This window comes from Coriobacteriaceae bacterium (genome assembly GCA_025992855.1).
Lineage (GTDB): Bacteria > Actinomycetota > Coriobacteriia > Coriobacteriales > Coriobacteriaceae > Collinsella.
In genome coordinates, this window is sequence record DAJPGB010000001.1 from 865070 (window position 1) to 922740 (window position 57671).

The following is a 57671-nucleotide window of genomic DNA, read 5'->3' on the forward strand; positions in this document are numbered from 1 at the left end:
TGCTGTTGCAGGGTGCGTATATGCTGGTGTGCGCCGCATGTTCGCTGGCACTTGGCTTGGGCTATGCGCGCACGTCTGCTCGCGTTGCCTCGGGGCTGGGCGCTAACTTGCGTGAGGCCGAGTATCGCAAGATCCAGACGCTCGCTTTTGGCAATCTGGACAACTACGACGCCAGCTCGCTCGTCACTCGCATGACCACCGACATCACCGTGATTCAAAACGCCGTGGGCAACGGCTTCCGCCCCATGGTGCGCGGGCCGGTAAATCTGGTCATGGGCCTCGTCTACGCTTTCGCGCTCTCGCGCGAGCTCGCGGCGGTCTTTGCCGTAATTCTGCCGATGCTCGCCATCGTGCTCGGTATCATTACCGTGCGCGTGAGCCCGCTCTACCGCCAACTCCAGACCTCGATGGACCACCTCAACGGCGTGGTGCAAGAGGACCTTACCGCCGTGCGCGCCGTGAAGGCTTACGTGCGCGCCGAGCACGAGTGCGACAAGTTCGACACCGTCAATACCGAGCTCGCCGGCACGGCGACCAAGACCTTTGGCACCGCCGTGCTCAACCTGCCGGTGTTCCAACTCTCGATGTACGTGGCTGCGCTCTCAATCCTGTGGATTGGCGGCCGCATGATTATCGAAGGTCGCTTGGGCGTGGGCTCGCTCACGGGCTTTATGAGCTACGTGCTGCTGATCATGAACTCGCTCATGATGATTTCCAACGTGTTTTTGCTGCTCACGCGCGCTCTCACAAGTGTGGGCCGTATCGCAGAGGTGCTCGATGAGGAGCCCTTTATCGCCAACCCTGCGGGAGATCTCGCGATTGCGGCGCCAGCGGACGGCAGTATCGAGTTTCGCGACGTTTCCTTTAGATACCGCGCGGATGCAGCCGAGGATGTGCTCGAGCATATCGACCTTCGCATCGAGAGCGGCTCGACGGTGGGCATCCTCGGCGGCACGGGCTCGGGTAAGAGCTCGCTTGTGCAGCTGATTGCGCGCCTGTACGACGCCACCGAGGGCACCGTGCTTGTGGGCGGACGCGACGTGCGCGACTACGACCTCGCGACCCTACGTGACGCCGTGGGCATTGTGCTGCAAAAGAATGTGCTGTTCACGGGCACCGTGCGCGAGAACCTGCAGTGGGGCAATCCGCAGGCGCCGGACGATGAGCTCCTCGCGGCTTGCCGCGCGGCGTGCGTGGACGAGTTCCTTGATCGCATCGGCGGGCTGGACGGCGAGTTGGGCCAAGGCGGTGCCGGTGTTTCGGGTGGCCAGAAGCAACGCCTGTGCATCGCGCGCACGCTGCTCAAGCATCCGCGCGTGCTCATTTTTGATGACTCTACCAGCGCGGTCGATATGGCGACCGACGCTAAGATTCGCGAGCACATCGCTCGGATTCCCGATACGACCGTGCTCATCATCGCCCAGCGCATTGCGAGCGTCATGGACGCCGATCGCATTGTGGTGTTGGACGACGGTCGTGTCCACGGCGTGGGCACACACGAGGAACTGCTGGCGGGCGACAACATCTACCAGGAGATTTACGCCTCGCAGATGGAGTTTGCGGGGAACGCGGACGCCGGTGACGGCAGCGATGATGACCGCGCGAATGATCCGTTTTCTTTCGCCCCCAGCGGATTACCCTTGGAAGGGGGTGAGCGCCATGCCTAAGACCGCAGCCCAAGCACGCCCTGCCGACCTCAAGCGCACTGTGCGCCGCTTGCTCTCCTACATGGGGCATGCCAAGTTCTCGTTGCTCGCGGTGGGCGTGCTCGCCTCCGTTGCCGCCATCGCGAGCCTCGCCGGCACCTACATGGTGCGCCCCATCGTCAACGGTTTGGCAACGGGCGGGGAGGAACTGCTCGCCAAGCAGGTCATCCTGACGGCGATCATCTACGCTGCGGGCGTGCTCTCGGCCCTGGGCTACTCACAGATCATGGTGCGCGCGGCCCAACGCGTGGTGTCCGATATCCGCCGCGACCTGTTCGCGCACATCCAGACGCTGCCGCTCAGTTATTTTGACAGCACGCGCTCGGGCGACATCATGAGCTTTTTCACCAACGACGTCGACACCGTCTCCGAGGCGCTCAACAACAGCTTTGCCAACGTGATTCAGGCCGCCATTCAGGTTGTGGGCACCACGGCCATGCTCATCATCCTTAACTGGCAGCTCACGATTATCACGCTCGTGTGCGATGCGGCCATTGTGCTGTATGCGCGCTACTCGGGCGCGCGCTCTAAGCGCTTCTTTGCCGCCCAGCAGGCATCGCTTGGCGACCTGGACGGATATATCGAAGAGATGGTCTCGGGCCAAAAGGTCATCAAGGTCTTTAATCACGAGGCGGCGAATGTCGCCGGTTTCACCTGCCGCAACGACGAGCTTCGCCGCACCGGCACCGCCGCTGTGAGCTATGCCAACTCCATGGTGCCCATGACCGTGGTGATTGGCTACGTCAATTATGCGATCGTTGCGGTGGCAGGCGGCATACTCTGCATCAAGGGGCTCGCCGACGTGGGCGCGCTTGCAAGTTACCTGGTCTTTGTACGCCAGGCTGCCATGCCCATCAACCAGTTCACGCAGCTGGGCAACTTCTTGCTCAACGCGCTTGCCGGCGCTGAGCGCCTGTTTGCCGCCATGGATCTTGAACCCGAGGTGGACGAGGGCTGCGTGGAGCTGGTGCAGACGGGCGACGCCGCGTGGGCATGGAAGATTCCCGAGGGCCAGGGCGTGGGCGCGTACGGGCATCTGCATGATGTGGCTGCCGTTGATGAGTCGGGCCGCGCGGTGGCTGCCGACGGTACCGAGCTCACGTGCGGCTTGGTCCCGCTTGCCGGCGACGTGCGCTTCCATGCCGTGGACTTTTCCTACGTGCCGGGCACCCGTGTGCTCACGGATCTCAACCTGTTTGCCAAACCGGGGCAAAAGATCGCGTTTGTGGGCTCGACGGGCGCCGGAAAGACGACCATCACCAACCTCATCAACCGTTTCTACGAGGTCGATGACGGCGAGATCACGTACGACGGCATTGACGTCAAGCACATTGCCAAGGCCAGCCTGCGCGGGTCGCTCGGCATTGTGCTGCAAGACACGCACCTGTTTAGCGGCACCATTGCGCAGAACATCCGCTTTGGCAAGCTCGGCGCGACCGACGAGGAAGTGCGCGCCGCTGCCGAGGCCGCCTGCGCTGATTCGTTTATCCGTCGCCTGCCTAGAGGGTACGACACGCCGGTCACGGCCGACGGCGCCAACCTGTCGCAGGGCCAGCGCCAGCTGCTCGCCATCGCGCGCGTGGCCGTCGCCGACCCGCCGGTGCTCATCTTGGACGAGGCCACGAGCTCTATCGACACGCGCACCGAAAAGCTCATCGAGCGCGGCATGGACCGCATCATGCGCGGACGCACCACGTTTATGATCGCGCACCGCCTGTCCACCGTTCGCGACGCCGACGCCATCATGGTCCTCGAACACGGCCGCATCATCGAGCGCGGCACGCACGAAGAGCTGCTCGCTCAGCACGGCGAGTACTGGCAGCTGGCACATGGCTTAAAAGAGTTGGATTAACCCGTTCGAGCACGATGCTTTGACCCCTCCATGCTCCTCACCTCGCCTCAAACCATCACAACATTCGGCGTTTTTTGCCAAAATCGGGAAAAGCATCGAATGTTGTGATGGTTTTTCTACCACTCGACCGGGTGGAATCGCTTTCTTGCGCACGAAGGTGTGCGGACCCGGGGGCAGGGGAATAAGGTTGGTTATCCGACTCCATTGGAGGGCTCATGGACCTGCCGATCGTCCTGTCCCATAAGACTGCCTGGCTGTACCACAACGTGGCGCGCCCGTCCGAGCCGCTCTCGCGAGCAAGCAGCCTATACGATGAGGACTCGCTTGCTAACGAGGCGGAGCCGACCGCGGGCCTGCCCAAATTGGGACTCGATGCCAAGGGGCTGAGGGCTTCAACGGCGGTTGGGATCGTTACCGACTATCTGGTTTCGCTCGGTATTCCACGAGAAGAGCTCGATCATATCGACACACTCGTCAACTTTGATTTTGAGCGCTCGACGCCGGCTGGATTTAGGTGCCACGTGTTTGGGGCGCCGGTACCTCCAGCCCATCTTATCGAGGTGGCAGAGGGCCTTCTGGTGGTTGATGAGGCCATGTGCTTTGTCCAAGCGGGTTCGTGGATGAGCGAGCCCGAGCAGCTGGAATATGGCTACGAAATCTGTGCCCGATACCATTTGAACCATCTGTCGACAGGCGATTATATCGAGATGGGGCAGAGGTATACCGTTGCCGACTTGATTGCCTATTGCAATGAGAACCGATCTCGTCAGGGGGCCATACGCGCGGCCGCCGTGCTCAAGCGCGTGCACGATGGCGCGCGGTCGCCCATGGAGACGGCCACCGCAATCATGGTCGTAGCAAAACGTTCCCAGGGCGGGCTGGGATACGTCAAGATCGAGCTCAACCATCGGGTCGATGTTCCCAGCGAGTTCAAATATCTCGCAAAGGCCGGGTATTTCGAGATCGACGTATATGCGCCTGCGAGTGGTACGGGGATTGAATACAACGGCTCGGACCATCTTGATAAACAGCGCAGCGCGTCGGATGCGGAGCGTATGACCGTGCTGAGCACGCTGGGCTTTAGGATGATCGTCCTCACCGGGACTCAGTTTGCCCACCAGCTGCAATTGCACCGGGCGATGAACGCCATCGCACTCGCGATAGGCCTTAAGTGCGACCGAAGCGAAGCGTTCCAGAAACGTCAGAACGACCTGCGAGAATTCGTGATTCGGCACTGGGACGGCGGCCTCTAGGGGTGTTTTGGTCCTTCTACGGGGTGCCGTGGGCAGGCAGACCATCACAACATTCGACGTTTTTTGCCAAAAACGGGAAAAGCATCGAATGTTGTGATGGTTTGTGTGTTGAGGATGGGCTTGGAAAGTCCGTTTTGCCCGAAGTGACCTGTCCTGTCGTACGGGTGTCGGCATGATTCTCCCGTGGGGTATTATGTTTTCCGAAGAATAAAACGCCGCGTGAGGGGAGGGCTGCGTGGACGGGCGCGTGCAACATGACGGCTTTGGCCGCGACATTAACTACCTGCGCATTGCCGTTACCGACAAGTGCAATTTCCGCTGCATTTATTGCATGCCGGCCGATGGCGTGGCGCCCCGCGCGCACGACGAGCTGCTCAGCGCCGAGGAAATCGCCCGCTTTGTGCGCTTGGTGGCGGGGGAGGGCATTCGCCGCGTACGCCTGACGGGCGGCGAGCCGCTGGTCAGCCGCCGTATCATCCCGCTCATTCGCGACATCCGCGCGATTCCGCAGATCGAGGACATCTCGCTTACCACCAACGGCGCCCTGCTGCCCAAGCTGGCGCCGCAGCTCAAAGACGCGGGGCTTAATCGCGTCAACATCTCGCTCGACACGCTCGACCCTACGCTCTTTGGAAAGATCACGCGCCTGGGCCGGCTCGAACAGACTATGGCCGGCATCGACGCGGCGCTGGCTTGGGGCTTTGAGCCCGTTAAGGTCAACTGCGTTGTGGTGCGTCGGCTCAACCAGGATGTGGCGGCTCTTGCGCGGCTGACCGTCGACCGCCCCATCCACCTGCGCTTTATCGAGTACATGCCCATCGGCGACGAACGTACGAGCTCGCATTGCGCTGTGGACCCGCATGCTCCCGCGCTCAATCCCGAGTTGTGGGATGCGAGTGACACCGTGCCGAGCGACGAGCTGCGGGCGCGCATCAATGCCGGGGTCACCGCGACGGGACTGGGCGAGCTCGAGCCGCTCGACATCAACGACGCTCCTGCCGGCGCGGGCCCTGCGCGCTATTGGCACTTTCCGGGCGCGGCGGGAACGGTTGGCTTCATCAGTGCCATGTCCAACCATTTTTGTGCGAATTGCAACCGCCTGCGCCTGACGGCCGACGGCAACGTGCGTCCGTGCCTGTTCAGCGATGCCGAGTATTCGGTGCGCGACGCCCTGCGCCGTGGTGATGATATGCAGGTACTTTCGATTTGGCGCGATGCCGTGGCCCACAAACCGCAGGAACACGCGATAATTGAGGGCACGCAACGATTTATGTCCCAAATCGGAGGATGATCATATGGCCAAGAGCAGGTACGCCGATGCCACCAAGGCCGCTCGCAGGGCCGCGATGTCTGCCCACAAAGTCACGGCTGCGGCGAATGCTGGCAGCGCCGGCGCGTCCGCGCAGCCGACTGCCAGCGCTGCAGCCGAGCCCGCCCGTGACGCGCGCCGCGACGAGCTGACGCACGTGGACGCCAAGGGCGAGGTGCGCATGGTCGACGTGTCCGACAAGGCCGAGACCCATCGCATTGCTATCGCCGAGGGCACCATTCTCATGCATTCCGAGACGCAGACCATGGTGCTGCAGGACCGCGCCAAAAAGGGCGACGTGCTTGCCTGCGCGCGCGTGGCGGGCATCATGGCCATCAAACGCACGAGCGACATCATCCCCATGTGCCATCCGTTGCTCATTACCAAGAGCAAGTGCGACATTGCGCCCATCGCTGCGGCGGGGACGCCGGCCGAGGACGTGCCCGAGGGCTGGGCGCCGGCGCGCGCGGATGGGCAGGTTGGCTTTCACGTGCTGGTTACGGCCGGCGTAACGGGCAAGACGGGTATCGAGATGGAGGCCCTGACCGGCGCGAGTGCCGCGTGTCTGACCATCTATGACATGTGCAAGGCGGTCGATCGCGGCATGGAGATCGTCGGCGTGCGCCTGCTGCACAAGGAGGGCGGCCGCTCGGGTGTGTGGGATCGTGCAGAGCGTCAGGCCGCTGCTGTTGAGGCCGTGGCCGCTGACGGTGCCGCACTCGCGAGCGCACCCGTCGCCGTCGCGCCCGCAGCTCCGGCCCCGGCCGTCCCCGCGATCGCGTTTATCGGCTATCAAAACTCGGGCAAGACCACGCTCGTCGAGAAGGTTATCGCCGAGCTCACCCGTCGCGGCCTGCGCGTGGGTTCGCTCAAGCATCATGGGCATCACGGCTTTGATATCGATGTACCCGCTAAGGACACCTGGCGCCATCACCAAGCCGGATCCAAGCACGTGGGCCTCATCTGTGCCACGCGCTGGGCGGAGTACGCCGACACGCGCGAGGAGGACGAGATGCCCGCGCGCGAGCTGCTGTCGCGCTACAACGATGTCGACGTGGTGATCATTGAGGGCTACAAGACCGAGGGCTTCGACAACATCGTGGTCGCGCGCTCCGGTGTCGACCGTCTGCGCGGCAAGAGCTCGCTCGACCTGGTCGACGGTCACACGCTGGCCCTTGCCTGCAACGAGGCCCTGGCGCGCCAGGCATTCGACGCCGGCTTTGCGACCCGAGCCATCAACATCAACGACGCCCGAGCCATCTGCGACCTGATCCAAGACCATCTGGCCTAAAACCTGCCAAAAAGGGACAGGTTTATTTTGGCAGGTTTTATCTGGGCAAACGTCACTTCCACCACAAAGGATCCAGGCACCTTTGTGGTGGTTTTTGCTTTGGTAGATGTGTGAGACATGCCTTACAATCTACCAAGTAGTTCATGACGGGTGAAAAACGGAGAGAAGGGGCTTGATGCGTCCTTAATGTTTCATGCGGATAGATTGATTTGACAGACGGTGGCGAATGCCCGCCGTCCGCATTCGTGTGAAACAAGGAGTCTCCATGCTCGCCTCTCTTTTCTCAAAGCCTCAATCATCGCTGTCCGTGCAGGCCAGGCGCCTGGTGGCGATGCGCTTTCTCATCTACACCGGTTTTCAGACCAGCTACTTTATCGGCGTCATCGGAACGCTTACCTATGCGGACGATGCTTCGGTCGTCGCGACATCGCTGGCCGTCCTGTTTATGAACGTTTTCGTGATCTTGGGATCTTTTGCGGGTGGCGCGGCGCTCGACGCCTGGGGTCCGCGCCGCCATTTCTTGCTGAGCATTGTGGGCACGCTGGCAACTGGCACGGCAATCATCGCCTTTGGTAGCGCGACCGGCGTCGTCCTGCTCGGCGCGGTGTTTCTGGGCTTTACGATGGGATTCGCCCAGCCCATTGCCACATCCTATCCGGCCTACCTCACCAACGACCCCGTCGAGCTCAAAGACATCAACTCCGCCATCGCCATGTTTTCAAACGTGAGTATCATCGTTGGCCCCACGCTGGGCGGCTTTGTCGCGGCGGCTGCATCGTCGCGCGCGGTGTTCGTGCTCATGATAATCTTTACCGTACTAGCGCTCGTCGCCGGTTGGGGCTTTAGGTCGCAAGCAGGTCGCGTCGCCGCGCGCGAAAGTACTCCCGCGGACAGCAGCACAACGGCAAGTACTGCCAGTCAAAGCTCCGACTCTAATAAATCCACCCGCGCCACCTTCGCGACCAGCATCAAGACGGTCTTTACCAACAGCGTTCTCGCCCTGCTGTTCTGCATTATTTTCCTTTCGAACTTTGGCTATGGAGCTTTCGATCCGTTGGAGTCGTTCTTCTACCGCGACGTTCTGCACGTCGGTGTCGAATGGATGGGCTGGCTCTCGTCGGCCAGCGGTGTGGGCGCGGTGCTGGGCGCCGTGGTCGCGCTCCGCTTGCCGCCGCACTTGGTAAACCTAAAAACGCTGCTCGTGGCACTTATGTCCGTGGGCCTGGGAAGCCTGCTCTATGTGGGGACGCCGTACGTGGGCGTGGCCCTCGTCGGCCAGATTGTCCTGGGCGTGGCCTGGGGCGTCGTCAACCCGCTTCACAGCACGATCGTGCAAACGACGGCACCGCTCGAGCAGCTCGGTCGCGTGAACTCGGTCATGGGCTTTGGCAATATGTTTGCCGGCGTGGCCCCGCTGGCGATTGCCCCGTGGCTGGCGGCGACGTTTGGCGTGCAGCAGACGCTCATCGGAGCAGGCATGGTCGTGACGACAGTCCCCGCGGCGTTGCTGCTGTTTGGGCGCCGGCATTTTGATCGTGCCGCAAGGCAGTAAAGGCCATCACAACATTCGATGAAAATCGCGATTTTGCCGAAAAACATCGAATGTTGTGATCGTTTGGCCCGCAAACGTCACTTCCACCACAAAGGAGCCAGGCACCTTTGTGGTGGTTTTTGCTTTGGCAGGCCGCGCCTGTGCCTTGGTATACCATGTACGCCGTTCACGAATACACCCCACACCGCCGCACAACCCAGAAAGGCCCCCATGGACACCACCTTCAGCCACATCAAAGCCGTGTTCTGCGATATCGACGGTACGCTGCTCACGAGCCAGCACACGGTGTCCCCGCGCACCGTGGCGGCAATCCGCGCCCTGCGCGAGCGCGGCGTGCTCTTTGGCCTGTGCACCGGGCGCGACGCCCACGCGACCGAGGCCATGTACGAGCTCTGGGGCATCGAAGGCCTGGTGGACGTGCTCGTGGGCTGCGGTGGCGCCGAGGTCATCGACCGCGCGCACGACATCAACGAGCTGAGCTATCCGCTGCCGGGCGAGACCATCGCGCGCATCTGCAAGCACATGGCGGACCTTCCGGCAACGCCCGTCTGCCCCCGAGACGGCGTGTTCTACGTGCCCGAGAGCAACGCGTGCGTCGAGCACCTGTCGCGTGTCGACGGCGTGCCCTACCAGGTGGTCGATTTTGCCGAGTTTTTGCGCGAGCCGCAGCCTAAGGTGATGTTTACCATGGCGCCCGATGTAATGCCGCGGGTGATTGAGCGGGCGTCGACGTTTGCCGATGACACCGTTGAGGCGGCGGCTCTGCAAACCACGCAGCGGCTCTACGAGTTCATGGATCCGCGCGTGTCCAAGACGCGCGGCCTTGTGCGCGTGGCGGAGCTCAACGACATTGAGCTCCAGAATATCTGCGTGTTTGGCGATGCCGACAACGACACCTGCATGGTGGCCGACGCCGGCGTGGGCGTGGCCATGGCAAACGGCAGCGATGCCACCCGCTCCGCCGCCGATTTTGTAACCGCCAGCAACGACAAAGACGGCATCGCGATCTTTATCGAGGAACATCTGCTGTAGCGCTGGGGGAGAACCACCGCAGAAGGGGGCAGGCTTTTTTGCGGTGGCCTCAGGCGATTTGGGCGAATTGATACCTAAAATCTGTGGGAAAATTCAAATATTGTTGTCTGAATATCATACTTCTAACCACCGATGGGTTTAAGTTATTCTCATCAATTTGGTAGGATATTCATTCCGGTTGATGACCTACCGCTCACGGTCGATTTTCGACCGTCCACAGGATGTTTGCTCTTGAGCAAAATGTTGTGCAAATAAATCTAATGCCATTAAAAAATAATAGGCAACTAAATTACCAGCAGAAACAAAAAATAGATAGCGAATAAACGAAGGCAAATCTGAGTAAATGTCAAGAGAATTGAGAACTTGCTACAGAAATTTCGGTTTTGTTGCTTAGATGTTTAAACAATCGTTATAATTGCATTACTAAACGAGCGCAATTACAGATTGCGCAGATACGTTTGATGGTGAAAGAGCAAGATCGCGGTCTCTTGGGGAGGAGACATCGATGAAAGCGAATTCGGACAAATCTAAGCAGAGTAATAAAGCGACGCGCCGTGTGCTGGCAGGCGTTTTGTGCGGAGCCTCCGTGTTGAGCCTGGTACTGTCGCTCGTTATGCCCCCGATCTCGCAGGCCATCGCCAGCGACACCCAGACAGTTTCTACCGAGGAAACTGTAATGGGGTGCTCAAAGTGAAGAAGTTCGCCGCATGTAGCTTTATGGCAACTGTTCTCGTTGCAAGCACGCTGCTGTCCCCGTTCAGCGCGGCCACCTCTGCGAGCGCGGCTACCACTGTGAACAAGGGCATCTACAAGCCCACGCCTATCGGCATCGGTACGAATATCGATGTCTCTACCCCCGATCCCGGCGTGGCCACCTACGTCGGCCGCGACATGTACATCGGTGGTAAACCGAGCAACACTAAAACTCTTGATGCGAGCAACGCCCCCGCCGGCTCATATGCCGCTGAGGCGGAGGGCCTTACCGTGGTCCGTGGCAAGCTTGCCATGAATCCACTCAAAGAGAGCTGGCCCTATGAAGGTATTGGCGCTGGTTTCCGCTTTGGCACCGTTGGTTTTGGTTCCCAGTTCCGTCCTGTCGACGGCAGCACCGTGCTTGCGGTGGCTGGAATCGACAGTGCGATCACCAACATGAGCGTTGGTTACAGCGGCGACTTGCCGGGGAAGACTACCGTTGGCGCTTGGAACAAAGGCGCTTGGGTCGGCAAAGCGAGAACGGCTGACTCCGCTGGCTATGACTACACCGCGAAGATCGCCGGTCCCATTACCTATTGGAATACTAATAACGGGCGCCAGTCTGTGGTGAAAACCCAGGGTTATTGGTACGCGGGCGAGAACGCTCAGGACAGTACTCTGTTCAACCAAGTTAACTTCCTCAAGGACATTAATGGCAAGGATTATTCGAATTACAGCGGAGAGACAGGCTATCTCAACACGCTTTCTAATCAGCTGAATTCGTTTGCGAAGACGGGCAAAGTGAGCTACGGCGTTGCTCCGGCGTGCGATAAGGACAACCGCTACATCATCAACAAGTACAACAAGACGGATTGTAGCTATGGCCTGGTGTTTGATGGGTCGTATAAGACCATCAATGAGGACTGCGCCGATACGTCGCTCAATGGTAAGCAATTCAAGAATAGCGAGCGTCTTATCACGTTTAAGGGCGACAACACCTCTATGCAGCAGGTGTTCACCATCGATGCTTCTCAGCTGAGCAATACATACAACAACGAGTATTATCGTGGCGTTGATTTCGCATTCGAGGACATTCCCGAGGGCGCCTCGGTTGTTGTGAACGTTACCGGATCTTCGAATATTGAGTTCCACAATGGCTGGCGCTTTTGGTGGAACGGCATCGATATTTCGCGTGGTTACGAAACTCAATATTCCGGCAAGGCACTGGGTGAAGCATACGCGACGGCTTCCCAGTCCATCATGTGGAACTTTGTCGATACGCAAAGCCTTACCATTCGGGGCGGCATCGCGGGAGAGGACCGCGCGGACTGGAGATACGATGGCGCAACTACCGGTGCCAAGTGGACTGACGACGATCCTGCGGCGGCTATGATCGGATCGATTCTCGTTCCCAACGGAAGCTTCGACGACCATGTGACCACCAATGGTCGTGTGTACGCCGGCGCCGATTTCTCAATGAACAGCCCGAAGGTTGCCGCAGCATTTGGTGAGGGTAACTCGGCTTCCGTTATCGATATGGACCAGGAGCGTCACAACTTCCCGTGGTCTGGCTCGTATACACCGGACGGTTCCTCCATTGCATGGAGCAAGGTCGACGCTGCGGATGGTACTAAGCTGCTTCCCGGTTCCTCGTGGACGATATACGGCACTGTCAAAGATGCCAAGAACGGGACGGGTCCCATCGTTACGGTAACGGATGGCGCTGCCAACGATTACGCTTCTACTGATGGCAAGCTTCAGTTCAACTATTTGAACCAGAAGGCCGATCCGAGTAAGGAGATCTCGGATTCTAATCCGGCATTCACCTATTACATCAAAGAGGAGACGGCGCCGGAGGGTTACCAGGTTTCGGACAAGATCTACTACGCAACCATGAACAATGCTGGTGAGTCGGTGAACTATGTCCAGGGCTACGTGGATGAGAACGGGAACGAGGTTCCGTTCACACCTTCTAACACCACGGGTGCCATCGCCAACACCAAGATCACCGGTACGGTGTCTTGGGCCAAGGTGGAGAAGGACGATGCAGAACACACTCCTTTGGCTGGTTCCGAGTGGAAGCTTGCGAAACTGGGTGCCGATGGCTTGATTGAGGCGCAGTCCTGGACCGTGAGTGACCAATCGACTCCGAGCGAAACCACTTGGGCCGATACCGACGCCAAGGATGGCAAGTTCACATTGGCCGATTTGCTGCCGGGCACGTACACGCTCACGGAGACCCAGGCTCCGTTTGGCTACGAACTGAACAAGAACACCTACAAGTTCACGGTGGACAGCACAAGCGGCTCCATTACGTGGATCGAGAACGAGCAGCCGAACATCGTTGATGGCATTACGTACATCTCCGACTCGTGCTCCGTTACGTCCGTGAAAATCCCGGTGATTAAATCCGTCCGTAATACGGACTGGCCGAAGGATTCCAGCGGTAAATACGTTGCGTTCGACTTCAGCATCGAGGCTACGGGGCCAAATAAGGATAGCGCTCCTATGCCTGACTCGAAGACTATTTCCGTCGCTCCCGCAGACTCCACCAAGGTCAACGACATCGAGGCATCTTTTGGCAAAATCTCGTTCTCCAAAGAGTACCTCGCCACGAACGACGCTTCGAACCCGACGGGCGCCAAGACTTACACCTACACGGTGAAGGAGGTCGCGCCCGACGCCGATGCCATCGACAAGCTCCGCTACTCCAAGGCCGAGTACCAAGTGGCCGTCACCGTGAAAGCCGTCTTGGACGAGAAGACCGGCAAGTACTCCGGCCTCACCACTTCCACTACGGTCACGCAGGTAAAGGACGACATGGGCAACGTGCTCAGTCCGGACACCGTCATCGGCACCGCCGACGCGCCCAACGCCATACCCGCCTCTACCTTCACCAACGTGAAAGTCCTCACGGACCTCCCGCTCACCGGCGCGGGTTGGACCGAGAACTCCATGTTTCTCGTGGGTGCCGGTCTCATGCTTCTGGGCGGAATCGCCGCGGGAGCGTATTGGTTCGCTACAAAGCGCCGCCAGGACGACCCGTCCGATGGCGCTGGTAGATAGATGTTTATGAATGTCGGGCTCATTTCTGAAAGGGGAATCATGAACCGATTCGTACAAAAGCTGATCGCCGGCGCTGCTGCCGTAGCGATCGCCGTAACCGGCCTGGTGGGCGCCGCGCCCGTGGCCAAGGCTGCGGATCCCACCTACAGCATTACGATCAACAAACAGTCGACGGATGCTGCCGATCACAAGTTCAACGGCTGGCAGCTTGCCGAGCTGAAGGACGTTGTTGTTAACAACAAGTCGATTGCCTATACGATTGATACCACCGATGCGCTCGTGAGCACCATCGAGAGCGCGATGGACTTCAATGCTGTCATTGATGAGACGGGCAATGCCCAGAACGTGCTTACTGTCTACAAGCAGGACAAGAACTATTTTGTGTCCGAGGGTAACACGTCGAATAATCCTATGGGCTTCTTGATCATGCGGGTGTTTAGCAATAGCGGAACCCCTAACCTCTCCCCGTCTTGGAACAACGATGCCGCGCTGCGCACTTTTGCCCAGAACCTCGAGGACAAGACCTTCCCCGGCACTTCTGCTGCAACCGAGTTCACCACGTCTACGGCCGACAACGCCAATGTGAAAACCTTTAGCGTCCCGGGTATCTGGTTCCTGAAGGACGTTACCAGTCCCGCTGCTGACAAGGAGTCCTTCTCACTGCCCATCGTTACGCCGACGAGCATTGCGGACACCGATATCGATGGCATCGTTACTGTGAAGAACGTGATTCCGACTATCTCCAAGCATCTCGCCAATGCTGACGGTACCTACAACAATGAGCCGTCTTTCTCCGTGGGCGACACCGTGTACTACACGCTTGAGACTACCGTTCCGTACTACACCGGCTATTCGACCAATCGTGTGTTCAAGATCAAAGACACTGCTAGTTCTGCCATTTCTTCGGTTGTCGATGGCACCGCCACGGGCGTAAAGGTTGAACGGCTCATGGTTGGAGACGTCGCTCTTAAGGCGGGTACCGACTACAGTGTTTCCTATGCCCCCACTACTGATACCGATGAAAAGTACACCAATGGTGTAGATACCGTCATCAACCTTGGTAAATACGTGAACCAGAGTGAGGGTGCTACTAAGCTGAACGAGGGCGCAAAGGTGACCGTACTGGTGAGTGCTACCCTTGATGCAGATGCCAAGCTTTCTGACTCCACCGCCATCCAGGGCAACCCCAACAAGGACTCACTTACCTGGTCGCACAACCCCAACAACACCTCCGATGAGCAGACCATTCCTGGTAACGAGGTGAATGTCTACTCCTATAAGTTCAACATCGTGAAGACCGCCAAGGACATGACCACTAAGCTCTCGGGTGCTAAGTTCACGATCAAGGCGGGAAGCAGCTATCTCGGTTACGAGAACGGCGCATGGAAGACCCTGACCACGACTCCGACTAAGGATACTCAGGGTGGTGCCGAAGTTGGCGTGTTCGCCACCGACGATGGCGTCATCAACTTTAATGGTCTCGACGCTGGCACGTATGAGATCGAGGAGATCGTTCCTCCCAATGGTTACACCGCCGTCTCCCTGCCGAAGTTCACCTTTACGGTATCCGCTACGGTGAAGTCCGACGATCCCGAGGGCCAGAAGACCATCACTGCTGTCTCTTATGCCAAGGACGCTACCGATCCTCGCGTCTCCGTTGAGAACTCGACCATCAAGATTTGGAACGCCAAGAACCTCACCGAGCTGCCCTTGACCGGTGACCTGGGCATCAAGGTTTTCATCACCGTGGGCGTGCTGCTCATGGCTGCTGGCGCCGCCTTCGCCCTGAGTGCACGTATGCGCGCTTAATTCCCTAGCTTGATGACGCGGCGAGCGGGCGATCGTCGTCTCCTATCAGCGCCTGCGCGCCGCGTTCTCATATTCCCTTTCGCCGCACCCCGTCGCGCTTGGACACGCGGCGGGGTCGGTGCTTTGACCGTGCCCTCACACCCACACCCCCGGAGGTGAACCACATGGAGGCAATCAAGCCCGTATCGACGATGCGCACGCCGAGCGGCGGTTCGAACCCGGCTTCCCCCAGCCGACGTAAACCGCCCCTCGTCCTGCGCCTGCTTTCCCTTCTGTGCTTTGCCGCCGGCTTTGTTATCGTGGCCACGCCCCTCGTCCTGCGCGCCATGTCCCAGGCCGAGCAGACGGCCGCAGTTGCCGCGGCCCAAAACACCGTGGATGGCTGGCCCTATCCGCAGGCAGAGGAGGCCCTCGCGGCAGCGCGCGCCTACAACGAGCAGTTGGCCGCCGGCGGTCAGGACGTCATCGGCGAGGTCGTGGACCCGTTCGGTAGCACCTCCGGCGCTTCCACCGCAACAGGTGCCAAGGACTCCATCGCCTCGCAAGACACCACGTACCAGGGCCTGCTCGACGCGGGTTCGGGCCTTATGTGCTCGGTGCGTATCCCCAAGATCGACGTGAACCTGCCCGTGTACCATGGCACCTCCAACGAGGTGCTCGCCGCGGGCGCCGGCCACCTGTACGGAACGTCGCTGCCCGTGGGCGGCGAGAGTACGCATGCCGTGCTCACCGGTCACCGTGGCGTGCCGGGCTCGCTCCTGTTCACGCGCTTGGATGAGCTGCGGGTGGGCGACTCGTTTTACATCGAGGTGATGGGCGAAGAACTGGGCTACAAGATCGACCGCATAGACGTGATCGAGCCCGATGACGATTCCAAGTTGCGCGTGACCGCCGGCGAGGACCGCGTGACGCTCATGACCTGCACGCCCTACGGCGTGAACTCGCACCGCCTGCTGGTATCGGGTGTGCGTGCAAGCATTCCGGATGAGGTTCCCGTGCCCGAGGAGGCACAGGGCATCAACACCACCGCGGTGGCGCTGGGCGTTCTGGGCGCGCTGCTGGCGATTGTTGTGGGTCTCGTTGTGGCCGGGCACGTGCGCAAGAAGCGGCGCGCGGCGCAGCGTGCGGCCGTTGCCGCCGCGGTGACGCTGGGCGCCGACGCGGCTGCTGGCGATGGCGGAAACGGGTGGACCGTGGGAGCCTCCAGGCCTGCGGCCTCCTTCGTCTCCTCTGCTTCAGCCTCCTCGGCTTCCCCCGATTCCGATGCTGTTTCTCCCGAGTATCGCGGGCGACACCTGCGCTAGCGCCCGCGTTGGTGCTCAATATCGCTCGAAGTGTAGCGCCTTCGCTCGCTTCCTGGTCATTTGCCAGAACCGCGGCGCGATCCCGAACATGCCGTACGACGCGATGGTCGAGCTTCCCGCGTATATCGGCAAGAACGGCCCCGAGGTCATCTCGCGCGACAACATCCCGCTGTTCCAGCAGGGCCTCATGATGCAGCAGCTCAACTCCGAGAAGCTCGTGGTCGAGGCGTGCATCGAGGGTTCGTACGAGAAGGCGCTCAAGGCGTTCACGCTCAACAAGACGGTCCCGTCCATGAAGGTCGCCAAGGAGATTCTCGACGACATGATCGAGGCCAACAAGGACTTCTGGCCCGAGCTTAAGTAACGAGGCCTTCGACGGCCCGACTGCGAACGGTTCGCAGCGGCCCTTAAGGTCCATAGGCTCCCCCTGGGATACATCCCAGGGGGAGCCTCTCAGAAGCGCCCGAGGGGCGCTTCTTGTGTATATGGAGGCAAAAGGGATATACAGTCTTCATATACGGCCTCCTTTTAGTAGGGTCGATTTCTCCGGTTGATTTCTGATCTCAGCTGAACATACTGAGCGGATAGGCCGTTCCCGCAGTTAGCCGAAAGCCCCCGGGGTCCCTCCCGGGCTCCGGGGCGGCATTTTCCCAGTTGAAGGAACGGTGGAGATGTGTTTCGGTGGGTCCGGTGGCCATGCTCCGCTCTCCGCCCGGCACCTCTTCCAAGGGAACCGACGAGGGCGCCGGCGCCCAGTATGTCTAAGTGAACGGTTCTTTGGGCAATACTGCTTATGATTTTACGACTGATGATAAGGGCGAAATCAGCGTCAAGGGCCTCGATGCTGGCGCTTACACGGTCGAGGAGACCCATACGCTCCCCGGCTATAACACCGTGCCCAAATTCACGTTCACCATTACTGCCACGGGTCTTAATCAGAATGAGGGCGAGAATACGTTGACGGTGACCACATCCAAGAATGGTTCTGGTCTCGTCACCAATTCCTCTTCTGGTGGCGGCACCGTTACCCTTACCGTCAAGAACAAGAAAGGCTCCGGCCTCCCGCTGACCGGTCTTAACGGCGTGACCTTCACTTGGATCGCTGGTGGCGCGGTGCTGTGCATCGGCGTGGCGCACCTCATCCGCAGCCGTAAGCAGGCTGAGGAGTCCGAGCAGGAGTAAGGCTCACTCACCCATCCCTTTGGCAGGTGGGATGTGATGGCCATGAGACTTGCGGACACTTTTCTCGTCCATCCACGTTCTTGCTTTGCCATTCTCTTTTCGGGGCAGACTCCGCACTGGAGTCTGCCCCGTTCTTTTTGGACAACACAGGCAGGCTCCATTGCTCGATGGATCAAGCGTATGAATATCGAACAGATGTTTGCAATTATTGCGTTTACCAGCTGCGGGTGCATACGCTCGCAGTAAAATGGCCTTGCGACGCATCCCGTGCGCGGGCGGCCGACGACTCGATCGGAGGTCCCCAAATGCTGAAATTCCTTAACGCGCTCGCCGCCCTCGCGGCGGTGGGCACGTTCGTCATCGCGTTTCTTGACTCGTATGAGGTTCGGTTTAAGGTCCGTAGGCGCACGCGCGGTGCGGACGGTGGACGGCATTTGTGCCGAAAGCGCAAATAAGAATGCCCGGGGGTCGGATCCCGGGCATTTAACAAAAGCTGAAAACTAGGCCGCCCGCGCTCCCAAACATTTACGCGGGGTGCGTCGTTTTCTATTGATATTGTATCCCGAATCGTCCAGTCGATTCGGGACATTTTGAAAACTCAAATATGGGCTTAGGCACGAACGGAATCTCGTTAATTCCGAAAATAATGTATAATTCCAATATAAACTGGAATCGAACGAAAACAATGAAAATGAACGAAGCGCTAATCTACTTACAAGAAGCACTAGGCCTTTCCGCCAAGACCAAAACTTGGCCTGGATCCGCACGCTTGCCGCTGCATCTGCGGACGATTGAGGTCCGTGCTGTTGACGCAAACGGTTTTTCGTTTTTGCTTGCAAGTTTGCCTACAGGCGTCGGGCTTCCCGAGGCTAAGAGGGTCTATAGTCAGCTAGCCTTGCGCGCGGAGACTCCTGTTGTCGTTTCGTTTCCTGATGCCGATGCACGTCAGCGCAAAGCATTGGTCGCACAAGGGATTCCGTTTGTTTGCCCCGGCAGACAGGCTTTTCTTCCATTTATGGGCACAGCCTGCACGGAGAGGGGCGGTGCCCGGTTTCGCAACCACGCGACCAAGATGTCACCCAACGCACAGGCTGCCGCAATCTGGGGAGCAGCCCAGGAGCCATATCGCCCCTATGACCTTTGCCATGCGCTTGGGATTTCGGCAAGCCGCGCGAGCGAGGCCATAACCGAGCTTGTTGACAGGGGGCTCGCGAGGCGCGAGCGTCGCGAGCGACGTGTCGTCGTGTTCCCTGTTGCCGTTGATCTTCTGCTCAGCGAGCACATGGCAGAGCTCTCCTCGCCTGTCTCGAAGGTCTTTTTTGCAAGGAAGACGCAGCAGATCGACTATCTTGTTGACGCCGGGGAGACGGCGCTCGCTGCGCGTTCGATGCTCGCTGCGCCGGGCATGGAACAAAAGGCCGTCTTAAGAAGCGCACGGCGTCAACTGAGCGACCTCGAAGTCGCAGACGGGGAGTTGCCGGATAACGAAACGGCGATGATCCAAGTGTGGCGCTATGCGCCCGTGTTTGCCGACTCCTCCCGTATCGACGACATTTCACTTGCGCTATCTTTGGCGGCAATCGACGATGAACGAATTCAGCTCGAAGTCGATCGCATGTTTGGAAAGGAATATCCATGGCAGGAAGCGCTGTAGAAGGTCTCTAAGAATTCCGACCGTAGGCGGTGCTTCGGTCCTGGCTGCGTTGTCCGGGATAGGGGCTCGCGAATCGGCTATTATTTGTTTAGACAACCTGAGCTTTAGAGGAGTGACAGGCGATGGTGAAGGGCGCCAAACATATGAAGAGCGATAACGCTGCGGATAACGGCGGCTCGAGCTCCCAGCCCAAGCCTAAGGGTGGTAAGCGTCGTCGCAAGCGACTACCGCGCTGGGCCGACCGGCTCATCACCATCGTTATCATCCTTATTGGCGTGGGCCTTATGACCTGGCCGTGGATTTTGGACCGGCTCGAGGCCTCGGGCGTGTTCAACCAGATCAGCACCGTGTCCAGCACCGTGGACGCGCTTTCCGAAGAGGAGCGCGAGCGCATTCTGCTGCAGGCGCGCTCCTTTAACGAGCAGCTTGCCGGCGAGGCCACCGAGCTTCCCGCCGACCAGATCGAGCCCTACGATCAGCAGCTCATCTTTGATCGCGACCCCATGATGAGCTGGGTCGAGATCCCCTCCATCGACGTGAGCATGCCCATCTATCACGGCACAAGCGAGGAAGTCCTTATGGCGGGCGTCGGCCACCTGGAGGGCACGAGCCTGCCGGTGGGAGGCACCTCGACGCATTGCGTGCTCACCGCGCACTCGGGCATGCGCAACCTGAGCATGTTCGACGACATCCATTCGCTGGAGCCCGGCGACCTGGTACTGCTGCACACCATGGACAAGACGCTTGCCTACAAGATGGTGGACTCCGAGGTTGTGCTGCCCGAGGAGATGGAGTCGCTGACCATCGAGCCCGGCGCCGATAAGGTGACGCTCGTCACCTGCACGCCTTATGGCGTGAACGACCATCGCCTGCTGGTGCATTGCGTGCGCACCAAGTACAGCAAGAAGGACGTCGACAAGCAAAAGTCGCTGGCCGGCCGCCACTGGGGCAAGCGCGAGTTTGCCGTGCTCATCGTGGTTGTAGCCATTCTGTTGTTGCTGCTGGACATCGTGGTCCACACGATCCGCAAACGCCGCAAGGCCAAGGCCTCGGCATAGCCATTGTTCAGAACCACCACAAAGTGGCCCTTTGTGGTGGTCGGGGCTTCCAAACCGTCCCAACATTCGATGAAAAACGCGATTTTGCCGAAAAACGTTGAATGTTGGGACGGTTTTTGTTGTGGGTGGGACGGTTTTCGCCGCAGGTCCGCCGGGTCGCGCCCTTCCAGTCGCCGTCCTCGTTACGTTTTCGCTGCATTTGGGTAAAGCGCCTGCTTCAAGCCGGCGTTGCCCTGTATACTAGAGCGGTTTAACTGTTATGCGGAAGGGAGCGCCTATGGCACTCAGCGAGAAAGACGTGCGCGGCATCGCCGAGTACGCAAAGATCGCACTGACCGATGACGAGCTCACCCAGATGACGTCCTATATGAACGACGCCGTCCAGATGCTCGAGCCCGTCTTGCAATATGACTTGCCCGACGTGGAGCCCACGTTCCATCCCATCGGAAGCCTGTCCAACGTGATGGGTGACGACCTGCGCGAGCCAGAGCGCGACCTGCCGCTCGACGTTGCGCTGGAGAACGCCGGCAGCGCGCGCGACCGCTACTTCCGCGTGCCGTCCATTTTGGGAGAGGGGGAGAGCGAGTAATGGCTCAGAGCTTCGATTCCCTTACCGCCGCCCAGATCGCCGCGGGCGTTGCCGCCGGCGACTTTACCGCTACCGAGGTGGCCCAGGCCTCCCTTTCCGCCATCGAGGCGCGCGAGGGCGGGGTCCAGGCGTTCCTGCAGGTGTCGCCCGAGCTCGCGCTCGAGGCCGCTGCGTGTGTGGATGCCGACCGTGCCGCCGGAAAGCCGCTGCCCCCGCTCGCGGGCGTGCCGCTGGCCATCAAGGACAACATGAACCTCGTGGGCACGCGCACTACCTGCGCTTCCCGCATGCTCGGGGATTACCAGAGCGTCTACACCGCCACCTGCGTTCAGCGCATGCTCGACGCCGGCTGCTTGCCCATGGGCAAGGCCAACATGGACGAGTTTGCTTTTGGTAGCTCTACCGAGAGCTCGGCCTTCCACCGCACCAACAACCCCTGGGATACCGAGCGCGTGCCCGGCGGCTCCTCGGGCGGCTCCGCTGCCGCCGTCGCTGCGGGCGAGGTCGCGCTCTCGCTGGGTTCGGACACCGGCGGCTCCATCCGTCAGCCGGCGGCGCTCTGCGGCGTGGTGGGCCTTAAGCCCACGTACGGCGCCGTGAGCCGCTACGGCGTGGTGGCCTTTGGCTCGTCGCTCGACCAGGTGGGCCCCTTCGGCCGCACGGTCGAGGATGTTGCGCTGGCCATGAACGCGCTTACCGGCGCGGGCCACGATCCCTACGACTGCACCAGCCAGGACTGTGCCGTCGACTTTACCGAGCACCTCAACGACAGCATCGAGGGCAAGCGCGTGGGCATCATCCCCGCGTTTATGGAGGCCGAGGGCCTGACGTCCGAGGTCAAGGCCGCTGTTCAGCGCGCCGCCCAGGAGCTGCAGAACCAGGGTGCCGAGCTGGTCGAGGTCGACCTGCCGCACCTGGACGCTGCCATCGCTGCCTACTACGTCATCGGCCCGGCCGAGGCGTTCTCCAACCTGGCCCGCTTCGACGGCATTCGCTACGGCTACCAGGAGGAGGGCTGCGCCAACCTGTCCGACCAGAGCTCGCTGTCGCGCGCCCACGGCTTTGGCGCCGAGGCCAAGCGCCGTCAGATGCTCGGCGCCTACCTGCTGAGCTCGGGCGTGTACGACAAGTATTACTACGCCGCGCAGAAGGCCCGCACGCTCATCACGCAGGACTACGACGCCGCGTATGCCAAGGTGGATACGATCCTGATGCCCGCCTCGCCGCGCACGGCCTTTAAGTTTGGCGAGATCAGCGACCCCACGCAGATGTACCTGTCCGACCTGTACACCATTTCGCTCAACATTTGCGGCAACGGCGGCATCTCGGTGCCGCTGGGCCTGGGCGAGGACAGCAAGCTGCCCGTTTCTGCCCAGCTGGTGGGCCCTGCCTTTAAGGACCGTCAGCTGCTCACGTTTGCCCGCGCTCTGGAGCGCGGCTTTGCCGATGCCACCACGGGTGCGCCCGCGCTTTCCGTCGCGCCCGATTTTGCCGGGAAGGGAGGCGAGCTGTAATGAAGGAGCTTTCCGAGGTCCTGCAGGATTGGGAGGCCGTGATCGGCCTGGAGATCCACACCGAGCTCACCGCACTCGACACCAAGATGTTCTGCAACTGCAAGCTCAGCCACGATGACGAGCCCAACGCCAACGTGTGCCCGGTGTGCCTGGGCCTGCCCGGCGCCCTGCCGGTGCCTAACAAGCGCGCCATCGAGAGCATCGTCAAGGCAGGTCTCGCCACCAACTGCGAGATCCAGCGCCACTCGATGTTCTACCGCAAGCACTACTTCTATCCCGATATGGCCAAGAACTTCCAGACCACGCAGGGTCCGGTCGCCTTTGCCATGTACGGTCACCTGGACCTGGACGTGACCGGTCGCGGTGCCGCTGAGCGCCCGGACTGCGCGTTTGGCGAGGCCGAGGCCCAGAGCCTGGCGAGCGCCTCCGCCAACGCCGAGGGCCTGTCCACGTCCATGTCGTCGACCATGCGCGAGGGCAACCAGCGCGCCGGCCACCTGGCCAGCTACGACGCGTCCAACCTGCAGATGCCCGAGCGCCGCGAGGACGGCTCCTACACGGTGCCCATCCGCATCCTGCGCATCCATATGGAGGAGGACGCCGCCAAGATGGTGCACGTGGGCGGTGCCGAGGGTCGCATTACCGCCGCGGCCGAGTCGCTCGTCGACTACAACCGCTGCGGCACGCCGTTGATCGAGCTCGTCACCGAGCCCGACCTGCGCACGCCCGAGGAGGCGCGCCTGTTTATGGAGAAGCTCCGTCGCATCTTTGTGACGCTGGGCATTTCCGACTGCTCCATGGAGAAGGGCTCCATGCGCTGCGACGGCAACGTGTCGCTGCGTCGTCGCGGTGAGACCAAGCTGGGCACCAAGACCGAGCTCAAGAACCTCAACTCGTTCAAGAGCCTGCACGACGGTCTTGCCTACGAGATCTGCCGCCAGGCCGAGGTGCTCGAGGAGGGCGGCATCATCTACCAGGAGACCCGTCACTGGGAGCCTAGCCGCAAACGTACCGTGGTCATGCGCGTGAAGGAGACGGCCGACGACTACCGTCTGTTCCCCGATCCCGACCTGGCGCCGTTCGATCTGGACGACGAGTTCATCGATCGCTGCCGTGGTGAGATTCCCGAGCTGCCCGATGCCAAGCGTGCCCGTTTTGAGGCGGACTTTGGCATTAAGGTCGCCGATGCCGAGCAGATTGCCGGCGACCCCGAGTTCGCCGAGTTCTTTGAGGCCGCCGCTGCCGGTATGGCCGGCAAGGAGGCCCAGACGGTTGCGAACCTGCTGGTCAACGAGATGATCGCCTACCTTAAGGGCGCAGGCGTGTCGCTCGCCGAGTCCGGCATTGCGCCGGCTCAGGTGGCAGCCCTTGCCAAGCTGCTGGCGACCGACGCCATCAGCTCCAACCAGGCGCACGAGGTCTTTGAGGCCATGGCCCAGACCGGCGACGACCCCAACAAGATCGTCGATGAGCGCGGCATGCGCCAGGTGAGCGATGCCGGCGCGCTGCAGCCGATCGTGGACGAGGTGCTGGCAAACTGCGCCGAGCAGGCGCAGCAGTACCGCGACGGCAACCAGAAGGTCATCGGCTTTTTGGTGGGCCGGTGCATGAAGGCGAGCCGCGGCAAGGGCAACCCGAAGCTCTTCAACGAGTTGCTGAGAACGTCGCTCTCGTAGCTGCGAGGCCGGGGAAGCCCCGAGTCGCCGGGGTGTTTCCTCCAAATTTCAAACAGTCCTATGCAAGACGAAGGCCACATTTAGTGGCCTTCTTTGCATGCGGAACTCATTTGGAGCAAACACCCCGGCGACTCGGGGCTTCCCCGGCCAGACGACTCGGCCGTTCGGGTCAGGCGGGCTGATAGGAAAGATGGTGACGGAGGCGCAAAATGCGCCTCCGCCTTTTGAATGTGATGAAAGTGTGGCGAAACGAGCTTAAAACTTCCGTAAATGTGATAAATGTCACGTTTTACCTAGGGTAAAATGTGGGAAATATCACGTTTACGGAAGTTTCTTTGCGGGAGGTTCGGTCATGCAGCGAGATATCATTGCCAAGCTTAACGCTTGGAAAGCGTCGGAATATCGTAAGCCGCTTATCCTTAAGGGGGCGCGCCAGGTTGGAAAGACGTGGGCGCTTAAGGAGTTCGGTCGAACCTCGTACCGCAATTTTGTGTATCTGACGCTCGAGGAACCGTCACCTGGGGTACAGAGCGAGTACGCTCAGTTTTTCGAAGGTACGCGCGATCCTCGGCGGATCATCTCAAACCTTTCCCTGGCACTTGGACAACCTATCGATCCCGGCGAGACGCTGCTTATTATTGATGAGATCCAGGATTGTCCTTCTGCAGTCGGCGCCCTTAAATACTTCTGTGACGAGGCCCCCGAGTATCACGTCGCATGCGCAGGGTCTTTGTTGGGCGTTCGCTTGTCCCGTGAGACCAGCGCTTTTCCGGTGGGAAAGGTCGAGTTCATGGAGATGCGCCCCATGAGCTTTTCCGAGTTTCTGAAAGCCGAGGGCGCTGCAAACTACGACGAATACCTTGGCGGCCTGGATCAGATCGAGACAGTGCCCGATTTCTTCCATGTCCGTCTCGTCGAGCATCTTCGTCGTTATTTTGCATGCGGCGGCATGCCAGAGGCTCTTGGCCGGTGGGTGGAGACGGGCGATATCGTTCAGGTCGATAAGGTGTTGTCCGATCTCTTGGATTCCTACGAGCGCGATTTTGCCAAGCATGGTGGCCGTGCGCAGTTCGCTAAGCTTTCGCAAATATGGAACTCGATTCCAACTCAGTTGGCGCGCGAGAATAAAAAGTTCGTTTGGGGTGCGGTGCGCGAGGGGGCTCGTGCTCGAGAATACGAGGATGCTCTGGAATGGCTTGCCGATGCTGGGCTCATCATGGCGGTTCGCCTTAATGCTGCCGGTGGCGTGCCGCTCTCTGCATACGATGACCTCAAGGCATTTAAAGTCTACTGTCTTGATGTCGGTTTGCTGCGCCGCATGGCAAGACTGGATGCGTCCGCTTTTGCCATCTCGGATGCGCTATTTTCGGAGTTCAAAGGTTCGTTCGCCGAGAATTATGTGCTTCAGGCATTACTTTCACAGTTAGATGCTGCTCCGCGTTATTGGACAAACGAGAAGCCGAAGCACGAAGTCGATTTTTTGATTCAAGTCGGGAACGAAATCGTGCCCGTCGAGGTCAAATCGGGAGAGGTCGTTCATTCCAAGAGCCTTAAGTACTATGCCGACAAGCACGCGGAGACGACTCCATTGAGGGTCCGCTACTCACTTAAGAACCTAAAGCTCGACGACGGGGTGCTCAACATTCCGTTGTATTTGGCTGATCGATCTGTCCCTCTTATCAAAAAGGCGCTTGATTGTGCGCATCTTGACGTTTAGATCCCGGGTGAGCTGACGGGCGGCGGCTAATTAATCGCTCCGTTACGGCCAGGGAGCTTGGGCCTTAGCGATGCTTGCTTCGCCAAGCCGTGGGTGTCATGCCGGTGTATTGCTTGAAGGCTTGGGCGAAGGCGGCCTGCTGAGGGCAGCCTAGACGCTCTGCCACCTGCGCTATCGTGAGCGCGCTATCTGCCAAAAGGTCCTGCGCTCGCTCCATACGGCGTCTGCGAATGTAGGCGCCCAGGGACTCGCCGGTTTGGGCCTTAAAGGTGGCGCATAGTTTGGAGCGGCTTGTGTAGAGCCTCTCGGCCACCTCGTTGATACCCACATGTCTGCCTTTGTCGAGCGTGCGCTCAATCATTGCCGTTGCTTCTTCGGCCATGGTTATGCTGACGCGTGTGTCTGCCGCCTGCCGCGCCTGCTTGTGGGCCGCGCGCGAACAGGCGAGCTCCGCGACCATGGTCTCCACGATGCCCTGCATATAGACGTGTCCGCCTACGGTTTGGGCACGGTCCTCGTTAATCCGGCGCAGCGTGTGATAGATGGCAGACGTCGCTTCCTCGTGCCATGGCTCGGCAAACGCCTCAAAGATTCCCGCGAACTCGGTGGGATAGCGGTGCTCCAGTTCGTCAAAATATCCAGGCAAAAAGAGCACCGAGCGCGAGTGATAAAGTTCCCCCGCAAACAGCGGGCTTAATTCCTCGCCACAGCTATCTTGGATAAAGCTGCAAACGGCATTGTTTGGCCACGGTCCATGCGATGGTTTGAGGTTCGCGGGCGTTATGCCAGTCTCGGGCATGCATGTAAGTGTGGGCGCGCTGACTTCGCTCACGCAGGCGTACGGCTCGGGTGTGTATTCGGCCAGGTACATATCGTGCGTCGGGGTGATGAAATGCTCCATGACAATGCAGGCAGGGGGGAGAGGCATGATCCATGCGCGTCCGTGCGCCCAATCGTTTGCCACCTCGCCGGTAAAGACAGCGCCCTTGCCGGAAAGCTCCAGGCCAAACTGCTCAAACTGTGGTGCGTAGAGCTCAGTTATGTCGGTCGCAGCCCGATGCATTTTCAAAAGCGTCCCCTTCCTTTGCGAAAACGTCCACGCCTGGCTCGATTGTGTGCCTTGGCTAACATATCAATGATAAGTTGAGTACGGTTAACTCTCAAGCCGTTAGAAAGGAATCTCATGGCAAAGGGATCAAAAAGGGAAGGTGGAGGCATCGGCGAGTTGCTCGCGTATGCCGGTGACCGCAAATTCCTAACGTATTTGGGCATGGCGCTCTCGGCGCTCTCGCAGCTGCTGAGCTTTGGCCCGTACGTGTGCATTTGGCTTGTCGCGCGCGATCTGATCGCCGTGGCACCTAACTGGAGCGAAGCCTGCGACATCGCGATGTATGGCTGGTGGGCCGTGGGTTTTGCCCTGGCAAGCATCGTAGCTTATTTCGTGGGGCTCATGTGCACGCATCTGTCCGCGTTTCGCTGTGCGTCCAATATCCGCAAGACTACGAGCGAGCACCTGCTTAAGCTGCCGCTTGGCTACTTTGACACGCACGCCACCGGTGAGCTGCGTCGTGTTGTAGACGGATGTGCCGCCTCCACCGAGACTTTGCTCGCACACATGCTGCCCGATATCGCAGGCGCCGCCGCCATGGTCGTGGGCCTGCTCGTATTGCTTTTCGCCCTCGATTGGCGCTTGGGCGCGGCATGCCTCATCTCGGTGGCCATTTCGTTTGGCGCCATGGCCACCATGATGAGCGGCAAAGGCGCCGAGTTCATGAAGGCCTACATGGGAGCGCTGGTCAAGATGAACAAGACCGGCACCGAATACGTACGCGGTATTCCCGTGGTCAAGGTGTTTCAGCAGACGGTCTACTCCTTTAAGGCTTTCCACGATGCGATCGCCGAATACGCCGACATGGCACAAAACTATGCGGGCACGTTCTGCCGAGGTCCGCAGGTACTCAACCTTACCGCGCTCAATGGTCTTGTGGCATTCCTGTTGCCCGTGGCGTTGCTGTTGGCGCCGGGCGAGACGGACTTCGCGCATTTTATGGCCAACTTCACGTTTTACGCGATATTTTCGGCCGTGGTACCGACGGCCATGACCAAGCTCATGTTTGTGGGCGAGGCCTCTCAGATGAGTGCCGATTCGCTGGCTCGTATTCGAAGTATTATGGATTCCAAGCAGCTCTCCGTGCCCGCCCAACTCAAGCACCCTGCCGGCAGCGATGTGCGCTTTGAGGACGTGAGCTTCACGTACGAGGGTGCCGAAGCACCTGCCGTCAGCCACGTAACCTTTAACGTTCCCGCTGGTAGCACCCTCGCCCTAGTGGGTCCTTCGGGCGGCGGCAAGTCAACCTGCGCAAGCCTGATTCCTCGTTTTTGGGATGTCTCTTCGGGCCGAGTGCTTGTAGGCGGTGTGGACGTTTGCGATATGGATCCGCACGAGCTTATGGACCAGGTCGCTTTCGTGTTCCAGACTAACCAGCTGTTCCGGCAAACACTTGCCGATAATGTGCGCGCCTCCAAGCCTACGGCCACTGACGACGAAGTGCGTGCGGCCCTCTCCGCAGCTCAGTGCGACGACATTGTGGCCAGGCTCCCGCAGGGCATCAATACCATGCTCGGTGCCGGCGGAGCATATCTTTCGGGCGGCGAGGTCCAGCGCGTGGCGCTCGCCCGCGCGATCCTTAAAGACGCGCCTATCGTGGTGCTCGATGAGGCCACGGCGTTTGCCGACCCCGAGAACGAGGCGCTCATCCAGCGCGCCTTTAGCAAGCTGGCGGCGGGTCGCACGGTCATTATGATTGCTCATCGACTCTCGACTGTAGTGGGCGCAGATCAAATCGTGGTGCTCAACCAGGGCAGGGTGCAGGAGTCGGGTACCCATGCCGAGTTGCTGTCCCAAAACGGCTTGTATGCCAAGATGTGGGCCGAATACGAACAGGCCGCGAGCTGGAAAATCACTGCAGCGACCGCGGATGCCGCCGTCACGAAGGGAGGCGAGGCCTAAATGTTCGCCTCATTCCAAAAGAAGTATTTCCTATCCGATAAAGGCGTCGCCGGAGTAAAACGCGGCATTTTCTGGACCACGCTCACCAATCTCATTACCATGGCCGGCATGGGCTTTTTATTCCTGGTCATGGCCGGTTTTGTCGAACATCTCGCCACTGGCGCCGACCTGCCGGATGCCCTGCCGATCGTGGGCGGCCTCGTGGTCTTTTTCGTGTTGCTCTTTGCCTCTAACTGGCAGCAGTATTACTACACCTACTGCATCTTTTACGAGGAGTGCGGCAAGCAGCGTATGGAGATTGCCGAGCGCTTGCGCAAACTGCCGCTGTCGTTTTTTGGTCGTCGTGATCTGGCCGATTTAACCGAGACCATCATGGGCGACGTCCAGGCCATGGAGCACGCCTACAGCCACGTGCTGGGAGAGCTTTGGGGTGCCATCATCGCAAGCACCATTGTGTTCGTGGCGTCGCTGTTCTTTTGCTGGCAGCTGGCGATCGCGGCGTTTTGGAGCGTTCCCGTGGCCTTTGCCGTGCTGTATCTAACACGCGGCCCCATGACCCCGGTGTTCGATTGCGTACGTGCCGAGAAGGTCAAGGTTACCGAGGCAATTCAAGAGACGCTCGACTGCGTTCGCGAGATCCGTGCCACCAACCAGGAGGCCCATTATCTTGAGGGACTCAACGCCGTGATCGATGCCGAGGAGCGCGAGACCACCAAGGGCGAGCTCGCTAACGGGCTTTTGGTCAACTCCGCCTTTGCCATCCTGCGTCTGGGCATTGCCACCACGCTGGTCACGGGTGCCGCGGTGGTCGCCTCCGGACAGGTCGACTTTTTGGTGATGTTTGCCTTCCTGCTTATGGTGAGCCGTATCTATGCGCCCTTTGACCAGGCGTTAATGTTAATGTCCGAGCTATTTGCCGCCGAGTCGTCTGCCAAGCGCATGCGTTCTATCATGGAAGAGCCTGTGGCGCGGGGCAGCGAGAAATTTGAGCCCGCGGGCCACGATGTGGTGTTCGATCACGTAGCATTTGGCTATGGTGCGGGCGAGGACGGACGCGCCGGCGAGAAAGTTCTTACCGATGTGAGCTTTACCGCCAAGGAAGGCGAGGTCACGGCACTAGTCGGTCCTTCGGGTTCCGGTAAGTCTACGGTGAGCCGCCTGGCCGCGCGCTTTTGGGATGCCACCGAAGGCACGGTCACCGTGGGTGGCGTGGATGTCGCGAGCGTGGATCCCGAGGTGCTCCTGCGCGACTACGCCATTGTGTTCCAAGGCGTGCTGCTCTTTGACGACACGGTGATGGGAAACATCCGCCTCGGGTGTCGTGATGCCACCGATGAGGAAGTGCTTGCGGCCGCGCGTGCCGCCAACTGCGACGAGTTTGTGAGCCGCATGCCGCAGGGCTACGATACCATGATCGGCGAGAACGGCTCCAAGCTGTCCGGCGGCGAGCGCCAGCGCATCTCTATCGCCCGCGCGCTGCTCAAAGACGCGCCCATCGTGCTGTTGGACGAGGCGACGGCGAGCTTGGATGTGGAGAACGAGACCGTGGTGCAACAGGCACTTTCCCGTCTGCTTGCAGGCAAGACGGTTATCGTTATTGCCCACCGTATGCGTACGGTGGAAAATGCCGACAAAATCGTTGTGCTCAAGGATGGTGTGGTTGCCGAACAGGGCACTCCAGCGCAGCTCAAGACAGCAGGTGGAGAATTCGCCCGCATGGTTGCGCTGCAAAAGGAAGCGGCTGCCTGGCGGCTATAGGAATGTGACAAAGGGACAATCCCTTTGTCACATTGAGTTCATCCCCATAGTTTCCAAAAAGTTAGCCATTGTTGACCAAATAGTTATACTAAACTATTTTCAAAAGCGTGCTCGAGCAAACTAATGAACTCGGGTGCTAAGGCACCATGCCGCGCTTGTGCGGCAAAAGGGAGAAGCAACATGAAGAAGTCGACGTTTAACACTCTGCTTGTCGGTGGCGGTTTTCTGCTTGGCACGGCCGGCATCAAGCTGCTCACCAGCGCTCCGGTAAAGAATGCCTGCGTGCAGGGCATCGCGTGCGGTATGCGCGTCAAGAACTGCTACCAGGACATGGTCGAGCAGGCCAAGGCCAATGTCGACGACATGGTTGCCGAGGCTGCCTACATCACCCAGAGCGAGGCTGATGCGGACAACGCAGCCGAGTAACGCTCCCAGGCACAAACTATGAGATTCTCGATTATCAGCGAGATCCCCGGCAGGACCCGTCTTCAATTGGCGGGTCCTGTGCCAGAGAGCGATCTCGATGCACTTCTTAAGCTCAGCGGCGATATCGACGGCGTGCACAAGGTGCGCGTTTATGGCCGTATTGGCCAGATGGCGCTGGAGTACGACGAGCCGCGCCGCGCGAGCGTGCTCGACGCCCTGGGCGCACTCGATGCTCAAGCTATCGCCGATGCCAAGTCGGGTTACGTGATGCAGCTTGAGCCACGCAAGCACAAACTCGTTATGGACCTGGCGACACTCGTCGGTGCCCATTACGCGCGCCGCTGGTTCCTGCCTACGCCGCTGCGTGCCATCTTTGTCGTGGCTGGTTACATGGCATTTTTGCGCGCTGCCCTTCATGAGCTCGCGAAGCCGCGCCTGACCGTTCCCGTGCTCGACGCTTCGGCCATTGGCATCTCGTTCGTCAAGCGTGATGTTGACACCGCGGGCCAGACGATGTTTCTGCTTAACGTGGGCGAGCTGCTCGAGGACTACACCCGCGCCATGAGCGAAAACGAGCTCATCAACTCGCTACTCGATGTGCCCGACAAGGCGCAAAAGGTCGTCGGCGACACCGAGGTGAGCGTTGCCGCGACCGAGCTCGAGCCCGGCGATTTGGTCGCCGTGCGCACCGGCATGTCCATCTGCATCGATGGCGTGGTCGAGCAGGGGAGCGCCATGGTCAACCAGGCGACCCTGACCGGCGAGCCGCTGGCCGTCGAGCGCAGCGTGGGCGACGACGTGTTCGCCGGCACCGTCGTGGAAGACGGCAGCATCTTGGTGCGCGTGCGCGCCAACACGGCTCAGACCAAGCTCCGTTCGATCGTCTCGCTTGTGCAGACGGCCGACTCGCTCAAGTCCGAGGGTCAGTCGCACATGGAGGACCTCGCCAACAAGATCGTCCCGTGGAACTTCCTGCTCGCGGGCCTGGTTGCGCTCACCACGCGCAGCCTCATCAAGACTTCCGCGGCGCTGATGGTCGATTACTCATGTGCACTCAAGCTCACGGGCTCGGTCGCCGTTATGACCGCCATGAGCGACGCCGCCAAGATGGGCGTCATGGTCAAGGGCGCCAAGTACTTTGAGTCGTTTGCCAAGGCCGACACCATCGTCTTTGATAAGACCGGCACGCTGACCGAAGCCCAGCCGCGCCTGGCCTGCGTGCTCACGACCGACGGCTGGAGCGAGGACGAGGTTCTACGCCTTTCCGCCTGCCTGGAGGAGCATTTTCCGCATCCGGTGGCGCGCGCCGTCGTCAACGCCGCGGGCGAGCGCGGGCTCGAGCATCGCGAGCGCCATGCCGCCGTCGAGTACATCGTGGCGCACGGCATTGCCTCGTCCATCGAGGGACGTCGCGCAATTATTGGCTCGGCGCACTTTGTGTTTGAGGACGAGGGTGCGCAGCTGGAGTCCGACATTAAGGAGCGCATCGAGTCCCAGATGCAGGGCCTGTCGCCGTTGTACCTGGCGGTCGATGGCACGGTTGTAGGCGTGCTTGGCATCGAGGACCCGCTCAAGCCTGGCGTGCGCGAGGCCATTGCCGACCTGCATGCATTGGGCGTCAAGCATGTCGTTATGCTCACAGGTGACTCCGAGCGCACGGCAGAGCGCATCGCGCGCGAGGCGGGCGTCGACGAGTTTAAGGCCGAGCTGCTGCCCGAGGACAAGTACGCCTACGTGGAGCGGATCAAGCGCGAGGGACGCCGCGTTGCCATGGTGGGCGACGGCGTCAACGACTCGCCGGCGCTGGGTCTGGCCGACGTGGGCCTGGCCATGGGCGGCGGAAGCGACATCGCCAAGGAGGTCGCCGACATCATCCTGACCGATACGGACCTTGCCGCAATCGTACGCCTGCGCCGAATGAGCCAGGGACTCATCGACCGTCTGACGAGTTCGTATTCCAAGGTGATGCTTACCAACTCGGCGCTTTTGGCGCTCGGCATTACCGGCGCGATTACCCCGCAGGCGTCGTCGCTGCTGCACAACGGCTCAACGATCGCCTACAGCCTCAACAACGCAAAGGCTTACCTGCGTTAGCAGGCGTGTTCGCCCACGTTATCTGGCCCGCGCCCGGATGGCATTGCCGCCATCCGTGTGCGGGCCTTTTGCGTTTGACCATCTGCTAGCTTCTCTATATAGTGGTGCTAGCATGGCTAGCAAATTGAAGGAGCGTGAATGACGTGAGTGCTATTAGCGGCATGGCACAAGTGAATATTCGCGTGGATCGCCAGGTCAAGGTTCGTGCCGAGGAAGCGTTGCGGCTCTCGGGTGGGTCGCTGCCCGAGCTCATCAAAAAGGTTGTGGCCAAGGTTGCGCAGGGCGGCGGTCAGTGCGAGGAAGTGCTTGCGGCCGTCGATGACCGGCAGCAGACCATCGCGCCCGATACGCCGTTCGCCGCATCATGGGCGGCGGCGGATCAGCTTTACGCGGACATGGGCATCGCTACGTCGCCTGTGTCCGACGATCGCGATTGGGACGCAATCTATTCCGAAGCCATGGACGAGCGCTATCGCCAAAAGGGGATGATCCTGTGAGCGGAGCCCCTCTTAAAATCATGGTGGATGCGAATGTGTGGGTTGATTCGTTTTGCGTTGACCATGCCGAGTCGCTTGCTGCGCGTGCGTTTATTGGGCAGGCGACGGAGACGGGGGCGTTGCTGTTCTTCCCGGTGCATATCGCTAAGGACGTACTGTACGTTGTCCAACACGAGCTAAAGCGCAGCGTTCTTGCCAACGGGGGAGCGCTTGACGAGGCGTCTGCCCGTGCAATTGGCGATGCGGCGCTGGCGTTTGTTCGGAATATGACCGAAAACGCCACGGCCGTGGGTGCGGATGCGTCGGACCTTTGGCTGGCCGACAAATACTTAGCGCTCCATCGCGATTACGAGGACAACTTGGTGCTCGCCGCATGCAAGCGCGCACAGGTCGATTACTTGGTGACTAACGATCGCAAGCTGCTCGAACATGCCGATATTGCAGCAAAAACGCCACGCCAAATGATGCCGATTCTGGCTTTGGCCGAACGTGGTGGGCAGGTATCCCGATAGCGCCTGGCTGTCTGCGTGCCCTTCGGAACGTTGACGCTCCGAAGGGCACGCATCCTTAATTACAAAAGCGCGGCCTTGATGGCGGGGGCTTCGGCGAGCTTCTCGGCTGCCTTCTCGTCGGAGTCATTCAGTGCGGCTAAGCTGCGGTAGACCCACTCGTTGACCTGGGTGTTCTTGACGCCTGCGGTCTGCATAAGGGCGCCTACCTCGCGGATCGCTGCGAGCAGATCGGCTTTGGGGCCCACGAGCTCAACAAAGAGATCGTGATGTGCGGTGACGCCGCGGTTCTCGCTCACGTGGTCGATAAAGCCCTTGACGGTCTCAAGCTGCTGGGCGAGGGCTTCATCATCGTCAGCGTCCAGCGCGACGAGTGCGTTCGATACCGTGAGGGCGGGATGTCCGCAGGGGACAAAGCCCTCGATGACATCCATAGCTTCGGTAATGGTTGAGCCCAGGCCAACGAGGGCATTGACGAGCTGCTGTTTGGTAACCATAACGGTCCTTTCGACGGATCAATTTTGCTTGGCGAAAATATACGTGACGCGATCGGTAGCAAAAGTGCGAAGTGCAGTGCACATTACGGTCTTCACAGCTCGTGCATAGAACAGCTGTCCGCTTTCAGAACGTGGTAAGATAACACTCCACAAGCGGGGCTTGCCTCGCGTGTTCCTTGAAAAGTCGACGGTTGTTGGGTGCTCGTGTGCCCAATGCCATCCAGACTTTCCCGACATTCGGGGGCGACTGGTTTCGACACGATAGCTCTGAGAGAGGAAGCAAGCCGAGGTCTCCTCGCCTCGTTAAACAGGGGTACCGTCAAATTGAATTGACAACAACTCTTCTTTTGAGCCTATGGCTCTCGCTGCTTAGTTTATAGCGGCGCGTCAACCCGGTGATTTCCCCGACACCGGCGCGACGTCATTTTAGGGGAATGCTCCTGCGCACGTAATCGGTATGGCGCGGGCTAAGACCGAACCGGTTAGGACGCCGCGAGCGTGTCGCTGCGCGCAAAGCGTCCGAGACGAAACCAGCGACTGAGCTTGGAGATGCCAATCAGGGGGCTTTCGTGGACCGGAGTTCGATTCTCCGCGCCTCCACCAAAAGTTATAAGCAGGTAGGTAAACGCACCTACCTGCTTTTTTATTACTTATAGATACCGCGGAGAATCGAACTCTGTGCAGGGCGCGAGCGTAAAGAAAACGCGTGAGCGTTTTTAGCCCGCGGGCGAGGACGCCGGCAGGCGGCCGAAGCCGGTGCGGGTTCGCGAGGCGAACACGCGGATTCTCCGCGCAAAGCCTCAACCCAAAACAGATGCGATGTCGATTGAGTTTCAGCTGCCCATGCCCCTGCTACAACGCAAACCCCGTACCGCGGAGAATCGAACTCTGTGCAGGGCGCGGGCGTAAAGAAAACGCGTGAGCGTTTTTAGCCCGCGGGCGAGGACGCCGGCAGGCGGCCGAAGCCGGTGCGGGTTCGCGAGGCGAACACGCGGATTCTCCGCGCAAAGCCTCAACCCAAAGCAGATACGATGTCGATTGGGTTTCAGCTGCCCATGCCCCTGCTACAACGCAAACCCCGTACCGCGGAGAATCGAACTCTGTGCAGGGCGCGGGCGTAAAGAAAACGCCGCGGTAACGCAGAGTGGGATGCATTTTCCCAACGGCGGCCTAGGCGGAAACCCTGTTCCAGAATATCGGCTCAGACTGGGACGTAGTTTCCAGATGATGCCTCAAGCGGAAACTGCGACCCGGAATCGACGCCCAGATTGGGATTCATTTTCCGGATGAGTGACTGGCGGAAAGTTCATCCCGGAATCCGTGCTCAGAACGGGACGCGCTTTCCCAACGGCGGTCCAAGCGGAAAGCGCATCCCGGAATCCCGCTTTAAACTGGGACACGCTTTCCCGCCCCACTCTCAACTCCAAAACCCGTGCGCCCTCCATCACAAAACTGGGTAGAAGAGAGCCAAAACGCAATCGCAGGAGGTCAACATGACTGCAGAAGATAAGGCGAAAAACGCTGGCAAGGTCGCGCTCGTTCTGGAGGGCGGCAGCTTCCGTGGGCAGTTTACCGCGGGCGTGCTCGACGTCCTCATGGAGGCCGGCGTCGAGATCCCGGCTGTCTACGGTGTATCGGCCGGCGCCCTCAACGGCGTGAACTACAAGTCGCACCAGATCGGCCGTGCCAACCGCATCAACCTGGCTTTCTGCAACGACAGCCGCTTCATGGGCGCCGCATCGTTTGCGTCCACGGGCTCTATTGTGGGTTACGACTTTATTTTCAACGATGTCCAGGACCGCCTGGACCCCTTTGACAACGAGACGTTCGACGCGAGCCCCATCGAGATGTACGCCGTCGCGACGGACATGCTCTTTGGAACTGCTGCCTACCTGCCGGTCAAAAGCGCCGTACTTGACCTCGACGCCGTGCGCGCATCGACGTCGCTGCCGCTGGTGACGCCGCCGGTCGAGATCGATGGGCACAAATACGTCGACGGCGGCGTAGCCGATTCGGTCCCCATCGAGCACGTGCTGGAGGAGGCGGGCTTCGATCGCGCAGTTGTCATTGTCACGCAGGACCGCTCGTACGAGAAAAAGCCCTACGAGTTTATGCCAGCCGCACGCGCTCGCTATGTCGACTACCCCTACCTGCTCGAGGCCATCGAGACGCGCCACGACCGCTACAACATCCAGCGCATGCATCTGTGGAAGTATGAGCGCGAGGGTCGCGCGCTGGTCGTTGCTCCGCAAAAGCCGGTCGAGGTCGGCCACGTTGAGCACGATCCGGCAAAGCTGCTCGACCTGTATATTCAGGGCCGCCAGGAGGCAAAGCGTCTATTGAGTGATATCGAGGCATTTGTCGAGCGCTAGTGTCACAACGTCATGACCCATGGACGACATGTGCAGAAACTCTGGTCGGAGCCAAAATACCTGTTGACTCGTGCGGCGAGCGGGGTAATATGGACGGGTTACTTGCAGAGCCCCGTGAATCTCTGTAACAACACGTACTGTACATGGAGGAGTCTAAGTGATTTCGAAATCGACTCACTACGCCAAGCAGGGCGAGGTCCAGCGCAACTGGGTTCTCGTCGACGCCGATGGTGCTGTCCTGGGCCGTCTTGCCACCCAGATCGCAATGATCCTGCGCGGTAAGAACAAGCCCCAGTTCACGCCCAACAGCGACTGCGGCGACTTCGTTGTCGTCATCAACGCCGATAAGGTCCAGCTTACCGGTAACAAGGCCGACACGAAGACCTATTATCGCCACAGCGGCTACAACGGCGGCCTCAAGGCTGAGAGCTTCCGCCAGGCTATGGAGAAGCACCCGGAGAAGGTCATCGAGCGCGCCGTTCGCGGTATGCTGCCCAAGACCACCCTCGGCCGTGCCCAGATGACCAAGCTTAAGGTCTACGCTGGTGCCGAGCATCCGCACGCTGCCCAGAACCCCACGAAGATTGAGCTGGAGGCTTAAAGATGGCTGAGAACACCGTTGTCTACCAGGGTACCGGCCGTCGTAAGAACGCCGTCGCCCGCGTCCGTCTCGTCCCCGGCACCGGCAAGGTGACTGTCAACAAGCGTGACGCCGAGCAGTATTTCGGCCGTCATCAGCTCGTTGAGAACGCCCTTGCTCCCTTCAAGGTGACCGACACCGCCGGTCAGTTCGACGTTATCGCTCTGTGCGATGGCGGCGGCATCTCCGGTCAGTCCGGCGCTCTGCGCCTGGGCATCGCTCGCGCTCTTCTGAACGCTGGCGACTACCGTGCTGACCTCAAGAAGGCCGGTTTCCTTACGCGCGATGCTCGCGTGGTCGAGCGCAAGAAGTACGGCCTCAAGAAGGCCCGCCGCGCTCCCCAGTTCTCCAAGCGCTAAGGTTTTATCTCCTTACGAGATACAATGTACAAGCGGGGCCTGCCGATTCCTCGGCGGGTCCCGCTTTTCTTTTTCGACTAGGGTGGGCGGTTGCATATCGCCCGCTAGGGAAGGAGCAATCCTATGCCCCAGAACATCTTCGGTACCGATGGCGTCCGTGGCGTCGCCAATGCCGACCTCTCGTGCGACCTCGCGTTTCGCCTAGGCCGCGCGGCGACCAAGTTCCTTGGTCCGGATATCTGCGTCGGCCGCGACACGCGCCTTTCGGGCACCATGCTCGAGAGTGCTCTGACCGCCGGCATCATGGCCGAGGGCGGCCGTCCGCACTGCTGCGGCGTTATCCCTACGCCGGCCGTGGCGCTGCTCACCGTTCAGAACGAGCTCGACGGCGGCATCGTCATTTCCGCTTCGCACAATCCGCCGGAGTTCAACGGCATCAAGTTCTTTAGCCGCAAGGGCATGAAGCTTCCCGACGCCGTCGAGGAGGAGATCAGCGCATGGGTCATGTCCGAGGAGGCCATGGCTGCCGACACGCTGCCGACTGGCGCCGGTGTGGGCCACATCATCAAGATGAAGGATGCTCGCAAGGCATACGTCGACCACGCTATCGATACGCTCGACGGCCTGAGGCTCGACGGCCTGGTTGTTGCCGTCGACTGCGGTCACGGCGCCTCTTGCCAGACCACGCCCGCCGCATTGCAGCGCCTGGGCGCCACGGTCCATGCCATCAACACCGACTACTGCGGTACCGACATCAACGTCGAGTGCGGCTCCACCCATCTTGAGCCCCTGCGCGAGCTCGTCCTGCGCACCCACGCCGACATTGGCCTGGCCCACGATGGCGATGCCGACCGCGTGCTCTTCGTGGACAGCGAGGGCAACGAGATCGACGGCGACTACATCCTGGCCATCTGCGGCTCCGACCTCGCCGCCCGTGGCAAGCTCGCCAACTCCGAGATTGTCTCGACCATCATGTGCAACCTGGGCTTCTCCATCGCTATGAAGGAGCAGGGCTTCGAGATGGTCCAGACCGCCGTGGGCGACCGTTACGTTCTGGAGCGCATGCTCGCCGACGGCGCCGTCATCGGCGGCGAGCAGTCCGGCCACATTATCTTCCTGGAGCACAACACCACCGGTGACGGCCTGGTGACGGCTCTGCAGCTGCTGGCCGTGCTCAAGCGCACCGGCCGCACCCTCACCGATCTTGCCGGCATCATGAAGAAGTACCCGCAGGTGCTCGTCAACGTGCATTCCGACAACAAGGCCGGCCTGGACGACTGCCAGCCCATCTGGGACGCCGTCGCTGCTGCCGAGAAGGAGCTTGACGGCCGTGGCCGCATTCTGGTGCGTCCGAGCGGTACTGAGCCGCTGGTCCGCGTGATGGCCGAGGCCGAGACGCACGAGCTGACCCAGCGCGTCGTCGACGACATCGTTGAGGTTGTCAAGCGCGAACTTCCCTAATGGTCAAAAATGGGTGCCAAGTGGTAAACTGTTAAAGTTATTTTGGTTGATTGGTATGTCCGAGGGGGAGCATGTTCACTAAAGTCCTGAGGTCTTTTGGTATGCGTGGTCGAGTCCTTACGCTGGATGCTCCCATCTCGGGCGACGTTATTCCGCTGTCCGAGGTCAATGACCAGACGTTTGCCACCGGTCTCTTGGGCCAGGGTGTGGCAATTCAGCCCACGGGCACGCGCGTGATTGCGCCGGCTGATGCCAAGGTCGAGGCAATTTTTCCCACGGGACACGCTGTCGCGCTTAATACGGTCGATGGCCTTGATGTGCTTATCCATGTTGGCCTGGATACCGTTCAGCTCGAGGGCAAGCATTTTACCGTGTATGCGCAGGTGGGCGACATTGTCCACAAGGGCGACGTGCTCATCGAGTTCAATCGCGAGGCGATTGCGGCCGAGGGATACGATGTGACGGTTCCCATCTTGGTGTGTAACTCTGTCGAGTTCTCGAGCATCAAGGGATCTGTTGGATCGTATGTCGAGGAGATGGACCAGCTCATCGTCGCTCGCGAGCGCTAGGGGCGCTCTTGGCCTTTGGCCTACAATTCAAACACGTTTACGGAGGGCGCCCTTGAAAGAGGGCGCCCTCCGTGGCAAGATGGGAGCTGTCCGAGGCCAAACGGCCTTGGGTCGCCGTGGACGGGCAGGGGCCTCGACGCGGTTGGACACGAGACACATACATTACGCGACCTCGCCCTGGTGGCCGCACACGTTGGTTGCGGCCGACGCGGGCCGCGGGCAAGTGCTTGTAAGGGGAGCCTTGCCTCTCTTGTACGAGAAAGGACGCGTAATGAAGATCATTAAAGCTAAAGACTACGAGGATATGAGCCGTAAGGCCGCCAATATCATCTCGGCCCAGGTTATCCTCAAGCCCGATTGCGTGCTGGGCCTTGCCACCGGCTCTACTCCGATTGGCGCCTACAAGCAGCTTGCCGCTTGGTATGAGAAGGGCGACGTCGACTTTGCCGAGGTCAGCACCTACAACCTGGACGAGTATCGTGGCCTTTCGCACGACGATCCCCAGAGCTATCACTACTTTATGCGCGAGAACTTCTTCGATCACATCAACATCGATCTGAACAACACGCATGTGCCCGACGGCTCCAACCCCGACGCCGCCGCTGCCTGCTCCGAGTACGACAAGATCGTCGCTGCCGCCGGCTACCCCGATCTGCAGCTGCTCGGCATTGGCAACAACGGTCACATCGGCTTCAACGAGCCCGACGACCACTTCTCCAAGGGCACGCACTGCGTCGACCTTACCGAGAGCACCATCCAGGCCAATAGCCGTCTGTTCGACAGCATCGACGACGTGCCCCGTCAGGCCTACACCATGGGTACCCAGACCATCATGTATGCCCGCATGATCCTGGTCGTCGCCAACGGCGAGGCCAAGGCCCAGGCCGTGCATGACATGTGCTATGGCCCGGTTACGCCCCAGTGCCCGGCTTCGATCCTGCAGCTGCACACCAACTGCGTCGTGGTCGCCGACGAGGCCGCCCTTTCGCTCTGCGAGTAGCGCGAGCCTTTCAACTCGACATAGCTTTGCCGAAGGCCTTCGCTTTGCGGGGGCCTTTTTGCTGTCCTTGTCACATGCTTGACCAAAAACTTGCCGCAAGCTTGACGGATGCCAGATACCCAACAGCTTGATTCATTCCATACCAGATTCTATGCAAAAATGCCACTAAAAGGTCGCAGACGGTAGCGGGTGCTAGGCGAGTTGAATGACAGGGGTGAACCATGCTCGCATGCGCTACACTGCCACTGGGATGGGACAAGCCGACAAGCACATTTACCTGCTCAAAGACCGATTAGTCGGGGGATTAATAACAATCGGCCCTCGCTGTACTAAAACTTGCCGCTTGCGTACCGAAAGACAACTTAAAATACAAAGCTGCTCTATTCATAGTGTGGCTTGTATGGTCTTGCGGTTACGGTGTCCATACGGTCGAGTAGAGGAGCGGGCATGGTAAACGATTTGGATAGTATAGACGACCTCGAACTGATGCCGCTGGGCGGAGGCTATATGGTGCGACGTGAGCGTCTGCTGAATGAGCTTATCGCCAAGGGTCGAAAGGCCGGCATCGTGGTTCTCTACGCGCCCGATGGCTTTGGGAAGACCTCGGTGCTGCTGCAGTACACCCAAGAGGTTAAAAGCGATCCGACGCGAGGCCCCGTGCGGATTATCGAGGCGGATCGAGCCATTGGGCGCGAGGTGTTTATGCAGCTCGAGGTGGTCACCGAAGAACTCAAAGACAAACCGCGCTCCCTTATCGCGATCGATAATGTGCCAAATCTCGATCAGTGCGATACCGAAGATCTGATTGACAGGATTCGCAGCTTGCGCGCTATGGGAGTGGGAGTCTTTATCTCCTGTCGCCCTTCAAACCGTCAGTTGATTCATGGGCTGGGCGACTCGGTTAAGATCAATGCGCAAATGCTCAAGGTGCACGCCTATGAGTATTCGGCTTGGGCATCGGCGTTTTCGATTAGCACATCGCTCGACTTTTACCAGCTCACGCAGGGTGTGCCCGAGCTTGTTTCGGCTTTGCAGACGGGTCTGTATGGCCAGGGCGATGTTGCCGGTCTGCTCGAAAACGAGATTGTCAACGTGTATGGTGCAGCACTTGTCGATCTTGCTTCGCTCGATAATAATGCGTTGTTCTGCGTTGCCTGTCTCATGATCTTGATGGGCGAGGGCAATATTGCAGAACTCGAGGCTTGCGGGGTGAGGCTGTCGATGATCGACCAGTCCTACCTTGTACGCGATTACCCGATCTTTGGCCTGGATCCCGCCGACCGGAGCTTTACGTGCCTGGGCGCCGAGGATAACGGACGGCTTCGCCTACGAAAGTTGGTGGCCGAGATCCGTCCCGAGCTTGTTCCGCGGGCGGCTCGAATTTTGCTCAAGGCAGGCCGATGCGATGCGGCGATGGACCTAGCCGACGCCTTTTTGGACCGTAGCGTGGTCCTTGAACTTGCCGGGCAGTATGGGGTCGATCTTGCTCTGACGGGGCACGGTGCCGATGTCTGCCGGGCGGCGTTGAGCACGATCGATGCCGACGATCCCGCCCCAGAGCCAACGCCTGCCGAGGCGCTCGGTGTATATTTGGCGGCAGTCAGCGCGTCCAACACAAAGCTCGCCCGCTGCATGGCATCGCTCATTGAGCATGCGGGCGATCAGGCGGCCTGTGAAATAGATCCCGTTTCGTGGAAGGTTGCCCAGGCCCTTACGGCAGTTTGCTATGGGGACAATGGGCTTGGGCTTCCCATGAACCTTGCTGTGCCGGAAATCGAGACGGAACACACGGCGCTCGACATGCTCTTTGCACATATCGGGGTCAAGCACTGGTTGGCCGAGCGGGGAGACGACGGTGGCGCTCTGCAGCAGCTTAAAACGCGCAAAGCATATGACTGCGAGCTCGATATCGCGGGGACTTTTATACGGGCCGATAGCATGCTGGTGGAGCTCTTCGATGGGTCGTTTGCGGGGATCGACGAGCGCGACGACGAGATGGCGCTGATACGGGACGCGCTCGATGTACGTGGACTTAAGGCGCCGGCTATCTGGGTGCGCATGGTGCTGGCGGCACGGCGGCTCCTTTCCGGCTTGCCGGTAACCGACGATGCGGCGTTCAACGAGCTCGATCGCTTTGCCGTACGCATGCGCGACAACCAGATTCAGCTGTTTGGCCTGCTGCTAGAAGGCTGGCAATCGCTGGCAGAAGGGCGGCCGGTCAATGCGAAGTTCCGCGCGGTCCAGGTACTCAAACTTGCTGAGGAGCCAATTGCGTACATGCGCGACAACGCGTTGCTGCTGGAGCGTGCGGCGTATCTGCGCAATACATCGATGGTTTCGGTGCGCGAGGAGGCGGAGCTGCTCGATATAAGCCAGACGCAGGTTGGTGGCGCGGAGGCCTGGATGGTGGCGCTGCACTTGGCCTGCGCGGGGCGAGACAGCGATCTTGCGGCTTGGATGTCCATGAACCGTGCAGGGATTTTGGACCCATCGTATCGGCTCTTTGCGCGCCTTGCCATGCATTGTCTGGGCGAGCCGGCGGCAAGAATTCGTAAGAAACTCCCCGTGCGCGAGCTGTCGCGGTATTCGCTGCGTGACGATTTGGAAGGGGAGGGCGAGCGCCTGTTCCAGGCCGGCGAGGTTGAAGCCGTTGATACCATCGACCATATCGAGATTCGCATGTTTGGTGCGTTCCGCGCCGAGCGCGACGGGTTTCCCATCACGGACAAAATGTGGCGCCGCAAGAAGGCGGCGACACTTGCCGAGCGGCTTGCGCTGGGCATGGATGCGCTCGTCGATCGTGAGACGCTGGCCATGGAGTTGTGGCCCCATGCCGAGTTCAATAGCGCCCGCAACAACCTGTACTCGACGATATCGCGCTTGCGGTCGGCTTTGGGACCGACGCCGGATGGCAAGTCGTGTGTGCTCATCCAAAATGAATGCATCGGACTCAACGGTGACTACGTCAAGACCGATGTACGGCTGTTTGACCAGATAAGCCGCGAGGTTTTGGGAAATCGCACGGGTGCGCGCGGGCCCCATCTGGTCGAGTTGTGCCTTAAGATTGAGCAGCTTTATGCCGGACCGCTGTATGTGCCCAATGGCTGTAACCCCACCTACTTTTTGCGTATGCGACGCATTATGCAGTCAAAGTACATCGATTGCATGATTAAGGGAGCAAATGCCGCTCTAGAAGAAAACGATCTGCAGTCGGCGATTTGGCTGGCGGAGTCGGGGCTTCGGCAGGAAACAGCGCGTGAGGATATGGTGCGCTGCGCCATGCGCGTCTACAGTGCAGCGGGGCGGCGGCGCGATATCGTCGAGCTGTACAGCGGGCATATGCATCATCTGAGGGAGCAGGTCAATGGCGTGCCCGAGCCCGAGACGCGGCGTCTATACGAGCGCTTGGTGGAGGGGCGGCTCAATCGCGTGCTGGTCGAGCGATAAAAAACGGGCGCCCGAAGTACTTGGGCGCCCGTAAGCTCGCTATGTGTTGGCTCGCCGGATCATTGGCTCTTAGACGAGCTTGATCTTCTCGATGTCCTTGCGCGAGGACTCGCGATACAGCGAGAACTTGCGGCCGATGACCTGGACGACCTCGGCGTGGCAGCGCTCGGCGAGCTCTTCGGCGGCCTCGCGGGCGGAAAGACTGGAGCCATCGAGCACGGAGCACTTAACGAGTTCGTGCTTCTCCAGGTAGGCGACCGTCTGCTCGACGGTGCCCTCGTTGACATCGGACTTACCGATGATGATGGCGGGGTTGAGGTGATGGGCCATGCTGCGAAGCTGCTTGACCTGGGCTCCTGTCAGTGCCATGGGTTCTCGCTTTCTATGTATGGGGCGCCCCGCGACGGGGCCTTAATCTACGTGAGCTGTCCCACGATAGCGCAGGAACGGCGCGGTGTGGAGCGCGTTTGCCCAGTTCGCAAAGAATGCGGATGCCGAGGTGATGGGCAGCTCGGGCTGTGAACGGGCTACGAGCGGGATTCAGAGACCGGTTTCCATGCAATAAACGCCCAGCGAACCTTGCGGACATGATCGAGCATATAGCGCCCCTGCGGCACGCCCTTGGAGCCCGGCTCGCCGGCATGGGGGTTTTCGATCATGTGCTGAGCGATATAGTCGCGCAGGCGGTCGATCTTATCCTCGTTGCCATGCTCGAGCATACGGGAAAAATCCGCCACGCCTGCCTCAAGGCTATCGAAGGTATCGCGACGAGGCGATTCAAAGTATGTAACCTGCGGCAACGCACCCATCTGAATGAGGATGTTGAAGGCGTACACAAAGCCATTGCTGCAGGTAACCGAGGCACCAATGGCGTTCATCAAGTGCAGGTCATAGCGCGGGCTGGAGTTGGCGACCATCGTGACAGCACAACGCCGACGAGCCGTACGGTCGAGCTTGGCAAGCGCACCTTTTAGATCGGTTGTCGTAACTGACCGACTGGCAAAGGCAACATCTACCGCTTTCGCGACCGGTCCAACCAAATCCCAATCATCATCCCAAGCAAGCTCAAGCGGCGTAATGCGATCCTCGAGCCCATAGTACTCAATACCAGCATCAAGCGTGCCTAACATAGCAGGGGAAAAGTCGGCAGCAATCACAGGATGCCCAGCCTGAGCAAGCGGAATGGCAATCGACCCAGCTCCACACCCCATATCGAGCACCGACTCACCAGGCTCAATCGCCAACAGTTTTATAAAATCCCGAGCATAAGGGGCAGTCTCAAGAGGTCGAAAATGTCGAGCTCGCTTATCCCATTCAAAAGAATCATCAGCTCGATGCCGAGCGGCCTGCAGACGCATCCATTCGCCATTCCAATCCGCAGCAAGCAGCTCAGAACGAATCTCCCCATCAACCACGGGCCAACCTCCTAGCAACAAAAAAGCGACTCCTCCCAAAAGAAGAGCCGCAACCAGCATATATCAGAAAGAACCGTTCCAACGCCAAACCGCCATACCAGCAAAGTGGGGCAGAAGCGAAGCGACTGCCAAAGGGATAGAACCCAACCGAGGGCCCGTTGTGCGGGAGCCCCGGGGAGGGCAAATATATAAGGTCGATCGCGAGTTCCGCACGAGCCGGAGAGCACTTAATGTGCTCTCCGTGCGAGTCAGGACTGTCCGAGCAGGCGACCTTATATATTTGCCCTCCCCGGGGCTCCTCGCCAGTCCCCTTCAGCTAGTTCTTCAGCGAGTTCAGCGGCGCCGGGAATCGACCACCGCGGTGGGCAAGCACGGTGCCGGCGTTGGGGTTCACCGGCATGATGGGTGCGCGGCCGAACAGGCCGCCGTACTCGACGCAGTCGCCCACGCCCTTGCCGATAGCAGGAATCACGCGGACGGCCGTGGTCTTGTTGTTGATGACGCCGATGGCCATCTCGTCGGCGATGATGCCGGCGATGGTCTCGACCGGGGTGTCGCCGGGGATGGCGATCATGTCCAGGCCGACGGAGCACACGCAGGTCATGGCCTCGAGCTTCTCGAGCGAAAGCGCACCGGCCTCGACGGCGGCGATCATGCCGGCGTCCTCGGACACGGGGATAAAGGCGCCGGAAAGACCGCCCACGCTGGAGCTGGCCATGACGCCGCCCTTCTTGACGGCATCGTTGAGCATGGCGAGCGCGCAGGTCGTGCCGGGGCCACCGCAGGTGCCCACGCCGATGATCTCGAGGATGCGCGCGACGGAGTCGCCGATGGCAGGCGTGGGAGCCAGCGACAGGTCGACAATGCCCTTCTCGACACCCAGACGATGGGCGGCCTCGCGGCTCATGAGCTCGCCGGCACGGGTGATCTTAAAGGCGGTCTGCTTGATCTTTTCGGCGACTTCCATCATCGATGCGGAATCGGGCAGCGTCTCCAGGGCTGCGGCCATAACGCCGGGGCCCGAGACGCCTACGTTGATGACGGCGTCGGCCTCGCCACCGCCGTGGACGGCGCCCGCCATAAACGGGGAGTCCTCGACCATATTGGCAAAGCAGACAAATTTGGAAGCGCCGACGGAGTCCTGGTCGGCCGTGAGTTTAGCGGCATCGATGATGGTCTGGGCGGCCATAAGCACGGCGTCCATGTTGATACCGGCGCGCAGGCTGGCGACGTTGACGCTGGAGCAGACGCGGCTCGTGGTGGCGAGCGCCTGGGGGATGGACTGGATGACGCGACGGTCGGCGTCGCCGATGCCCTTCTGGACGAGCGCGGAGAAGCCGCCCAGGTAGTCGATGCCGAGCGTCTCGGCCGCGCGGTCGAGGGCATGCGCGATGGGGGTGAGGTCCTCATCCTTGCAGCACGCGGCAATCTGCGCCACCGGGGTGACGGAAACGCGCTTGTTGACGATGGGGATACCGTACTCGCGCTCGAGGTTCTCGGCGGTCTCGACCAGATGCTCAGCCGTGTGCGTCACGTGGTCGTAGATCTTCGTGCACATGCGGTCGAGGTTCTCGTCGCCGCAACCCATGAGCGAAACACCCATGGTGATGGTCCTGATGTCGAGGTTCTGCTCCTCAACCATGCCGCGGGTTTCCGCGATTTCTGCGGGCGTGATCGCCATCCTTGCGCTCCTATCTGCCAAAACGAGCATAGTCTTATCTATTTTAACGTGCCGCACGTGCCAAGTGGCGCATGCGGCACGTTTTGGTGCTCGGTTGTTTCCGTTGTGTTACTGCCCAAAGACCTCTTCGGCGATACGAGCGCTTTCGGCGGCGTCCTTGGCGTAGTAGTCCGCGCCGATCTGCTTGGCGTATTCGGGGGTGAGTACGGCGCCGCCTACGATGATCTTGACGCCCGGCACCTCGGCATGGAGCAGCTTGATGGTCTCCTCCATGGCGACGACCGTGGTAGTCATAAGCGCCGAGAGGCCGACGAGCTTAATGTCACGCTCCTGCACGGTCTTGAGCACCTCTTGCGGGTCGACGTCGCGGCCTAGGTCAAAGACGGTGTAGCCGTAGTTATCGAGCAGCATTTTGACGATGTTCTTGCCAATATCGTGGATGTCGCCCTTGACGGTGGCCACGCAGATTTTGCCCTTGTCGGCAATCTCGCCGGCGGGCATCAGGCGCTTGATGGTGTCGAAGCCCACGCGCGCGGCCTCGGCCGAGGCCATGAGCTGCGGTAGGAAGAATTTGCCCTGGTCAAAGAGGACGCCCACCTCGTCGAGGGCGGGGATAAAGTGGTTGTTGATAAGATCCATGGCGTCGTGGTCGGCCAGCAGGCGCTCGGTCTCGGCAGCGATCTCGCCTTTGCGGCCCGAGACGACCATGCGTCGAATCGGGTCGTCGTTGCCGTCGGTGCCGGGGGCGCTTGCAGCAGGCGCGGCATCACTCGATGTGGCCTGAGCTGCTGCCGGGTTTGCGGCGATCTTATACGGATCGGTCCAGCCGGCGTAGCGCTCGATGTATCCGGTCGAGCCCTCGTCCTCAACGCTCAGGACGCGATAGCTGTAGACGGTGTCCATAAAGCGCTTGGAACCCGGGTTCATGATGGGGGCGTCCAGGCCCGCGCCAAAGGCGGCGGCCAAAAAGACCGAACCCAGCAGCGGGCGGGCAGGCAGGCCAAAGCTGATGTTCGACACGCCGAGCGCGCATTTGACGCCCAGGCGCTCCTTGCACAGGGACATGGCGCGCAGGATCTGCTCGGCCTGGCGCTGGTTGGTCGAGGCGGTCATGACCAGGCAGTCGATGAGGATGCGGTCCGGTCCGATGCCGTAACGGGCAGCCTCGGCCACGATGTGCTCGGCGATGGCGAAGCGAGCCTCGGCGGTATCGGGGATGCCGCCTTCGTCGAGCGTAAGGCCGACAACGTTGGTGCCGTAGTGGGCGACCAGCGGAAAGATCTCATCCATGATCTGCTGCTTGCCATTGACCGAGTTGATGATGGGCTTGCCGGCGTAGCGGCGCACGGCGGCCTCGACAGCGGCGGGATCGGTGGAGTCGATCTGCAGCGGCAGCAGCGTGGAGCCCTGGAGCTGCTCGGTGGCCTGTTGGATGATCTTGACCTCGTCGATCTCGGGCAGGCCGACGTTGACGTCCAGGATGTCGGCGCCCTGTTCCTGCTGGCTGATGCCCTGGCTCACGACGTAGTCCAGGTCGCCGTCGCGCAGGGCCTGCTGCAGGCGCTTTTTGCCGGTGGGGTTGATGCGCTCGCCGATGACGGCGATCTTGTGGCCGTCGCAGGGAAGGTCCACGACCGTTTGGGCGCTCGTGACCGACATGCTGGGCTTGCGGCGGCGCGGGCTGGGTGTGTGGTTGTCGATAAGCGTGCGCAAGGCCGCCATGTGCGCCGGCGTGGTGCCGCAGCAACCGCCCACGACGCTCACACCGTCGGCGATCATGCCGGCGACGGCCTCGGCGTATTCGGGGGCTTGGATATCAAAGACGGTGTTGCCGTCGTCGTCTACATGGGGGAGTCCTGCATTAGCCTGCACCATAACGGGCTTGTCGGTAACGGTGAGCATACGTGCGGCGAGTCCTCGGAGCTCGGCCGGTCCTTGGCTGCAGTTGATGCCCAAAACGTCGGCACCGATGGCGTCGAGCGTGATGGCGGCCACCTCGGGACTCGTACCCAGGAAGGTGCGACCGTCTTCCTCAAAGGTCATGGTGGCAAAGACGGGCAGGTCGGAGTTCTCGCGGCAGGCGAGGACAGCCGCCTTGATCTCGGCCAGGTCGGTCATGGTCTCGATAATAAAGAGGTCCACGCCCGCATCGACGCCTGCGCGCACTTCTTCGGCAAAGAGGTCGTAGGCCTCGTCGAAGCTCAGGGTACCCAGGGGGCGAAGCAGCGCGCCGATGGGGCCGATATCGCCGGCGACGTAGCGGGCGCCGGCCTCGCGGGCACAGGCGACGGCCGCGGCAAAGACATCTGCCACGGTGGCGGCGCCGTCGAGCTTGTGGGCGTTGGCGCCAAAGGTGTTGGCGGTGATCACGTCGCAGCCAGCCTCGACGTACTGGCGCTGAATGTCGGTAATGACCTGGGGCTCCTCAAAGTTGAGCAGCTCGGGCAGGGCGCCCGCCTTCATGCCAGCGGCCTGCAACATGGTGCCCATGCCGCCGTCGAACAGCAGGTGTCCCGTGCCATCGATGGCCGCACGCAGGCGATCGTCCTTAATGCGCAGGTCGTCGATCGTGCGTGTCTTGTATGCAGCGCCGTTGCAGCGTGCGGCATTGACGGGCGCTGCCAGCGCGGTACCGTCCAGATCATGAGTGATAAGCGGAGTAAACATCGAGGGCTCCTAATGGCTGGAATAGCAGGTGGTGTGGGCGGCGCGGAAGCGGCAGTGTTCGCGCATGCGGCAGATATTGCAGGTGGGGCGGCTCTGGGCGTCGTGGACCTCGCCGTCAAACAGACCGATCACCGCGGTCACGCTTTTGGTGGGCATAAGCAGGCTGGTGGGCGTGACGGTAAGCCCGATGAGCCGCGTGGCGTTGAGCGTATTGACGATCGAGCGCTGGGCCGAGAGCGGGCAGTCGCCGTAGCCGGGACTAAAGCGCCAGTTGCCGGCGAGCCCATGAACGGCGGCGTCCGTCTTGGCCTGCTGGTCCATTTGCTCAACGGCGGCTTCCACGTAAGCGGAGCACGCGGCGTCGAGCACGGCGCCCTCCAGGGGATGTTGGGCTCCCGTGGTGCGCAGGCGACGCTCGGCGTCCATGCCGAGGGTACATGCCATGAGCGCGGCAAAGCGGGCATCTTTGAGATGTCGATAGATATCGCGACCTCGCAGCTCAACGTTGGTGCCGACCAAGCGAATGCAAGGCTCACTTTGTTCGTCCACGCCCGTGGCATCGACGGCAAATACGCGGCGCACGCCACGGGGCTCAATGTCCAGTTCCAGACGTTCAACGACAAGCTCAATACGTCGTGACAGTTCGGGCTCAATCTGCTGGCCGCCGTAACCCAGATACCGCAGCATCTCGGCACGGTCGACACGGGGATGGTGCGCAGCATCGACACGGTAAAGCGCCGGCGACGCAAGGTCGGCCGGCACTTCGACAGCGGTTGTATCGATGTGCGGTTTTTCCATTACCCCAGGCGCTCCATAATGGTCGCGGCGATCGCAGGACGGTTCATAGTGTACAGGTGCAGGCCGTCGGCGCCGTGCTCCTTGAGGTCGCAAAGCTGGCGGGCTGCATAATCTACACCAGCTGCCTGCAGGCTCTCGGGGTCATTCTCGTACTTGGCGAGAATCTTGATGACGGGGGAGGGCAGCGACGCGCCGCACATAAAGACCATGCGGCTGATCTGCGACTTGCCCATAAACGGCATGATGCCCGCGGTAATGGGCACGGTGATGCCGGCCTTGTCGGCAAGCTCGCGAAAACGGTAGAAGCACTCGTTATCAAAGAAGAGCTGCGTCACAAAGAAGCTCGCGCCGGCGTCCTGTTTTTGCTTGAGGTGTTCGACCGAGAGGTTAAGGTCCTCACAGGCAATGTGGCCCTCGGGGTAGGCTGCGGCGCCCACGCAAAAGCCGGCGTCGACGAGCTCGGGGATGAGGTCGCGGGCGTAGGCGTAGTCGGAGGCGGGCTTGTCGTCCTCGGTCGCGCCGGCAGGGAGATCGCCACGCAGGGCCAGGATGTTTTCCACGCCGGCGGTGCGGTACTCATCGATCTTGGCGGCGATATCGGCGTGGGTACGGCCCACACAGGTGAGGTGCGCCACCGAGGGCGTATCGAATTCGCTCGTAATCATATGCGCGATGGGGGCGGTGGTGGCACCGTTGCCCGAGCCGCCAGCGGAACAAGTGACCGAGACAAAGCTCGGCGAAAGCTTGCACAGGTTGCCCGCCACTTCGCGAGCCGTATCGAGGGTAAGCTCACCCTTGGGCGGGAACATCTCAAACGAAACGGGCACAGTGCCCTGGGATGCTGCCTGCTTAAAAACCTCGTCGACGCGCATATCGTGCTCCTTTAGATACGTAATAGTGTGATGTGTTGTAAGGATTCTACAGCACCACTGTGCCACGGTGGAGTTTCACTCACTATTTGGGGGATACCAATCAAAGATGCCTTGCCATTGGCATTCCCTATAACAGGGCGGCTCATTTTGACACGGGCTATAAAGACTGGTATCTGATGCAAAATACCAGTTAATAGAGCCCCATCCCAGATTGACTACCCTTAAACCATGCGGGGAGGTCTGCAATTTATGCAGTTCGTTGGCCGTTGAGGGCGGCAACGCCGCCGCGATGCGGTAACCTCATTGATTGGTTTCGTGACAGCAACATAACGGTAATGTTGCGGAAACACGACGAGCCTAATCTATGACTCGTTCGTTAGTAATCAACACCGCTTCTCACGCGGTGCCGATACGAAGGGAGTTCCGTATGGCCGAACTTACTGACCGCTTCGGGACCATGGTGTTCTCTGAGGAAGTCATGAAGGACTACCTCCCCAAGGACATTTGGAAGCGCCTTGCTGCAACCCTCGAGGACGGTGAGCCGCTCGACCTGGATGTGGCCAACGCCGTTGCCCACGCCATGAAGGTCTGGGCCATCTCCAAGGGCGCGACGCACTACGCGCACTGGTTCCAGCCGCTTTCGGGCATTACTTCCGAGAAGCACGACAGCTTCCTCGAGCCCAACCACGACGGCACCGCCATTACCAAGTTTACGGGCAAGAACCTCATCCAGGGCGAGCCGGATGCCTCCAGCTTCCCCAACGGCGGCCTGCGTGCCACCTTCGAGGCCCGTGGCTACACCGCTTGGGATCCCACCAGCCCCGCATTCATTAAGGACGATGTCCTGTGCATCCCCACGGCCTTCTGCTCCTACACGGGCGAGGCCCTGGACAAGAAGACCCCGCTGCTGCGCTCTATGACCGCGCTCTCGCGTGAGTCCAAGCGCGTTTTGGCGCTGTTTGGTAAGACCCCCAAGAAGGTCGTTCCTTCCGTGGGCGATGAGCAGGAGTACTTCCTGATCAAGAAGGACGCCTACCGCAAGCGCAGAGACCTGGTCATCACCGGCCGCACCCTCTTTGGCGCTGCTCCCTGCAAGGGCCAGGAGCTCGAGGAGCACTACTTTGGCGCTATCCGCCCCACCGTCTCGGCCTATATGAAGGACCTGGACGATGAACTGTGGGCGCTTGGCATTCCTGCCAAGACCAAGCACAACGAGGTCGCTCCCTGCCAGCATGAGCTCGCCCCTGTCTACGGCGAGGTCAACGAGGCCATCGACCAGAATCTGGTCATGATGGAGAAGATGAAGCTCATCGCCTCCCGCCACGACTTGGTCTGCCTGCTGCACGAGAAGCCCTTTGAGGGCATCAACGGTTCGGGCAAGCACAACAACTGGTCGCTTGGCACCGAGTCCGAGAACCTGCTCGACCCGGGCGACACCCCGCTCGACAACCTGCAGTTCATCGTCTTCCTCACCGCGGTGATCGAGGCCGTCGATAACTATCAGGAGCTCCTGCGTGCCTCCGTTGCCTCGGCCGGCAACGATCATCGTCTGGGCGCCAACGAGGCTCCTCCGGCGATTATGTCCATCTTCCTGGGCGACCAGCTTACCGAGGTCGTCGAGAAGATCATCGATGGCAAGGCTTCCGTCCATGCCACGCGCGGCGTGCTCGACCTGGGTGCCGATACCCTGCCCAAGCTGATGCAGGACAACACCGACCGCAACCGCACCTCCCCGTTTGCCTTCACTGGCAACAAGTTCGAGTTCCGTGCCTGCGGCTCCGAGCAGAACGTCTCCGACTCCAACCTGGTGCTCGATGCCGCCGTGGCCAAGTCGCTCAAGTCCTTCGCCGACGCACTCGAGGGTACGCCCGAGGATAAGTTCCAGGACGCCGCGCTCGAGTACTGCAAGAAGGTGCTGACCGATCACCAGCGCATCCTGTTCTCCGGCGACGGTTACTCCGACGAGTGGCCCATCGAGGCCGAGAAGCGCGGCCTTGCCAACAACAAGACCACGGCCGACGCCCTGCCCGCCTTTGTTTCCGATAAGGCTATCGCGCTCTTTGAGGAGACGGGCGTCCTGACCAAGGCCGAGGCTCAGTGCCGCTACGACTGCAAGCTCGAGAAGTACAACAAGCTCATGAACATTGAGGCCACCACGATGGTTCGCGAGGCGCGTCGTACCTATCGCCCGGTCATTACCGCCTATGCCACCAAGGTCGCTAAGGGCCTTGAGACTATTCGTGCCGCCGGTGCTGAGGCCGCCATGCAGTGCGAGCAGAACACGCTCAACAAGCTCTGCAACGGTATCACCGCCATCAACGACTCCATCAAGGCGCTCGACGCCGTACATCAGAAGGCCGAGGCTCTCGATGGCCAGGAGCAGGCCAACGTGTACGCGCACGAGGTCGTTCCCGCTATGGATACGCTGCGTGCCGCCGTGGACGCCATGGAGGAGATCGTGGCCGCCGACTACTGGCCGGTTCCGACCTACGACGACATCCTGTTCTACGTGTAGGGCGCAACTGACATATCGTCACGGTATTGAGCCGGGGTCCGCATCGCGCGGGCCCCGGCTATTTGTTTGCGAAGGACGCTTTGGATCCCGCTTTGCAACTGATTCGCCCACGCAATAAGGGGTCGTGGGCAAAAAACGTCAAATATGAGTACTGTCACAAGCCCTGTAGCATTATCTTTTTGCAAAATATGCAGTGTTACGCAACATATGTCCAAGTACTTAGCTGATAAACGCCTGCAATTCTTCCGCCGTAGGACGCCTTGTGTCCAAATCGCCTTCTGATGGCATGAAATCGCTGTTACTAAATTGGTAACAGTACTCATATTTGCTATTTTTTGTCCACGGGCCCTTAGATGACAGTGAGATTTTATGCCTTCGGGGTTCGAATCCCGGCATATCGGCAGCAAAAAGCCCGTTACCGCGAGGGCAACGGGCTTCTCAGTTTAAATGGTGCCCCCAGCGGGATTCGAACCCGCGATATCCACCTTGAAAGGGTGGCGTCCTTGGCCGCTAGACGATGGGGACAGCGGGAAAGAGTATAGCAGACTTTTTTGCCGGCGCGTATATCGTTGGCAAACTGGAAAACCACCACAAAGGTGCCTGTCCCCTTTGTGGTGGTGGGGCGTTAGGGGAGGAGCTTCATCGCGGCGTCGTGGGCGGCGTGCTCGTAGGTGTCGTCGAGGGGCTTGAGCGGCAGCAGGGCTGTGGCCTGCGCATCGCCGCGGCGCTCGAGGGCGTGCGCGATCAGCCAGTCGGCGAGCTCGGGGTTCTTGGGTAGCGCCGGCCCGTGCAGGTACGTGCCGATGACGCCCTTGTAGATGAGGCCCTCAAAGCCATCGTCGCCGTTGTTGCCGGTGCCCGCGACGACGGACGTTCCGAGCGGCGTGGCCTCTGTATCGAGCAGGGTGCGGCCGCCATGGTTCTCGAATCCCACAAAGGGCTCGGGTGCCAGGTCGGTCTTGACGGCGACGTTGCCGATCAGGCGGTCGGAGCCGCGTACGGTTTCGGCGGCAATGACGCCCAGACCCTCGATGCGATCCTCGCCCATATAGTACGAACGGCCGAGCAGCTGGTAGCTGCCGCAGATGGCAAGCAGCGAACCGCCGTCTTCAACATAGGCCGCGACCTTGTCTTTTTGAGCGAGCAGTTCGTGTGCCACGGCCAGCTGATCGCGGTCGGCACCGCCGCCCATCATGACGATATCGGCATCGGTCAAATCAAGCGTTTCGCCCATACGGACCTCGTCTACACGCACGGGAATGCCACGCCAGGCGCAGCGGCGTTCGAGCGCGATAACATTGCCGCCGTCGCCGTAGAGGTTAAGGGCATCGGGGTACAGATAGACGATGCGCAGCGGGCGCGAAAGCTCGACCGGCGCAATATCGGTGGGGACAGCGCTACCATCGGCGCACGGTGCAGCGTGGGCGGCAACCGTGGCCGCATCGGTGCCTTTGAGTCCGTCGAGCTCCTTGACCAGCGGCGGGAAGGCCGTGTAGTTGGCGACGGCGTAGAAGGTGTCATCGGCGGCCTCGTCTGCCACGGCGCCGATCGCCTGCGCGACGTCCGAGATAATCGCGGCATCGATGCCGGCGTACTTGAGGCGTACCTGCATGTCGTGCGCACGCGTGCCTCCGGCAAAGGCGACAAGACCCGGCGTGTCGGCGATGCGCTCGAAGTCGACATCGTAGATCCACGAGACATCGTGGCCGTCGGCATCGTTATCGTTCAGGAAGAAGGCGCAGAGCCTGCCACCTGCCGTTTTAATGGACTGGATCTGGCGATCGAAGCCCACGGGATTCTTGGCTAGGTTGGCCTCGACGGTGCGGCCGGCAATATCCCAGCGGCCCATGCGTCCGCCGGCAGGCACGTAGGCATTAAGCGTGGGCTGCAGGTGCGCCGCGTCCACGCCCAGCTCGTGCGCCGCAAAGAAGGCGGCGGCGACGTTATAGACCATGTACAGGCCGTTGTAGCGTGTGGCGATGTGTACGGCAGGCGCGTCGTGCGCAGATCCAAAGTTCAGGTCAAAGCCGTAGCCGTCGCAGCCGAGTTCCACGCCCGTCACGCGACGGACAAGCGCAGGGCGGGCCCAGCCGCACGAGGGGCAATGGTAGGCGCCGAGTTGACCATACTGTACGTAGTCGTACTCCAACGGGGCGTTGCACTGCGAGCAAAAGCGCGAGTCGCTAATGCGGTCGGACTCGGTGCCCGTGGCGCCATCGATGCCAAAGGCAATACTCGCGTTGGGAACGCGCGCGGCAATCGAGGCGCACAGCGGGTCGTCGGCGTTGTAGATGAGCGTCGTTGCCGGCGAAAGCTCCAACGCGTGGGCGATGACCTCCTGGGTGTGGTCGATCTCGCCGTAGCGGTCTAGCTGGTCGCGGAACAGGTTGAGCAGCACAAAGTACGTCGGTTTGAGCTTGGGCAGAACGCGTACGGTGTAGAGCTCGTCGCACTCAAAAACGCCCACGCGCTTGCCGCTGCTGGTGTGCTTAAGGCCGCCGCGGGCCTCGAGCAGAGCACCCACCACACCAGGCTCCATATTGTTGCCGGCACGGTTGCACACCACGGTAGCGCCGCTGGCAGCAACGGCGTCAGCGATGAGGTTGGAGGTGGTGGTCTTGCCATTAGTACCGGTAATCACCACGCTGCGGTCGACAAGGCCGGCGAGGTCGCTCAGCAACTCGGGGTCGATCTTCATGGCGATGCGGCCGGGGAGTACGCCGCCCTGGCGCTTAAGGATAGAGCGCAGCCCCCAGCGGGCGATATCGCTCGAGGTGCAGGCGAGAGATGAGCGGAAGTTCATGAAGTCGTTCCTAACGTGAATGAC

The 57671-nt window shown here is 60.4% G+C and carries 41 protein-coding genes, 1 tRNA gene, 1 other RNA gene and 1 pseudogene (1 of these 44 cut by a window edge); 34 read left to right on the forward strand and 10 right to left on the reverse strand.

The features are described 5' to 3' along the window. From OIL88_03590 to OIL88_03680, 19 genes and pseudogenes are all read left to right on the forward strand, one after another. Nucleotides 1–1667, forward strand: partial view of an ABC transporter ATP-binding protein/permease gene (locus OIL88_03590; GenBank protein HJI71454.1) — the 3' portion only. The gene continues 163 nt to the left of window position 1, outside the view; the window shows 1667 of its 1830 coding nt (coding positions 164–1830); its start codon lies off the left edge, out of view; the stop codon is at nt 1665–1667. Continuing rightward, nucleotides 1660–3558 carry an ABC transporter ATP-binding protein/permease gene (locus OIL88_03595; GenBank protein ID HJI71455.1) on the forward strand — a complete coding sequence of 633 codons (1899 nt, stop codon included), beginning with the start codon at nt 1660–1662 and terminating at the stop codon, nt 3556–3558. Before OIL88_03590 ends, OIL88_03595 begins: the two co-directional genes overlap by 8 nt. 215 nt (nt 3559–3773) lie before the next feature. After that, nucleotides 3774–4811, forward strand: a complete 1038-nt coding sequence (locus OIL88_03600) for a hypothetical protein (protein ID HJI71456.1) — start codon at nt 3774–3776, stop codon at nt 4809–4811. A gap of 235 nt (nt 4812–5046) precedes the next feature. Beyond that, nucleotides 5047–6102 (forward strand): GTP 3',8-cyclase MoaA, encoded by a 1056-nt coding sequence (gene moaA, locus OIL88_03605; GenBank protein HJI71457.1) that lies wholly within the window; start codon nt 5047–5049, stop codon nt 6100–6102. Between the two features lie 199 nt (nt 6103–6301). Continuing rightward, nucleotides 6302–6775, forward strand: a pseudogene (locus tag OIL88_03610) (molybdopterin-guanine dinucleotide biosynthesis protein MobB). Nucleotides 6776–6817: 42 nt separating this feature from the next. Next, nucleotides 6818–7411, forward strand: coding sequence for a molybdopterin-guanine dinucleotide biosynthesis protein B (mobB, locus tag OIL88_03615; protein HJI71458.1), 594 nt, complete (start codon nt 6818–6820; stop codon nt 7409–7411). Nucleotides 7412–7676: 265 nt separating this feature from the next. Further along, entirely contained in the window at nt 7677–8963 is a 1287-nt protein-coding gene (locus OIL88_03620) for an MFS transporter (GenBank protein ID HJI71459.1), read from the forward strand. Between the two features lie 210 nt (nt 8964–9173). Next, on the forward strand, nt 9174–9995 hold the full coding sequence (locus tag OIL88_03625) for a Cof-type HAD-IIB family hydrolase (GenBank protein HJI71460.1): 822 nt from the start codon (nt 9174–9176) through the stop codon (nt 9993–9995). Nucleotides 9996–10676: 681 nt separating this feature from the next. Then, on the forward strand, nt 10677–13754 hold the full coding sequence (locus OIL88_03630) for a SpaA isopeptide-forming pilin-related protein (GenBank protein HJI71461.1): 3078 nt from the start codon (nt 10677–10679) through the stop codon (nt 13752–13754). 39 nt (nt 13755–13793) lie between these two features. Further along, nucleotides 13794–15563 carry a SpaA isopeptide-forming pilin-related protein gene (locus OIL88_03635; protein ID HJI71462.1) on the forward strand — a complete coding sequence of 590 codons (1770 nt, stop codon included), beginning with the start codon at nt 13794–13796 and terminating at the stop codon, nt 15561–15563. Nucleotides 15564–15727: 164 nt separating this feature from the next. Further along, nucleotides 15728–16867 (forward strand): class C sortase, encoded by a 1140-nt coding sequence (locus OIL88_03640; GenBank protein HJI71463.1) that lies wholly within the window; start codon nt 15728–15730, stop codon nt 16865–16867. After that, nucleotides 16827–17231 carry a hypothetical protein gene (locus tag OIL88_03645; protein ID HJI71464.1) on the forward strand — a complete coding sequence of 135 codons (405 nt, stop codon included), beginning with the start codon at nt 16827–16829 and terminating at the stop codon, nt 17229–17231. The genes OIL88_03640 and OIL88_03645 overlap by 41 nt, the downstream gene beginning before the upstream one ends. 413 nt (nt 17232–17644) lie before the next feature. Next, nucleotides 17645–18049, forward strand: a complete 405-nt coding sequence (locus OIL88_03650; protein ID HJI71465.1) for a prealbumin-like fold domain-containing protein — start codon at nt 17645–17647, stop codon at nt 18047–18049. A gap of 685 nt (nt 18050–18734) precedes the next feature. Continuing rightward, nucleotides 18735–19703, forward strand: coding sequence for a hypothetical protein (locus OIL88_03655; protein HJI71466.1), 969 nt, complete (start codon nt 18735–18737; stop codon nt 19701–19703). A 143-nt stretch (nt 19704–19846) separates the two neighbouring features. Continuing rightward, entirely contained in the window at nt 19847–20761 is a 915-nt protein-coding gene (locus tag OIL88_03660; GenBank protein ID HJI71467.1) for a class C sortase, read from the forward strand. 277 nt (nt 20762–21038) lie between these two features. Next, nucleotides 21039–21350: an Asp-tRNA(Asn)/Glu-tRNA(Gln) amidotransferase subunit GatC gene (gatC, locus tag OIL88_03665; protein ID HJI71468.1), complete on the forward strand. Its 312-nt coding sequence runs from the start codon at nt 21039–21041 to the stop codon at nt 21348–21350. Then, entirely contained in the window at nt 21350–22864 is a 1515-nt protein-coding gene (gene gatA, locus OIL88_03670) for an Asp-tRNA(Asn)/Glu-tRNA(Gln) amidotransferase subunit GatA (GenBank protein HJI71469.1), read from the forward strand. The genes gatC and gatA overlap by 1 nt, the downstream gene beginning before the upstream one ends. Beyond that, a complete protein-coding gene (gatB, locus tag OIL88_03675) occupies nt 22864–24540 on the forward strand; it encodes an Asp-tRNA(Asn)/Glu-tRNA(Gln) amidotransferase subunit GatB (protein ID HJI71470.1) in 1677 nt (558 codons plus the stop codon). Before gatA ends, gatB begins: the two co-directional genes overlap by 1 nt. Before the next feature lie 352 nt (nt 24541–24892). Continuing rightward, nucleotides 24893–26257 (forward strand): ATP-binding protein, encoded by a 1365-nt coding sequence (locus OIL88_03680; protein ID HJI71471.1) that lies wholly within the window; start codon nt 24893–24895, stop codon nt 26255–26257. A gap of 64 nt (nt 26258–26321) precedes the next feature. Here the strand turns inward: OIL88_03680 and OIL88_03685 are convergent, their stop codons facing one another. Next, on the reverse strand, nt 26322–27320 hold the full coding sequence (locus OIL88_03685; protein HJI71472.1) for a helix-turn-helix transcriptional regulator: 999 nt from the start codon (nt 27318–27320) through the stop codon (nt 26322–26324). A 120-nt stretch (nt 27321–27440) separates the two neighbouring features. On the opposite strand from OIL88_03685, the gene OIL88_03690 reads away from it, so the two are divergent. From OIL88_03690 to OIL88_03715, 6 genes are all read left to right on the forward strand, one after another. Next, complete coding sequence (locus tag OIL88_03690) at nt 27441–29267, forward strand: ABC transporter ATP-binding protein/permease (GenBank protein ID HJI71473.1); 1827 nt, start codon at nt 27441–27443, stop codon at nt 29265–29267. Further along, complete coding sequence (locus tag OIL88_03695; protein ID HJI71474.1) at nt 29268–31025, forward strand: ABC transporter ATP-binding protein/permease; 1758 nt, start codon at nt 29268–29270, stop codon at nt 31023–31025. Between the two features lie 180 nt (nt 31026–31205). Continuing rightward, nucleotides 31206–31451 (forward strand): DUF6110 family protein, encoded by a 246-nt coding sequence (locus OIL88_03700; GenBank protein ID HJI71475.1) that lies wholly within the window; start codon nt 31206–31208, stop codon nt 31449–31451. Between the two features lie 78 nt (nt 31452–31529). Next, complete coding sequence (locus tag OIL88_03705) at nt 31530–33545, forward strand: heavy metal translocating P-type ATPase (GenBank protein ID HJI71476.1); 2016 nt, start codon at nt 31530–31532, stop codon at nt 33543–33545. A gap of 143 nt (nt 33546–33688) precedes the next feature. Continuing rightward, nucleotides 33689–34042, forward strand: coding sequence for a hypothetical protein (locus OIL88_03710; GenBank protein ID HJI71477.1), 354 nt, complete (start codon nt 33689–33691; stop codon nt 34040–34042). After that, a complete protein-coding gene (locus OIL88_03715; GenBank protein HJI71478.1) occupies nt 34039–34554 on the forward strand; it encodes a PIN domain-containing protein in 516 nt (171 codons plus the stop codon). Before OIL88_03710 ends, OIL88_03715 begins: the two co-directional genes overlap by 4 nt. A gap of 59 nt (nt 34555–34613) precedes the next feature. Here OIL88_03715 and OIL88_03720 read toward each other — a convergent pair whose 3' ends face one another. Next, on the reverse strand, nt 34614–35048 hold the full coding sequence (locus OIL88_03720; protein HJI71479.1) for a hypothetical protein: 435 nt from the start codon (nt 35046–35048) through the stop codon (nt 34614–34616). 239 nt (nt 35049–35287) lie between these two features. On the opposite strand from OIL88_03720, the gene ssrA reads away from it, so the two are divergent. The 8 genes from ssrA (at nt 35288) to OIL88_03760 (ending at nt 44896) form a co-directional block, all read left to right on the forward strand. Next, nucleotides 35288–35651, forward strand: a transfer-messenger RNA (tmRNA) gene (gene ssrA, locus OIL88_03725). Between the two features lie 890 nt (nt 35652–36541). Then, a complete protein-coding gene (locus OIL88_03730) occupies nt 36542–37420 on the forward strand; it encodes a patatin family protein (GenBank protein HJI71480.1) in 879 nt (292 codons plus the stop codon). Between the two features lie 157 nt (nt 37421–37577). Next, nucleotides 37578–38021, forward strand: a complete 444-nt coding sequence (gene rplM, locus OIL88_03735) for a 50S ribosomal protein L13 (protein HJI71481.1) — start codon at nt 37578–37580, stop codon at nt 38019–38021. Between the two features lie 2 nt (nt 38022–38023). Then, nucleotides 38024–38419 (forward strand): 30S ribosomal protein S9, encoded by a 396-nt coding sequence (gene rpsI, locus OIL88_03740; protein HJI71482.1) that lies wholly within the window; start codon nt 38024–38026, stop codon nt 38417–38419. Nucleotides 38420–38542: 123 nt separating this feature from the next. Further along, nucleotides 38543–39880 carry a phosphoglucosamine mutase gene (glmM, locus tag OIL88_03745; GenBank protein ID HJI71483.1) on the forward strand — a complete coding sequence of 446 codons (1338 nt, stop codon included), beginning with the start codon at nt 38543–38545 and terminating at the stop codon, nt 39878–39880. Between the two features lie 71 nt (nt 39881–39951). Continuing rightward, the gene (locus OIL88_03750) at nt 39952–40449 is read left to right on the forward strand and encodes a PTS glucose transporter subunit IIA (protein ID HJI71484.1); all 498 of its coding nucleotides are present in this window, start codon (nt 39952–39954) and stop codon (nt 40447–40449) included. A 271-nt stretch (nt 40450–40720) separates the two neighbouring features. Then, the gene (gene nagB / locus OIL88_03755; protein HJI71485.1) at nt 40721–41449 is read left to right on the forward strand and encodes a glucosamine-6-phosphate deaminase; all 729 of its coding nucleotides are present in this window, start codon (nt 40721–40723) and stop codon (nt 41447–41449) included. 447 nt (nt 41450–41896) lie between these two features. Beyond that, nucleotides 41897–44896, forward strand: a complete 3000-nt coding sequence (locus tag OIL88_03760) for a hypothetical protein (GenBank protein HJI71486.1) — start codon at nt 41897–41899, stop codon at nt 44894–44896. Between the two features lie 69 nt (nt 44897–44965). Here OIL88_03760 and OIL88_03765 read toward each other — a convergent pair whose 3' ends face one another. From OIL88_03765 to OIL88_03790, 6 genes are all read right to left on the reverse strand, one after another. After that, on the reverse strand, nt 44966–45265 hold the full coding sequence (locus tag OIL88_03765; GenBank protein ID HJI71487.1) for a YhbY family RNA-binding protein: 300 nt from the start codon (nt 45263–45265) through the stop codon (nt 44966–44968). Nucleotides 45266–45423: 158 nt separating this feature from the next. After that, nucleotides 45424–46140 (reverse strand): methyltransferase domain-containing protein, encoded by a 717-nt coding sequence (locus OIL88_03770; GenBank protein HJI71488.1) that lies wholly within the window; start codon nt 46138–46140, stop codon nt 45424–45426. A 487-nt stretch (nt 46141–46627) separates the two neighbouring features. Further along, nucleotides 46628–47992, reverse strand: coding sequence for a PFL family protein (locus tag OIL88_03775; protein ID HJI71489.1), 1365 nt, complete (start codon nt 47990–47992; stop codon nt 46628–46630). A gap of 108 nt (nt 47993–48100) precedes the next feature. Further along, nucleotides 48101–50659 carry a homocysteine S-methyltransferase family protein gene (locus OIL88_03780; GenBank protein ID HJI71490.1) on the reverse strand — a complete coding sequence of 853 codons (2559 nt, stop codon included), beginning with the start codon at nt 50657–50659 and terminating at the stop codon, nt 48101–48103. Nucleotides 50660–50668: 9 nt separating this feature from the next. Further along, nucleotides 50669–51457, reverse strand: coding sequence for a hypothetical protein (locus tag OIL88_03785; protein ID HJI71491.1), 789 nt, complete (start codon nt 51455–51457; stop codon nt 50669–50671). After that, nucleotides 51457–52329, reverse strand: coding sequence for a methylenetetrahydrofolate reductase (locus OIL88_03790; GenBank protein ID HJI71492.1), 873 nt, complete (start codon nt 52327–52329; stop codon nt 51457–51459). Before OIL88_03790 ends, OIL88_03785 begins: the two co-directional genes overlap by 1 nt. Nucleotides 52330–52756: 427 nt before the next feature. Here OIL88_03790 and OIL88_03795 point away from each other — a divergent pair, with 427 nt between their 5' ends. After that, complete coding sequence (locus tag OIL88_03795) at nt 52757–54844, forward strand: glutamine synthetase III (protein HJI71493.1); 2088 nt, start codon at nt 52757–52759, stop codon at nt 54842–54844. A 448-nt stretch (nt 54845–55292) separates the two neighbouring features. Here the strand turns inward: OIL88_03795 and OIL88_03800 are convergent. Beyond that, nucleotides 55293–55369: transfer RNA gene (locus OIL88_03800), tRNA-Glu, on the reverse strand. A 100-nt stretch (nt 55370–55469) separates the two neighbouring features. Beyond that, the gene (locus OIL88_03805; protein HJI71494.1) at nt 55470–57647 is read right to left on the reverse strand and encodes a MurT ligase domain-containing protein; all 2178 of its coding nucleotides are present in this window, start codon (nt 57645–57647) and stop codon (nt 55470–55472) included. Between the last annotated feature and the right edge of the window lie 24 nt (nt 57648–57671).

Excerpts from the sequence above, each read along its gene's own strand:
- OIL88_03640 (HJI71463.1), top strand. The coding sequence starts at position 15,728 with ATGGAGGCAATCAAGCCCGTATCGACGATGCGCACGCCGAGCGGCGGT.
- gatA (HJI71469.1), top strand. The coding sequence starts at position 21,350 with ATGGCTCAGAGCTTCGATTCCCTTACCGCCGCCCAGATCGCCGCGGGC.
- OIL88_03765 (HJI71487.1), bottom strand. The coding sequence starts at position 45,265 with ATGGCACTGACAGGAGCCCAGGTCAAGCAGCTTCGCAGCATGGCCCAT.
- OIL88_03625 (HJI71460.1), top strand. The coding sequence starts at position 9,174 with ATGGACACCACCTTCAGCCACATCAAAGCCGTGTTCTGCGATATCGAC.
- OIL88_03645 (HJI71464.1), top strand. The coding sequence starts at position 16,827 with ATGCTGTTTCTCCCGAGTATCGCGGGCGACACCTGCGCTAGCGCCCGC.
- gatB (HJI71470.1), top strand. The coding sequence starts at position 22,864 with ATGAAGGAGCTTTCCGAGGTCCTGCAGGATTGGGAGGCCGTGATCGGC.
- OIL88_03760 (HJI71486.1), top strand. The coding sequence starts at position 41,897 with ATGGTAAACGATTTGGATAGTATAGACGACCTCGAACTGATGCCGCTG.
- OIL88_03620 (HJI71459.1), top strand. The coding sequence starts at position 7,677 with ATGCTCGCCTCTCTTTTCTCAAAGCCTCAATCATCGCTGTCCGTGCAG.
- OIL88_03690 (HJI71473.1), top strand. The coding sequence starts at position 27,441 with ATGGCAAAGGGATCAAAAAGGGAAGGTGGAGGCATCGGCGAGTTGCTC.
- OIL88_03655 (HJI71466.1), top strand. The coding sequence starts at position 18,735 with ATGAAAATGAACGAAGCGCTAATCTACTTACAAGAAGCACTAGGCCTT.
- OIL88_03700 (HJI71475.1), top strand. The coding sequence starts at position 31,206 with ATGAAGAAGTCGACGTTTAACACTCTGCTTGTCGGTGGCGGTTTTCTG.
- OIL88_03750 (HJI71484.1), top strand. The coding sequence starts at position 39,952 with ATGTTCACTAAAGTCCTGAGGTCTTTTGGTATGCGTGGTCGAGTCCTT.
- OIL88_03680 (HJI71471.1), top strand. The coding sequence starts at position 24,893 with ATGCAGCGAGATATCATTGCCAAGCTTAACGCTTGGAAAGCGTCGGAA.
- OIL88_03635 (HJI71462.1), top strand. The coding sequence starts at position 13,794 with ATGAACCGATTCGTACAAAAGCTGATCGCCGGCGCTGCTGCCGTAGCG.
- OIL88_03720 (HJI71479.1), bottom strand. The coding sequence starts at position 35,048 with ATGGTTACCAAACAGCAGCTCGTCAATGCCCTCGTTGGCCTGGGCTCA.
- glmM (HJI71483.1), top strand. The coding sequence starts at position 38,543 with ATGCCCCAGAACATCTTCGGTACCGATGGCGTCCGTGGCGTCGCCAAT.
- OIL88_03775 (HJI71489.1), bottom strand. The coding sequence starts at position 47,992 with ATGGCGATCACGCCCGCAGAAATCGCGGAAACCCGCGGCATGGTTGAG.
- OIL88_03795 (HJI71493.1), top strand. The coding sequence starts at position 52,757 with ATGGCCGAACTTACTGACCGCTTCGGGACCATGGTGTTCTCTGAGGAA.
- OIL88_03805 (HJI71494.1), bottom strand. The coding sequence starts at position 57,647 with ATGAACTTCCGCTCATCTCTCGCCTGCACCTCGAGCGATATCGCCCGC.
- OIL88_03600 (HJI71456.1), top strand. The coding sequence starts at position 3,774 with ATGGACCTGCCGATCGTCCTGTCCCATAAGACTGCCTGGCTGTACCAC.
- OIL88_03695 (HJI71474.1), top strand. The coding sequence starts at position 29,268 with ATGTTCGCCTCATTCCAAAAGAAGTATTTCCTATCCGATAAAGGCGTC.
- OIL88_03790 (HJI71492.1), bottom strand. The coding sequence starts at position 52,329 with ATGCGCGTCGACGAGGTTTTTAAGCAGGCAGCATCCCAGGGCACTGTG.
- OIL88_03595 (HJI71455.1), top strand. The coding sequence starts at position 1,660 with ATGCCTAAGACCGCAGCCCAAGCACGCCCTGCCGACCTCAAGCGCACT.
- OIL88_03785 (HJI71491.1), bottom strand. The coding sequence starts at position 51,457 with ATGGAAAAACCGCACATCGATACAACCGCTGTCGAAGTGCCGGCCGAC.
- OIL88_03685 (HJI71472.1), bottom strand. The coding sequence starts at position 27,320 with ATGCATCGGGCTGCGACCGACATAACTGAGCTCTACGCACCACAGTTT.
- rpsI (HJI71482.1), top strand. The coding sequence starts at position 38,024 with ATGGCTGAGAACACCGTTGTCTACCAGGGTACCGGCCGTCGTAAGAAC.
- OIL88_03660 (HJI71467.1), top strand. The coding sequence starts at position 19,847 with ATGAAGAGCGATAACGCTGCGGATAACGGCGGCTCGAGCTCCCAGCCC.
- OIL88_03730 (HJI71480.1), top strand. The coding sequence starts at position 36,542 with ATGACTGCAGAAGATAAGGCGAAAAACGCTGGCAAGGTCGCGCTCGTT.
- gatC (HJI71468.1), top strand. The coding sequence starts at position 21,039 with ATGGCACTCAGCGAGAAAGACGTGCGCGGCATCGCCGAGTACGCAAAG.
- nagB (HJI71485.1), top strand. The coding sequence starts at position 40,721 with ATGAAGATCATTAAAGCTAAAGACTACGAGGATATGAGCCGTAAGGCC.
- OIL88_03780 (HJI71490.1), bottom strand. The coding sequence starts at position 50,659 with ATGTTTACTCCGCTTATCACTCATGATCTGGACGGTACCGCGCTGGCA.